49 protein-coding genes (1 of these 49 running past the window's edge) are annotated in these 57,671 nt (G+C 69.4%); 22 read left to right on the forward strand and 27 right to left on the reverse strand.

The window, feature by feature from the left end; all coding sequences use genetic code 11:
* Together A3CU_RS0130165 and A3CU_RS0130170 are read left to right on the forward strand one after the other, a co-directional pair.
* The coding region (locus A3CU_RS0130165; protein WP_027945409.1) for a transposase at nt 1–242 on the forward strand (242 nt) is incomplete at its 5' end.
* Nucleotides 243–351: 109 nt separating this feature from the next.
* Nucleotides 352–1,554, forward strand: a complete 1,203-nt coding sequence (locus tag A3CU_RS0130170; RefSeq protein ID WP_027945410.1) for a phosphodiester glycosidase family protein — start codon at nt 352–354, stop codon at nt 1,552–1,554.
* A gap of 72 nt (nt 1,555–1,626) precedes the next feature.
* Here A3CU_RS0130170 and A3CU_RS0130175 read toward each other — a convergent pair whose 3' ends face one another.
* On the reverse strand, nt 1,627–3,744 hold the full coding sequence (locus A3CU_RS0130175) for a transglycosylase domain-containing protein (protein WP_052372417.1): 2,118 nt from the start codon (nt 3,742–3,744) through the stop codon (nt 1,627–1,629).
* Nucleotides 3,745–3,939: 195 nt separating this feature from the next.
* Nucleotides 3,940–5,610, reverse strand: a complete 1,671-nt coding sequence (locus A3CU_RS47425; protein WP_052372418.1) for a serine/threonine-protein kinase — start codon at nt 5,608–5,610, stop codon at nt 3,940–3,942.
* 98 nt (nt 5,611–5,708) lie between these two features.
* Between A3CU_RS47425 and sthA the strand changes: the two genes are divergently transcribed.
* Nucleotides 5,709–7,121: a Si-specific NAD(P)(+) transhydrogenase gene (gene sthA, locus A3CU_RS0130185; RefSeq protein ID WP_027945412.1), complete on the forward strand. Its 1,413-nt coding sequence runs from the start codon at nt 5,709–5,711 to the stop codon at nt 7,119–7,121.
* Between the two features lie 91 nt (nt 7,122–7,212).
* On the opposite strand, the gene A3CU_RS0130190 is transcribed toward sthA, so the two are convergent.
* The 4 genes from A3CU_RS0130190 to A3CU_RS0130205 all read right to left on the reverse strand — a co-directional run bounded on the left by A3CU_RS0130190 (nt 7,213) and on the right by A3CU_RS0130205 (nt 10,208).
* Nucleotides 7,213–7,914: a WbqC family protein gene (locus A3CU_RS0130190; protein ID WP_084143991.1), complete on the reverse strand. Its 702-nt coding sequence runs from the start codon at nt 7,912–7,914 to the stop codon at nt 7,213–7,215.
* An 11-nt stretch (nt 7,915–7,925) separates the two neighbouring features.
* Nucleotides 7,926–8,600, reverse strand: coding sequence for a YdcF family protein (locus tag A3CU_RS0130195; RefSeq protein ID WP_169739714.1), 675 nt, complete (start codon nt 8,598–8,600; stop codon nt 7,926–7,928).
* Between the two features lie 35 nt (nt 8,601–8,635).
* Nucleotides 8,636–9,652: a helix-turn-helix domain-containing protein gene (locus tag A3CU_RS0130200; protein ID WP_052372419.1), complete on the reverse strand. Its 1,017-nt coding sequence runs from the start codon at nt 9,650–9,652 to the stop codon at nt 8,636–8,638.
* A gap of 370 nt (nt 9,653–10,022) precedes the next feature.
* The gene (locus A3CU_RS0130205; RefSeq protein ID WP_027945416.1) at nt 10,023–10,208 is read right to left on the reverse strand and encodes a hypothetical protein; all 186 of its coding nucleotides are present in this window, start codon (nt 10,206–10,208) and stop codon (nt 10,023–10,025) included.
* Nucleotides 10,209–10,517: 309 nt separating this feature from the next.
* On the opposite strand from A3CU_RS0130205, the gene mmuM reads away from it, so the two are divergent.
* Both mmuM and A3CU_RS0130215 read left to right on the forward strand, forming a co-directional pair.
* Nucleotides 10,518–11,429, forward strand: a complete 912-nt coding sequence (mmuM, locus tag A3CU_RS0130210) for a homocysteine S-methyltransferase (protein ID WP_043843094.1) — start codon at nt 10,518–10,520, stop codon at nt 11,427–11,429.
* A 211-nt stretch (nt 11,430–11,640) separates the two neighbouring features.
* Complete coding sequence (locus A3CU_RS0130215) at nt 11,641–12,450, forward strand: SAM-dependent methyltransferase (protein WP_063628922.1); 810 nt, start codon at nt 11,641–11,643, stop codon at nt 12,448–12,450.
* Between the two features lie 5 nt (nt 12,451–12,455).
* Here the strand turns inward: A3CU_RS0130215 and A3CU_RS0130220 are convergent, their stop codons facing one another.
* The 3 genes from A3CU_RS0130220 to A3CU_RS47430 are packed head-to-tail and all read right to left on the reverse strand — an operon-like array spanning nt 12,456 to nt 16,137.
* The gene (locus A3CU_RS0130220; protein WP_027945419.1) at nt 12,456–13,370 is read right to left on the reverse strand and encodes a UbiA prenyltransferase family protein; all 915 of its coding nucleotides are present in this window, start codon (nt 13,368–13,370) and stop codon (nt 12,456–12,458) included.
* Nucleotides 13,358–14,593 (reverse strand): cytochrome P450, encoded by a 1,236-nt coding sequence (locus A3CU_RS0130225; RefSeq protein ID WP_027945420.1) that lies wholly within the window; start codon nt 14,591–14,593, stop codon nt 13,358–13,360. The genes A3CU_RS0130220 and A3CU_RS0130225 overlap by 13 nt, the downstream gene beginning before the upstream one ends.
* Nucleotides 14,593–16,137, reverse strand: coding sequence for a prenyltransferase/squalene oxidase repeat-containing protein (locus A3CU_RS47430; protein ID WP_052372420.1), 1,545 nt, complete (start codon nt 16,135–16,137; stop codon nt 14,593–14,595). Before A3CU_RS47430 ends, A3CU_RS0130225 begins: the two co-directional genes overlap by 1 nt.
* 201 nt (nt 16,138–16,338) lie before the next feature.
* On the opposite strand from A3CU_RS47430, the gene A3CU_RS0130235 reads away from it, so the two are divergent.
* Nucleotides 16,339–17,244 carry a proteasome assembly chaperone family protein gene (locus A3CU_RS0130235; RefSeq protein WP_027945421.1) on the forward strand — a complete coding sequence of 302 codons (906 nt, stop codon included), beginning with the start codon at nt 16,339–16,341 and terminating at the stop codon, nt 17,242–17,244.
* A 35-nt stretch (nt 17,245–17,279) separates the two neighbouring features.
* Here A3CU_RS0130235 and A3CU_RS47435 read toward each other — a convergent pair whose 3' ends face one another.
* Genes A3CU_RS47435 through A3CU_RS0130250 form a run of 3 tightly spaced genes read right to left on the reverse strand, consistent with a single transcriptional unit; the run spans nt 17,280 to nt 20,697 of the window.
* Nucleotides 17,280–18,491, reverse strand: a complete 1,212-nt coding sequence (locus A3CU_RS47435; RefSeq protein ID WP_245617416.1) for a glycoside hydrolase family 3 N-terminal domain-containing protein — start codon at nt 18,489–18,491, stop codon at nt 17,280–17,282.
* Nucleotides 18,488–19,870 carry a carboxylesterase/lipase family protein gene (locus A3CU_RS47440; RefSeq protein WP_245617417.1) on the reverse strand — a complete coding sequence of 461 codons (1,383 nt, stop codon included), beginning with the start codon at nt 19,868–19,870 and terminating at the stop codon, nt 18,488–18,490. The genes A3CU_RS47435 and A3CU_RS47440 overlap by 4 nt, the downstream gene beginning before the upstream one ends.
* 44 nt (nt 19,871–19,914) lie before the next feature.
* Nucleotides 19,915–20,697 carry an IclR family transcriptional regulator gene (locus A3CU_RS0130250; RefSeq protein WP_027945422.1) on the reverse strand — a complete coding sequence of 261 codons (783 nt, stop codon included), beginning with the start codon at nt 20,695–20,697 and terminating at the stop codon, nt 19,915–19,917.
* Between the two features lie 182 nt (nt 20,698–20,879).
* Between A3CU_RS0130250 and A3CU_RS0130255 the strand changes: the two genes are divergently transcribed.
* Complete coding sequence (locus A3CU_RS0130255) at nt 20,880–21,941, forward strand: amidohydrolase family protein (protein WP_027945423.1); 1,062 nt, start codon at nt 20,880–20,882, stop codon at nt 21,939–21,941.
* A gap of 52 nt (nt 21,942–21,993) precedes the next feature.
* Here A3CU_RS0130255 and A3CU_RS0130260 read toward each other — a convergent pair whose 3' ends face one another.
* The 3 genes from A3CU_RS0130260 to A3CU_RS47450 form a co-directional block, all read right to left on the reverse strand.
* Entirely contained in the window at nt 21,994–22,638 is a 645-nt protein-coding gene (locus A3CU_RS0130260; protein ID WP_027945424.1) for a type IV toxin-antitoxin system AbiEi family antitoxin, read from the reverse strand.
* 70 nt (nt 22,639–22,708) lie between these two features.
* Nucleotides 22,709–23,188, reverse strand: coding sequence for a hypothetical protein (locus A3CU_RS50160; protein ID WP_052372422.1), 480 nt, complete (start codon nt 23,186–23,188; stop codon nt 22,709–22,711).
* Nucleotides 23,189–23,286: 98 nt separating this feature from the next.
* On the reverse strand, nt 23,287–24,489 hold the full coding sequence (locus A3CU_RS47450) for a glycosyltransferase 87 family protein (protein ID WP_245617418.1): 1,203 nt from the start codon (nt 24,487–24,489) through the stop codon (nt 23,287–23,289).
* A gap of 101 nt (nt 24,490–24,590) precedes the next feature.
* Here A3CU_RS47450 and A3CU_RS47455 point away from each other — a divergent pair, with 101 nt between their 5' ends.
* A complete protein-coding gene (locus A3CU_RS47455) occupies nt 24,591–26,747 on the forward strand; it encodes a transglycosylase domain-containing protein (protein ID WP_052372426.1) in 2,157 nt (718 codons plus the stop codon).
* A gap of 43 nt (nt 26,748–26,790) precedes the next feature.
* On the forward strand, nt 26,791–27,384 hold the full coding sequence (locus tag A3CU_RS0130280) for a pyridoxamine 5'-phosphate oxidase family protein (protein ID WP_027945425.1): 594 nt from the start codon (nt 26,791–26,793) through the stop codon (nt 27,382–27,384).
* Between the two features lie 43 nt (nt 27,385–27,427).
* On the opposite strand, the gene A3CU_RS0130285 is transcribed toward A3CU_RS0130280, so the two are convergent.
* The 4 genes from A3CU_RS0130285 to A3CU_RS0130300 form a co-directional block, all read right to left on the reverse strand.
* Complete coding sequence (locus A3CU_RS0130285) at nt 27,428–28,132, reverse strand: SIS domain-containing protein (RefSeq protein ID WP_027945426.1); 705 nt, start codon at nt 28,130–28,132, stop codon at nt 27,428–27,430.
* Between the two features lie 279 nt (nt 28,133–28,411).
* Nucleotides 28,412–29,578 (reverse strand): YncE family protein, encoded by a 1,167-nt coding sequence (locus tag A3CU_RS0130290; protein WP_052372427.1) that lies wholly within the window; start codon nt 29,576–29,578, stop codon nt 28,412–28,414.
* Between the two features lie 78 nt (nt 29,579–29,656).
* On the reverse strand, nt 29,657–29,803 hold the full coding sequence (locus A3CU_RS52860) for a hypothetical protein (protein ID WP_156960634.1): 147 nt from the start codon (nt 29,801–29,803) through the stop codon (nt 29,657–29,659).
* An 81-nt stretch (nt 29,804–29,884) separates the two neighbouring features.
* The gene (locus tag A3CU_RS0130300; RefSeq protein WP_027945428.1) at nt 29,885–30,307 is read right to left on the reverse strand and encodes an SHOCT domain-containing protein; all 423 of its coding nucleotides are present in this window, start codon (nt 30,305–30,307) and stop codon (nt 29,885–29,887) included.
* A 230-nt stretch (nt 30,308–30,537) separates the two neighbouring features.
* Here A3CU_RS0130300 and A3CU_RS0130305 point away from each other — a divergent pair, with 230 nt between their 5' ends.
* Together A3CU_RS0130305 and A3CU_RS0130310 are read left to right on the forward strand one after the other, a co-directional pair.
* The gene (locus A3CU_RS0130305; RefSeq protein WP_027945429.1) at nt 30,538–33,231 is read left to right on the forward strand and encodes a winged helix-turn-helix domain-containing protein; all 2,694 of its coding nucleotides are present in this window, start codon (nt 30,538–30,540) and stop codon (nt 33,229–33,231) included.
* Between the two features lie 83 nt (nt 33,232–33,314).
* Nucleotides 33,315–35,942 carry a helix-turn-helix transcriptional regulator gene (locus tag A3CU_RS0130310; protein ID WP_052372429.1) on the forward strand — a complete coding sequence of 876 codons (2,628 nt, stop codon included), beginning with the start codon at nt 33,315–33,317 and terminating at the stop codon, nt 35,940–35,942.
* Nucleotides 35,943–35,997: 55 nt separating this feature from the next.
* On the opposite strand, the gene A3CU_RS0130315 is transcribed toward A3CU_RS0130310, so the two are convergent.
* On the reverse strand, nt 35,998–36,438 hold the full coding sequence (locus A3CU_RS0130315) for an archease (protein ID WP_043843095.1): 441 nt from the start codon (nt 36,436–36,438) through the stop codon (nt 35,998–36,000).
* Nucleotides 36,439–36,577: 139 nt separating this feature from the next.
* Here A3CU_RS0130315 and A3CU_RS0130320 point away from each other — a divergent pair, with 139 nt between their 5' ends.
* Complete coding sequence (locus A3CU_RS0130320; protein WP_245617419.1) at nt 36,578–36,892, forward strand: hypothetical protein; 315 nt, start codon at nt 36,578–36,580, stop codon at nt 36,890–36,892.
* 189 nt (nt 36,893–37,081) lie between these two features.
* Entirely contained in the window at nt 37,082–39,427 is a 2,346-nt protein-coding gene (locus A3CU_RS0130325; RefSeq protein WP_027945433.1) for a hypothetical protein, read from the forward strand.
* 144 nt (nt 39,428–39,571) lie between these two features.
* Here the strand turns inward: A3CU_RS0130325 and A3CU_RS0130330 are convergent, their stop codons facing one another.
* From A3CU_RS0130330 to A3CU_RS0130340, 3 genes are all read right to left on the reverse strand, one after another.
* The gene (locus A3CU_RS0130330) at nt 39,572–40,021 is read right to left on the reverse strand and encodes a VOC family protein (RefSeq protein WP_027945434.1); all 450 of its coding nucleotides are present in this window, start codon (nt 40,019–40,021) and stop codon (nt 39,572–39,574) included.
* Nucleotides 40,022–40,030: 9 nt separating this feature from the next.
* On the reverse strand, nt 40,031–40,987 hold the full coding sequence (locus A3CU_RS0130335; RefSeq protein ID WP_027945435.1) for a DUF5996 family protein: 957 nt from the start codon (nt 40,985–40,987) through the stop codon (nt 40,031–40,033).
* A 134-nt stretch (nt 40,988–41,121) separates the two neighbouring features.
* Entirely contained in the window at nt 41,122–42,162 is a 1,041-nt protein-coding gene (locus tag A3CU_RS0130340; protein ID WP_027945436.1) for a saccharopine dehydrogenase family protein, read from the reverse strand.
* Nucleotides 42,163–42,304: 142 nt separating this feature from the next.
* Here A3CU_RS0130340 and A3CU_RS0130345 point away from each other — a divergent pair, with 142 nt between their 5' ends.
* Nucleotides 42,305–43,207 carry an AraC family transcriptional regulator gene (locus A3CU_RS0130345; RefSeq protein WP_027945437.1) on the forward strand — a complete coding sequence of 301 codons (903 nt, stop codon included), beginning with the start codon at nt 42,305–42,307 and terminating at the stop codon, nt 43,205–43,207.
* Here A3CU_RS0130345 and A3CU_RS0130350 read toward each other — a convergent pair whose 3' ends face one another.
* From A3CU_RS0130350 to A3CU_RS0130360, 3 genes are all read right to left on the reverse strand, one after another.
* Nucleotides 43,208–43,705 carry a MarR family transcriptional regulator gene (locus A3CU_RS0130350; RefSeq protein ID WP_052372430.1) on the reverse strand — a complete coding sequence of 166 codons (498 nt, stop codon included), beginning with the start codon at nt 43,703–43,705 and terminating at the stop codon, nt 43,208–43,210.
* 81 nt (nt 43,706–43,786) lie between these two features.
* Nucleotides 43,787–44,188, reverse strand: coding sequence for a hypothetical protein (locus A3CU_RS50165; RefSeq protein ID WP_052372432.1), 402 nt, complete (start codon nt 44,186–44,188; stop codon nt 43,787–43,789).
* Between the two features lie 64 nt (nt 44,189–44,252).
* Complete coding sequence (locus A3CU_RS0130360; protein WP_027945439.1) at nt 44,253–45,164, reverse strand: LysR family transcriptional regulator; 912 nt, start codon at nt 45,162–45,164, stop codon at nt 44,253–44,255.
* Nucleotides 45,165–45,261: 97 nt separating this feature from the next.
* Here A3CU_RS0130360 and A3CU_RS47465 point away from each other — a divergent pair, with 97 nt between their 5' ends.
* From A3CU_RS47465 to A3CU_RS47470, 3 genes are all read left to right on the forward strand, one after another.
* Nucleotides 45,262–46,155 (forward strand): DMT family transporter, encoded by an 894-nt coding sequence (locus A3CU_RS47465; RefSeq protein WP_169739715.1) that lies wholly within the window; start codon nt 45,262–45,264, stop codon nt 46,153–46,155.
* Between the two features lie 151 nt (nt 46,156–46,306).
* The gene (locus tag A3CU_RS0130370) at nt 46,307–48,010 is read left to right on the forward strand and encodes a sugar ABC transporter substrate-binding protein (protein WP_027945440.1); all 1,704 of its coding nucleotides are present in this window, start codon (nt 46,307–46,309) and stop codon (nt 48,008–48,010) included.
* A 127-nt stretch (nt 48,011–48,137) separates the two neighbouring features.
* On the forward strand, nt 48,138–49,448 hold the full coding sequence (locus tag A3CU_RS47470) for an NAD(P)/FAD-dependent oxidoreductase (protein ID WP_052372434.1): 1,311 nt from the start codon (nt 48,138–48,140) through the stop codon (nt 49,446–49,448).
* Between the two features lies 1 nt (nt 49,449).
* Here A3CU_RS47470 and A3CU_RS0130380 read toward each other — a convergent pair whose 3' ends face one another.
* The gene (locus A3CU_RS0130380; RefSeq protein ID WP_156960635.1) at nt 49,450–51,162 is read right to left on the reverse strand and encodes a PucR family transcriptional regulator; all 1,713 of its coding nucleotides are present in this window, start codon (nt 51,160–51,162) and stop codon (nt 49,450–49,452) included.
* A 234-nt stretch (nt 51,163–51,396) separates the two neighbouring features.
* Between A3CU_RS0130380 and dnaK the strand changes: the two genes are divergently transcribed.
* The 5 genes from dnaK to clpB form a co-directional block, all read left to right on the forward strand.
* Complete coding sequence (gene dnaK / locus A3CU_RS0130385) at nt 51,397–53,277, forward strand: molecular chaperone DnaK (protein WP_027945442.1); 1,881 nt, start codon at nt 51,397–51,399, stop codon at nt 53,275–53,277.
* A gap of 4 nt (nt 53,278–53,281) precedes the next feature.
* The gene (locus A3CU_RS0130390; protein ID WP_052372437.1) at nt 53,282–53,758 is read left to right on the forward strand and encodes a nucleotide exchange factor GrpE; all 477 of its coding nucleotides are present in this window, start codon (nt 53,282–53,284) and stop codon (nt 53,756–53,758) included.
* Nucleotides 53,759–53,765: 7 nt separating this feature from the next.
* Nucleotides 53,766–54,635 (forward strand): DnaJ C-terminal domain-containing protein, encoded by an 870-nt coding sequence (locus tag A3CU_RS0130395; protein WP_027945444.1) that lies wholly within the window; start codon nt 53,766–53,768, stop codon nt 54,633–54,635.
* A gap of 166 nt (nt 54,636–54,801) precedes the next feature.
* On the forward strand, nt 54,802–55,107 hold the full coding sequence (locus A3CU_RS0130400) for a chaperone modulator CbpM (RefSeq protein ID WP_027945445.1): 306 nt from the start codon (nt 54,802–54,804) through the stop codon (nt 55,105–55,107).
* Nucleotides 55,089–57,671: the 5' portion of an ATP-dependent chaperone ClpB gene (gene clpB / locus A3CU_RS0130405; RefSeq protein ID WP_027945446.1), read on the forward strand. It continues 24 nt past the right edge of the window; the window shows 2,583 of its 2,607 coding nt (coding positions 1–2,583); it begins with the start codon at nt 55,089–55,091; its stop codon lies off the right edge, out of view. The genes A3CU_RS0130400 and clpB overlap by 19 nt, the downstream gene beginning before the upstream one ends.

Below are 57,671 nucleotides of genomic sequence, written 5' to 3' on the forward strand. Positions count from 1 at the left end.
AGCTGGTCGCTGCCCGGGACTGGCTGCACGTCATCCAGCTACCCGCCTACGCCCCCGACCTCAACCCGATCGAAAGCGTCTGGTCCCACGTCAAACGCAGCCTGGGCAACCTCGCCGTCACCACCGTGGACCACCTCGCCGCGATCGTGCGCAACCGACTCAAACGCATCCAATACCGACCGAACCTGCTGACCAGCTTCCTCGCCCAAACCGGCCTCACCCTCGAACCCGAGCCACACTAACCCTGACCATTCAACCTCTGTAGCGAGGAGCGCATCGATTCGAAGCGTTCACCGCGGAGATCATCAAGATCCAATCAGGGTTCACTGAGTCGCGGCACGATCTCGTGCCGTGAACAGACATGTCTGCCGTCGCACGGTTTCGGCCGTTTGCGCCGCGCTCGCCGTCACTCTCGCCCCTGTCCTGGCCTCCTCGCCCGCTTCCGCCGCGGAAGCCGTCGCTCCCGGCGTCACCTACGAATCCTTCACCGTGACCTCGGCGCACGGCCCGGTCGTCGGCTACCTGGTGCGGGCCGACCTGCGCAATCCCCAGGTCAGCCTGGATCTTCTCCACCCCGCCTCCGTCGGCGCGCGGGAGACGGTCTCCGGCATGGCGACCGCCCAGCACGCCGTAGCGGGTGTGAACGGTGACTTCTTCAACATCAGCGAGACGCACGAGGGTGTTCCCGCCACCGGTTCGTCGGTGGGGCCCGAGATCGCGGAGGGACGTGACCTCAAGTTCGCCGTGCCCGACGGCCAGCGCTTCGGCCCCGCGATGGCGCCGGGCGACTCGACGCGCGATGTGTTCGGCATGGGCGTCGACCACCGCGCCCGGCTCGCCACGCTCGAACTGGCGGGCACGGCCCACACCAGCCGGGGCACGTTCGCCGTCGATGGCCTCAACCAGTACGCCCTGCCGGTGGACGGCATCGGCCTCTACACCCATGACTGGGGCACGGTGTCCCGGGCGCGTGCGGCGTGCGGCACCGACACCGACCGCTCCGCGCCGTGTTCGGCCAACACCGCGGAGGTCGTGGTGCGGCAGGGGCACGTGGTGTCCCAATCGGACACTCCCGGTGCGGGAGACATCCCGGCGGACACCGAGGTGCTGCTGGGCCGGGACGGTGGCGCGGACACGCTCCGCGCGCTGCAACCGGGTGACCATGTCCAGATCGGTACCCGGATGTCGGCGCGTGCCCTCCCGTCGTTCGAGTTCGCGGTCGGCGGGTTCCGCATCCTCTCCGGTGGGCAGCCGCTGCCGAAGCTGGACGCCGCCACACTCGCTCCGCGCACCGGTGCCGGCGTAAGCGCCGATGGCCGCACGGTGTACCTGCTGACCATCGATGGGCGCACCGCGGGGAGCACCGGCGCGAGCGTCGCCGAGCTGGCCGACATGCTGCGCTCGTTCGGCGCGGTGGACGCGATGAACCTCGACGGCGGTGGCTCATCGACCGTGGCCGTCGCCGAGGGCAGCCAGGTGGCGGTGAAGAACGCGCCGTCGGACGGCGCCGAGCGACCGGTCGCCAACGGCATCGGTGTTTTCACGCGACGCTAAACCAGCGAGAGCGCGACTGCTTCGTCGTGTTTAAAGCGGCGAAGCAGTCAGCTCGTTCGGCTCAAAACAGGCTCAACGAGCGTTGAGATAAGCAGGGTCGGGCGGCGGCAGCGGGATGTCCGGACGGTTGCCGAGGATCTGGCTGAACGCGTGGTAGTACGGCGGCGCGGCCACCGTGCCACCGAACGCGCCGGCCCCGCAGTCGCCGAGATGTACCGGGGTCCCGGGGCAGATCTCCTGCGGGTGCGGCCCGTCGGCGAACACCATCGACGAGACCGCGTAGTCGTCCACACCGCCGACGAAGGCCACCGACTCGCTGGTGTTGGTCGTGCCCGTCTTGCCGATGTCGGCGTGATTCCAGCCCGCTGCCTTCGCGCTCGCCGCGGACGTGCCGGTCTTGGTGTCCTGGCTCAGGCCCACTACGAGGGTGTGCGCCAAACCCTGCGGGACGACCTGTTCGCAGGGCTGCTGCCGGATCGGCACCGGCTTTCCGTACCGGTCGGTCACCGACATGATCGGGTTCGGCGGGCACCACACGCCGCCGCTCATCAGCGTCGCCGAGACGTTCGCCATTTCCAGCGGACTCACCGGGCTGTCGCCGAGGGTGAACGAGAGCTTGTTCTGGAAGTACTGGGACTGCGGCTCGTTGTACTGCGGGTCCTTCGAGTGCGAGCTGTTCGGGTCGGTGACCGGCTCTCCGCCGATCTCGTTGGTGTTCAGGGTGTTGCGCAGGCCGAGCCGGCGGGCCATGTCCAGCACGGCGGGCATGCCGACCTGGGTCTCCAGGTTCACGAAGGCGACGTTGGGCGACGTGGCCAGACCGTTGGCCAGCGAGATCGGGTTGGGATAGCTGGTCCCGTCGTTCTGTATGCAGTAGGCCGGCGTGTACTGGTTGGCGCCCGGCTGGGTGAAGCACTGGCCGCCCGGGTTGGGCAGCGGCGTGTTCAGCCCAGCCTTGCCCGCCTCCATCGCCGCGGCCGAGGTGAAGATCTTGAACGAGGAGCCCGACCCGAACACGTTGCTGGGGTTCGCGACGATGTTCGTGGTGGTCTGCCCGGCCCGGACGTCGGTGCCGAAGCTACGGTTGGCCACCATCGCGAGCACGTCGTGCGCGTTCTGCCCGGGCCGGATCACCGCGAAGGTGTTCGCCACCCCGTCCTGCGCCGGAGGCACGTTCGCGTCGACCGCGTTCTTCACCGCCTGGCTCACGCCCGGGTCCATGGTGGTCCGGACCGTGTAGCCGCCGGCGGCCAGCTGGTCCAGGCTGATCCCGGCCTGTTCCAGGTAGGTGACCGCGTACTGACAGAAGAAGCCCGCGTCCGGGGCGGCGCCGAGGCAGCTGCTCGACGGGATGTCGGGCCCGTTCGGCAGCACGCCCAGCGGGGTCGCCTTCACGGCCTCGGCGTCCTTCGCGTCGAGCACGCGGTTGGTGACCATGGTGTCGATGACCAGGTTGCGCCGCAGGAGCGTCTGCTGGGGGTGGGTGTACGGGTTGTATGTGTTCGGGTTGTTCACCATCCCGGCGAGCATGGCCGCCTGCTGCACGTTCAGCTTGTCCGGCGTGGTGTTGAAATAGGCGCGCGCCGCCGCGCCGATGCCGTAGATGTTGCCGTTGAACTCGACCACGTTGAGATAGCCGGTGAGGATGTCGTCCTTGGACTCGGCTTCGCCGAGCTGAACCGCGATCTTCGCCTCGCGGAGCTTGCGTGCGAGGGTGTCGGCCCGGTCGGCGTCCTGGGCCGCTTCGTTGTCGCGGTCCACCACGTTGATCAGGTAGTTCTTGACGTACTGCTGGGTGATCGTGGACCCGCCCTGGGTGCTGCCGCCGGAGCTGTCGTGCAGCGCCGCGCGCACCATGCCCTGCACGTCCACACCGCCCTCGGAGTAGAAGCGCCGGTCTTCGATGGAGACGATCGCGGCCTTCATCGCGGGCGAGATCTCATCGAACGTGACCGGAAGCCGGTACTGGTCGTAGATCAACGCGATCGGGCCGCCGTCGCGGTCGGTGATGGTGCTCACCAGCGGCTGCTCACTCGCGGCCAGCGACGCGGAGATTCCGTCCACCGCGTCGCTCACCTGGTTGGACAACATGCCCACGCCCATCGCCACCGGGGCGAGCACGCCCGCCACGAGAATCCCGGCCAGCGCGCAGCAACCCAGGAACTTGGCGATCCCACCCGATTTACCCACGGTTCGAAGATAGCCAAGCGGCTGTCAACAAGGCGTTGCGCCCATCGGTTATTACCGGCGCTCGATATTCTCTTGAACAAAATGGGGTCGAGGCAAAGAAAGAGTAAACGGGTGCCGGCCGGGGACCGGGTCGCGGGTGCGCCTGCTTCCCGCGGCCCGGTGCCCGCCAGCGAGTCCGTTGTGGACTCTTCGACGTCAGCTCGTCGGCGCCTGCCACACGGTCAGCGCGAACTCGTAGTACTGGCTGGCCGCGTCGTAATCCGGCACCTTCTTGATCTGGAACAACACCACCCTGCCCCCGCCGAGAACGCAGAACGCGGCATCCTTCGGGAGCTGGGTCAAAGCCGAGGTGTCGGTGACGTAACGCGTGTCCGACGTGCAGCTTTGGTAATCGGCCGGCTGACCGGCCTGAAGAATGACCGACCGGCCGGAGAAATTGAAATTGGAATAGGTCGCGCTCCCGGCCGAACTGAACGTGAAATCCAGATTCGAGCTGCTTTCCGTGGCGAGGACCTTCGTCGGTTGGTCGTAGTTGATTCCGTAGCCAGACGCGATGTCGATGGTGTCGTAACGGCCGAGCAGGCTGCCCGGCCCGTTTCCGACCCCGGGCGCGCGGCTCGATGCGGCGGTCGAGGTGCCCGTCGCGGTTTCCGAGTCCGTTTCCGATTCCGATGTCCGCGACGACGAGGACGAGGAACTGGTTCCCGGGAACTGGCCGGCCGTCGCGGTCACCGTCGGGACGGGGGGCAGGTTCGATCCGTCCTCGGCCCGGAAGGCGCCGGAGGCCGCGGCGATCCCCAGCGACGCGGCCGCCACCACGACGACCCCGCCCACCGCCAGCGCCGTGATCAGGCCGGCGCGCCGCTTGCGCGGCGCCGGCACCGTCGCCGGATCGGCCGGGACCGGCGTGGAGGCGATCCGGTGGACCTCGGCCGCGACGTTCCTCGGCAGCCAGCCCTCGGCCATCTGCAGCCGGGTCCCGGACGAAGCGTCGCGGCACAGCTGCATCACCTCGGCCGGAGTGGGTCGCTGCGCCGGGTCCTTTCGCAGGCAGCGTTCCACCACGCCGCGCACCGGCTCCGGGCAACCCGCCAGGTTCGGCTCCTGCTCGATGATCCGGTACGGCACCGCCGGGTCCGAGCCGCCGCCGAACGCCAGCTCGCCGCTGGCGGCGAAACCGCCGAGCACACCGAGCGCGAACACGTCCGCCGCCGGGCTCACCGCCTCACCGCGCACGTGCTCGGGGGACATGAAGGCGGGGGTACCCAGCCGGAAACCGGTGCGGGTCAGGGAAGTGCTGTCCACCGCACGGGCGATGCCGAAGTCGATCACGCGCGGGCCGTCCAGCGCCAGGATCACGTTCGACGGCTTGAGGTCGCGGTGCACCACGCCCGCGGCGTGGATCGACTGGAGCGCCTCGGCGACCCCCGCCATCAGGATCAGTACGGTCTCCGGGGGGAGGGGTCCGTAGCTGCCCACCGTGGACTGCAGCGACGGCCCCGCCACGTAGGCGGTGGCCAGCCAGGGCTGCGGCGCCTGCGGCCCGGCGTCGATCACCGGTGCCGTGTAGAGGCTCTGAACCCGTTGCGCCGTCGACACTTCCTGCTCGAACCGCCGCCGGAAGGACGGGTCGTCGGCGTATTCCGCGCGGATCACCTTGATCGCCACGGGCCGCCCGCCAGGAGTGTAGGACAGGTAGACCTTGCCCATTCCGCCTTCGCCCAGCCGCGCGCGCAGCCGGTAGCCGCCTATGTCACGCGGGTCGTCGGGGCGCAGCGGGTGATGCGCGATCGCGGGCATCCAGGCGGCCTGGGTCGGCACGGCCTCGGTGGGACCAGCCCACTCGGCGCCTGGTTGTTCGGACATTTCTCCTCCCGAGGGTCTTTGTGGCACGGCTGGGACGGGCCGCGGGCCGGACCGGTTCCACCTTGCGGAGAAGGCCCGGTAGTGAGCAGGCTGGGCGCGTGACCGAACACGACTATGACCTGATCGTCATCGGATCCGGCCCGGGTGGGCAGAAGGCGGCCATCGCGGCGGCGAAGCTGGGCAAGCGGGTCGCCGTGGTGGACCGGCAGGAAATGCTCGGTGGAGTCTGTGTGAACACCGGCACCATTCCGTCGAAGACCCTCCGCGAAGCCGTGCTGTACCTGACCGGTATGAACCAGCGGGACCTCTACGGCGCCAGTTATCGAGTGAAGCAGGACATTACCATTTCGGACCTGCTCGCCCGAACCCGGCACGTGGTAGGGCGCGAGGTGCAGGTGGTGCGCGCACAACTGCTGCGCAACCACGTCGATTTGATTCTCGGCACCGGGCGGTTCTTGGATTCGCACACCGTTGTGGTCGAGGGGCGCAACCGGGGCGAGCGGACGTCGCTGACCGCCGATTTCATCCTCGTCGCGACAGGGACGCGGCCCGCGCGCCCGCCGGAGGTCGACTTCGACGCCACCCGCGTGCTCGACTCCGACGAGATCCTGCAACTGGAGGGGATCCCGTCGTCGCTGGTCGTGGTCGGCGCCGGGGTGATCGGCATCGAGTACGCGTCGATGTTCGCCGCGCTCGGCACCCGGGTCACCGTGGTCGAGCAGCGGGAACGGATGCTGGACTTCTGTGACCCGGAGATCGTGGAGTCACTGAAGTTCCATTTGCGCGATCTCGCGGTGACCTTCCGGTTCGGCGAGAAGGTCGCCAATGTGGAGGTGTCCGACAACGCCACCGTCACCACCCTGGTGAGCGGCAAGCGCATTCCCGCCGACGCGGTCATGTACTCGGCCGGACGGCAGGGCATGACCGATGAGCTGGACCTCGCGGCGGCCGGTCTGGAGGCGGACCACCGCGGCCGGCTCAAGGTGGACGAGCACTACCGCACCTCCGTCGAGCACATCTACGCCGTCGGTGACGTGATCGGGTTCCCCGCGCTTGCCGCCACCTCCATGGATCAGGGCCGGCTCGCCACCTACCACGCGTTCGGGGAACCGGCCCACGATCTCCTGGCGTTGCAGCCCTACGGCATCTACACGATCCCGGAGATCTCCTACTGCGGTGCCACCGAGGCCGAACTCACCTCCTCTGCGGTGCCCTACGAGGTCGGCACGGCACGCTACCGCGAACTCGCCCGCGGCCAGATCGCCGGTGACTCCTACGGCATGCTCAAGCTGCTGGTGTCCACAACGGACCGGAAGCTGCTCGGCGTGCACGTGTTCGGGACCGGCGCCACCGACCTGGTCCACATCGGACAGGCGGTGATGGGCTGCGGCGGCACGGTGGACTATCTGGTGGACGCGGTGTTCAACTATCCGACGCTGTCCGAGGCCTACAAGGTCGCCGCACTGGACGTGACCAACAAGATCCGCGCGCTCGACCGCTTCACTACCTAGGCTGTTTTCTTGAGCGGCGTCGGCCGCTTGCGGTGAGGCTGCCAACCTGCGCCGCTACCCGTGCCGCCACGCAAGCCGCTTCGAAACAGTCTCATGCGGGGACGGTTGTGGACAGCTCTTCCCGGACGACCGCGGGACCCAGCATCGCGAAGGCCCACAACGCGCTGATCGCCCGGATTCCGGGCGCCCGCGTCCAGCGGGGCGGTTCGGGGTAGGAGACCGTGAGCCCGAGTTCGGTGAACGCGCCCTCGTCGAGGTACCTGGAACCACCGGGGCCGCAGAGATAGGTGTCGGCGCCGACCGCCTTGGTGAGGTCGGCCAGGCGCGCGGAGCGGTCGTTCCGGGCGGTGAGGGTGCTGCTGCGCACCACCCTGCCCGCCCAGCCGAGCCGGGCCAGCAAGGCGCGTGTGGACACTTCGGCGACGTCGGTCAGGCGAGGGGAAAGTTCAAGTGCGACAAGGACTTCGTCGACACACGCGCTCGCGGCCGGCCAGTGCCGGCTGCGCCCGTAGTACTGCCGGACGAGCTGGCCGACCCGCCGGCGGGACAGGTCCGGATCGGCCAGCAGGAGTTCGTTGATCCGGGTGTCCCGGCCGTGCGGCCGGTGCACGGGCACGGTCAGCCAGCGCTGCGCGGCGGGATCGGCCAGCGTGGCAAGGCGGGCGCGGTGCTGGTAGTCCCGCGCGTTGAACTGGACGTCGTCCAGCACGACCCACACGTCGGCCCGGACCAGCTTGGCCAGCGTCGAGGGTCTGGGAAAGAAGTTCGGTTGGTGAATTGCGCAAGAAGTCACGCGCGCTAAGATCACAGCATGCGGCTGCGGAAGCCAGCCGCCACGAGCCTTTGATAGGCGTCGTACACGATCGAGGGAACATCCTGGGCGATCGCGAACCCGTGTTCGGGATATTCGATAACACGTTGCAGGTCGCCGACGATCATGTCGATGAGCTCGGTGCCGTGCCGGCGCGACTTCATGTACTCCGCCAGCGACAACGGGACCGACGAGCAGACCGGATCGACTTCGGGCCATACCTTTCGCGTGGTCGCATAGGCCCGTCGCTCCATATACGGCATCGACACCAGGGCGAGTGAGGTCACCGGAATTCCGGCCGAGGCGAGCACCTTGCGGGAAAGCGTGATGTTCTCGCCGGTGTTCGTCGCGTGCGGCTCGAGCAGGATCGCCTCGTCCGGCACGCCGAGCTCCAAGGCCCGCTCACGGTAGTGCACCCCCTCGCCGCGCGGAAACGTGCGGCAGGTCTCGCGGCTGTTGCCGCCGGTGAACACCACGACCGGGAACAGGCCGCGGTGGTAGAGCTCGGCCGCGTGCGTGGCCACGCTCAGGTCGTGGCAGCCGAGTGCGACCCCGGCGCTGCACCGGCGGAGCGGGTGGCGCAGCCGGTGGTATTCCCAGAGCGTTTCGACGTCCGCCCAGAAACGCTCGCCGCGAGCATCCAGCATAGTCCGGACTCCGGTTTCCATGATATCGATCTTGCGTTTTGAATATCGATCACACATTATTCGTCGTACGTCTGCCGTTCATAGGTGCGGCGAATGCTGTCGATGCTCCGCAACTGGTGCATCAGTCCGTATTGACTGGAAATCCTCGCGCACCCGTCGAGCAGCGTCATTCCGTTTTCCGCGGTAACCCGGTCGGAAAGCAGGATGTGAGCGTGTGCGGTGGCCAGGCGCACCTTCTGCATCGGAGTGTCGCCCGCGCGGTGGGTGAGCGCGACGTCGATCGCGCGGGCGGCGGCCGAGAGATCCCCGGCGCCCCGGTGCGCGAGCGCCAGTTTCTGGTGCGCCACCGACCAGTCCGCCGCTTCCTCCATCGACTCGAACCGCTGGATCGCCGGGACGATGTGCCGCGTGGCGGATTCGTTGAGCCCGCGCTTGCTCAACGCGGTGCCGACCCACAGCCGCGCGCGGGCACGGTCGTGTTCGGACAGTCGCTCGTCGGCGGTCAGCGACTCGTAGCGGCGTGCTGCGGATTCCAGTCTCCCCGCCATTTCGTCGAGCACGACGAGTTGAAGCTCCAGCTGCGCGACCCGCCGTTCGGTGCCGAGTTCGGTGAACACGGACAGCGCCTTGCGGTAGGTCTGCTGTGCCGACAGCGGTCCGGAGATGACCCCCTGGTCCTGCTGGAGTTCGCCGAACAGCCGCAGGGAGCGGCCGTAGAGGTACATGCCCCGCGTGTCGTTGCTGTTGGGCTGGAACCGGCCCAGCCAGCGGTCGAGCAGCAGTTGTGCCTGCGGGAACTCCTGCCGCCCCAGGCACGCCAGCGTGCGGTCGAGGTCGTCGGCCCAGGCTTCGTAGTCGTAGCGGGGACCGGCCGGCGTCTCCGGCGCGGGGCGCCCGGTTTGCCGCAGCAGTAGGTCGAACCGGCGCCGTGCGTCCGGTTCGGCCCGGGACAGCGCGGTGTCGAGGATCGCCTGGGTGTCCGGCCGGGGTACCGTGCTCGTACCGCCGCTCTCCCATTTGGCCACGGTTCTCGGTGCGACTCCGAGATATCCGGCGAACGCGCGCACGGACATCCGGAGAGCATGACGTAACAATCTCGCTTCGCGCCCGCTCCAATGCAGGGCGGTCGCGGCGAGCTGGTTCCCGTCCACCCATTGAGATTATCCGGACCGCGGGCGGAAAGTACACCAAAAGTGCAACGTTGGTTCGTTTCCGGCACGAGGGCGCATCCGTCAGTCTGGAAGTCAGGCATCCGACGCCGGGTAGAATCCTTTGTCCCGGGCCGATCCCCGACGCCGGGTGCCGTTCCACTTTGTTGGCCGTGCGTCGCCGGGTGTGCGGAATACTCCACTCGGCGGTGCCTTGTCGGCCAAATGGCCGCATTGGCACGCGTCGGTGTGGTGGCCGGGATTGCTGATTCCTTTCGCCGGTGCCGCCGCCCTTTCACGAACGCACTGGTTCGGCCGACCGCGGCTCCTTGCCGAAGCGGTTCGTGCCCGCCGTCCGGTAGCCGGGGCCCTCCAGGGCCCGGATCACCAACATGCCGAACTGCACCACGGTTGCGGGGTACCTGTGCGACTTCCGGCAGTAGCTGAGCGCGAAGGACCGGTAGCTCTCGGCACTGGACACCCATGCCAACTCGGCGCTACGGGTAACCAGCCCTTGGTCTCGCTCGCTGTCGTCGTGCTACAGGCAGGTAATGGCGTGCCGCTCCACCCGCGCGGCACGGGGATGGACGACAGGGTCGATCGGGCGGTGGAAGAGGGCCGCAGGATTGGGGCTTCGCAGGATCAGTGTGGTGGTCCTGGCTAGTCTCGTCCTTTGTGGACACAACGAAATTTCGCCGGAGAGATATCGATCAGACGAGCACTGTCTCATCGAAACACAAGCCGTCCGCCGAAGTCCCGTCCGTCGTGCGGTGGTAGCGTTCGGGGAACCATGGTTCCGGGATTTGGTGCTTCCGCTCGCGGCCCCGTGCTCGTGCTCGACGGTGGCCTGGCCACCGAGCTCGAGGCTCGCGGGCACGATCTGTCCGACGCGCTGTGGTCGGCGCGTTTGCTGGCCGACGACCCCGAGGAAATCGTCTCGGCACACGAGACGTTCTTCCGGGCCGGGGCCGAGGTCGCCACAACGGCCAGCTACCAGGCGAGCTTCGAGGGGTTCGCCGCGCGGGGTCTCGGTCAGCGGGCCGCTGCCACGCTCATGCGCCGCAGCGTCGAGCTCGCCAGGATCGCGGCTGAGCGGGTGGGTGGGCGGCGGTGGGTCGCGGCGTCGGCCGGGCCGTACGGCGCGATGCTCGCGGACGGCTCGGAATACCGTGGACGTTACGGCCTGAGTGTCGCCGAGCTGACCGCGTTCCACCGGCCACGCCTGGAAGCGCTTGCCGCGGCCGGGCCCGACCTGCTGGCGCTGGAGACGGTGCCGGACGTCGACGAGGCCGAAGCGCTGGTCGCCGCGATCGCCGGCCTCGGCGTCCCGGCCTGGCTGTCCTACACGATTTCCGGCGACCGCACGCGTGCCGGTCAACCGCTGGAAGACGCCTTCGCGGTCGCGGCGGGCCAGCGGGACCTCGTGGCCGTCGGCGTCAACTGCTGCGCGCCGGAGGACGTCGAACCGGCGATCGCGCTTGCCCGGTCGGTCGCGCGCAAGCCGGTGATCGTCTACCCCAACAGCGGCGAGGACTGGGACCCCGGCCGCCGCGCCTGGCGGGGAACCTCGCGGTTCACCGCCGCTATGGTGCGACGCTGGATCAGCGCCGGGGCCGACATCATCGGCGGCTGCTGCCGAGTCCGCCCGGCCGACATTGCCCTGATCCTCCAAGCCACACATACCAGGCACGGCCGTCCGTAGCGGCGGATGCTCACCGAGATCCACCCGGCTGCGGAAGGTGACTTGATCACCGCTGTAAGTCCTTGCGTGTTGCGGGTTTTCCGACGGAACGGCCTGGAGGCTCCGATTCCCGGTGGTCCACACCGCGATCGGGAGCGGTACAATTGCGTCCTCTGCTCCTGACGGTCCGTCACCGGGTGGGGAGTGCGCAGCACGAGGAGGCATACCAACCGTGGCGACGCCTATTGAAGCGCAGGAGGTGCTCGTGGGGGCGGGTAACCCGAGCATCGCGCGGATCAACGACTATTGGTTGGGCGGAAGCCATCACGATCAGGTACACGCCGACCAAGCGGTCCAGATCGAGCTCTGTGCGCCACACATTCCCTACCTGGTGCGGGCCTCGCGAGCGTTGGCCGGGCGAATGGTGCGTTACCTGCTGGACCAGGGTGTCCGTCAGTTCGTGGATCTCGGCTCCGGCATCCCGACCATGTCCCACATCCATGAGATCGTCGCAGACACCGAGCCGGGCAGTACGGTCGTGTACGTCGATCTCGACCCGGATGTGGCCGAGGTGGCACGGGAGGTCCTGTACGGGCAGGAGAACGTAACCTACCTCGGTCTCGACATCCGGCAGCCCGAACGGATCCTGTTGGCGCCGGAGTTCCGGCAGTTGATCGACCTGGACAGGCCTGTCGGTCTGCTGGCGATCGAAACGCTGCTCTATTTTACCGACGCGGAAGATCCAGCGAAGCTGATCGCCACCTATATCGACCGGCTTTCGCCGGGCAGCTATGTGGGCCTGAGCCACTGCAGCGAGAATGCCGAGCTTCGGACCGGATTGAACACCTACCGCCGGATGTTCGGAGATCCGCCCGACGTCACCCTTCGAGACCGCGATCAGCTCGCGACCTTCTTTTCCGGCCTTAGCCTGGTCGAACCCGGTATTGTGAACGTTCCGTTGTGGAACCCGCTCACGGAGGACGACGTGGGGCAGAACCCCGAGCTGGCGCACATGTACACCGGCCTCGGGCGTAAGCCCTGACGCCGTCAGGCGAAGAAAGCCGTGAACATGAGGAGGACTTCGCCAGAGGTAACCAGCGGCAAGGTGCGTCGGAGCATCCGGCGGGCGTTCGGCGGCCGCCCCTCGCCGGCGCGACCGAGTTGACCGAGCACGCAACTGAAGAAAGCCACGTGCCCGGCGAGGCCGATCGCCGCCCATATCAAGCCGTAGTGCCCCCACAGCCCCGAACCCAGCAGGAAAAGGCCACCCAGCAGGAGAAGGCAGGCTGTGCCGAGTGCACCGGCCTGCCCGTGGCGAACGGCGGGCGTGGCGATGCCGGTGGCAGCGTCAGCGGCGCGGTCGGGGATTGCCCACCATATCGTGCGTCCGATGGAAAGCACCGTGACTCCCGCGAAGGTGAGCCACATCGCGCTATCCAAGCGAGCGCCCGTGGCGGTGTACCCGAGTAGCCAGGGGAGCATTGAGGCCAAGCCGAACATCAGTGATCCGGCGAACCCGCGACGTTTGAGGCGAACGGGTTCGACGTTGTAGGCCAGTTGTGCGGCGATGACGGCGCAGGCGATCACCAGCGGCCACCACCGTTCCCACCAGAACCCGACGGCGAGGGTGGCGAGCACGCCTGCGCACATCTCGGCCGCGGCCAAGTTGAGTGTGTGCCTCCGCCCGAAACGTTCGACCGCGCCAGCGAGATACTTCTTTTCGTCGTGCTGCACATCGGTTGGCATGTCGAGGGCGACATTGAGCGCCAGTGGACCGATGATCAACAGCAGGTTGGCTCCTGTCGACAGCAGCGCGGCCGGATCGAGAACTCGCGTGATGTCACGGGTCGCGAAACCCCATCCCCAGACCGCGTAGCACAGATAATTGACCGGCAACGGGAATTGGAGGCGGTGTATGACCAGGAAGTCCCGCCACGAAGTCTTCGATTTCAGTCGCGACACGACAGAACCTTCATGGCGAGCTTTGCGGACGGGGCCATCGCATGGCCGCGTAACTGCGGTTCACCCGCGCGCGGATTCATGGACCGCAGTTCCCGGCGGCGCAAGAGCGCGGCCACGATCATGCGGACCTCCAACTGGCCGAGCTGGCTGCCCAGGCAATGGCGGGTGCCGCCGCCGAACGGGAAATAGCGTTGGGAAGTCATCCGGCGGACGAGGAAGCGGTGGGGATCGAACCGGGTGGGATCAGGGAAGTGATCGGCGCGGCGGTGCGCCAGGTAGATACTGGGCATCAGTACTGTTCCGGGATCGAAGCGACGCTCCCGGAAAACCCACGGCTCGACCAGTACCCGGTTTCCCGCGGCAGGTACTGGGGGTGTGAGACGTAGCGTTTCCGAAATGACGGCCTGCAGGATCGGCAGATTGTCGGCGCTAAACCCGTCGTCGGCGGTGGCCGCGAGTTCAGCGAGCACGGCGTCGCGAACGGATGCGTGACGGTCGATCCAGAATACCGCCCATGCCGCCGTCGACGCGGTGGTTTCATGGCCGGCGAACAGCAACGAGACGAGTTGGTCCCGGAGTTCGCCGTCATCAAGATCAGCGATGGGACTGTCCGTGGCGAGTAGCCGGCCAGCGAGCGTCGTCCCGTCTTCGCGTGCCGACTCTCGTGCGCGGGCCACCAGCAATTCCTCCAGACCAGGGTCCGGCTGCGGTAGCCCTCCACGAAGGTAGCGATAGACGAGCATGCGGCGCCGCGAGCCGAGCGCGCGATCCATCCATTCCGCGAAGGGTGCCACCAAGTCGTCACCGGCCCCGCCGAACAGGATTCGGGACATGATGCGCAGCGTGAGAGCGCGGGTCCAGTCGGCAATGGCGAACTCGCAGCCCGGGGTAAGACCGGTGATTGCGGCGTCGGTGGCCTCGGCGATTACTTCGCGCCACTCAGCCAGCCGACGGCCGCGTAAGGGAGGACCGAGGACGCGCCGGTACGCGGCGTGCCGCGGACCGTCCTGCCACAACAGCGAACGTGAGCCGAGTAGTGGTTTGAACGAGCGGCTGCCGGGATGACGAAGCCCCTGATCGGCACGGAAGATCTCCTCGATCGCCTCGTGGTTCCAGACCATGAGGCGACCTGGCCGGACTTCCAGGAGCCCTTCGGGGAGGTCGGCGTGCGCGTCGAGAAACCGGAGTGGGCGAAGGGCAAGCTGAAGTTCGGTGCGGTTCATCACGCCGTCTTGATCATCGGGTGGGCCAGCGGCGGCTTGATCAGCCGCCTGACTCGTGGGTTCGCGGCCGCGACGCTCAGCGCGGCGATCCGTTGTGCTGCCAAGATCCGGTGTGGTGTGTAGAGATCCTTGTCGTGCCACAGCGGTGGATCGGGCAGGTTCTCGGTCTTGATCAGGAACGCGCAGCCCCGCGCGGCCGCCTGCTCGACGAGCGGCTCGGGCCGGCCGTCGCTGCCGCGCACCAGGATCTGCACCGCATAGGCGGTCTCCTCGGGCGTTCCCTCCCAGCGGCCCCACGAGCCGTCGGCTCGCTGCGTCGCGAGGACCCATCGGACCGCCCGGCGCACCGCGACCGGGTCGTCTTGGCACCCGGCGAGCGCGGTTACGCACGAAGCCGTTGCGTAGTAAGGAGAAGCGTGCCACTTGTCCGACCAGGACCCGTCGTCGTCCTGCTGGGCGGCCAGCCAGCCGGTGAGTGTGCGCACGGCGCCGGTCAATTGTGGATCGGCGCTGTCGGCACTGAGGAAGGCTTGCAGGATATGGGCATTGGTGGTGACCGACGGGGTGCGCTCGTCGGGATAGGTGACGAAGTGGTCGTCCTTCTGGTATGCCCACAGGCAGTCGAGCGGGCGGGGGCTGCCCAGCATTGCCAGGGCGTGCAGGGTGGTGGCCGTGTCGTCGGCGTCGGGCGGTAGCCCCGCACCACCGGGCGCGCCGGATTCGCCGAACGCGGCGTGCAGGCCCGCCACGATCGCGGGCGGCGGGGCGATGTCGAGGCCGGCGTCGAGGAACGTTGCCAGGACCCAGGATCGCTCGAACACGTCGAGCGGGGCGGCCACCGGCACCGGCCCGCCGTGTCTGGACTGGACCGTTTCCAGGTATCGCACCGCCGGCGCCTTCGCCGCCATCGCCCCGCTGCCCAGCCACGCGGCGGTGGCCGCGGGGGAGCAGCCGGCGCCGAACGGTCCGGGTTGGACGAACGAAACCCCTTGTGCCGCCGGTCCGAACATCTCCAGCGAGTGCACCAGCTTGGGCGGCAGGGAAGCGCCGTTCTCGACGGCTTCCCGCAGTCGCCGCAGCAGTTCGGGCTGCGTGCCCTTCGGGTAGGGCAGGCGGCGTCCTGGTTCCGTGCCCAGCCGGTCGAGGTGGGCGTTGATGTCCAGGACGAGACCGGGCACGAGCAGTTCCACCGCGACGGTGTCCGGCAACGTCTCGTCGCCGGCGGACAGTCGCGTCAACACCGACTGCAGGCCCCTGCCGGCGGCCAGGACGAGCTTGAGGTTGCCGGTGCGGTGGGACTCGGCGAGCAGGGCTTCCGTCGCGCTCAGCGTCGGCAGCAGGCCGTAGGAGTCGGGCCGCCCCCACCCGCCGTCCGCGTTCTGCTCGGTGAGCAGAAAGCGCATTCGCCCCGTGTGCCCGGCGAGATCGGGCGCTAACGAGACCAGTCGTGCGGTTTCGTAGATCGATGGCGAAAACTGGCCATACGGGTCTGCCGACATGTCCGCGAGGATGCGCGCGCCCACGCCGGCTGCTTGGTCCATCATCGGTGTCCCTCCGAAGCGGATCAGCGGCAGCTTATCGGAGTGAGAAGGGTAAAAGTATCATGGAACCTGATAACAATCCGGTTCCTTTACTTCATCCGGCGCAGGCAGATCCGACGCTCGGGCGCTGGCCGCGGGATGGATTCGCGGCCGGGTTACGTTCACTCAACGGGAAGACTGATCCGAAGGTGGCAGGAGGCCAAGGTGTTCGACCCGCAGGATCTCTACGAGGTGGACTCCGCGCTGCCCGAGCCCAGTGGCGCGGTGCTGCTGCACCAACTGGACGGCTTCATGGACGCGGGCATGGCCGGGAAGGTCGTCTCCGAGCACCTGCTCGACGGCCTCGACCACCGTGTCGTCGCCCGGTTCGACGTGGACCGGCTGATCGACTACCGCGCGCGGCGGCCGATGATGACCTTCCAGTCCGACCACTGGTCGGACTACGAGGCCCCGGAACTGGCCGTGCGGTTGTTCCACGACGATGCGGGCGTCCCGTTCCTGCTGCTGAACGGGCCGGAGCCGGACCGGGAGTGGGAACGCTACGCCGCGGCCGTGCGCAGCCTGGTGGAGCGCCTGGGGGTGCGGATGACCGTGTCGTTCCAAGGCATCCCGATGGGCGCGCCGCACACGCGCCCGCTCGGCGTCACCGCGCACGCCACCCGGTCCGAGCTGATCGGTGACTTCGAGGCGATGCTCAACCGGCTCGAGGTGCCCGGCTCGGCGGCCGCGCTGGTGGAGTTCCGCCTGGGCCAGGCCGGCCACGACGCGGTCGGTTTCGCCGCGCACGTGCCGCACTACCTGGCCCAGTCGCGGTACCAGGCGGCCAGCCTGACGCTGCTGGACTCGATCTCCCGGGTCACCGGCATTTCCGTGCCGGACGAAGCGTTGCGCGAAGCCGCGAGCCGCACCGACGACGAGATCGCGCGGCAGGTTGCGGAATCCGACGAGGTGGCCGAGGTGGTGCGCGCGCTGGAGCGCCAGTACGACACGTTCATCGAGGCGAGGGGCCGCAAGAGCCTGCTCGCCGACCAGGCGTCGATGCCCACCGCGGAGGAGTTGGGCGCCGAGTTCGAACGCTTTCTCGCCGAACAGCAGGAGCGCGGCGACTGACGTTCCTGTGCTTGCGGGGCTCCGCCCCGGACCCCTCAACTCCGCGAGCCGCGCAACGCGGCGACGCGGTCCGCGGCGGCGGTGAAGTCGGCGCGGTCGAGCTGCCCGGACTCGTACGCCTTCGCCAAGGCGTCCACCGCGTCGTCGCCTTGGGAGACCTCGTGGCCGGAACACAGGATCAGGTCCATCCCGGCCACCGCGGCCGACACGGCGCGCTGGCCGGTGCCGCCGAACTGGTCCAGCGCACGGGCTTCCAGCGCGTCGGTGACCGTCACCCCGGTGAAACCGAGGCGCTGGCGCAGTTCCTGCCGCACCACGGCCGGCGACAACCCGGCCGGACGGCCGGGGTCGAGCGCCGGGTAGGTCGCCCACGACACCATGATCAGCTTCACCCCGGCGCGGATCGCGGCCGGGTAGGGCGTCTCGTCCACCGACCGCAGCGTGGACAGCGGCACGTCCAGCGTGACCGGTTCGTAGTCGGTGTTGTGGCCGGCGGACGCCGGGCCGAGGCCCGGGAAGTGCTTGGCGGCGGCGGCGACACCCGCGGCCTGCTGCGCCGTGATGAACTCGCTGCTGAGGCTGGACACCACGGCGGGGTCGGCGCTGTAGGAGCGGCCGTACTGGTCGGCGAAGTCGCCCTTGCTGCGGTACACGTCGAGCACCGGCCCGAGGTTGACGTTCATCCCCACACCGGCGAGGTTCTGTCCGGCGCCGGTGCCCGCCGCGGCGGCGGCGGCCTTCGGGTCCGCGGACTGGCCGATCTGCTTCGCCGAAAGCGTGGGTTCGCCGGGCATCCGCCGGACCTGGCCGCCCTCCTGGTCGGTCATCAGCAGCAGCGGCATCCTGACCGGGCTGGCCGCGTTGGCGTTTTCCAGCCGCTGGATCACCGAGGTGATCTGCGCCGGGCTGGAGATGTTGTCCTTGAAGAAGATCACGCCGGCGGCCTCGCCCGCACTGATCCGGTCGAGCAGGCTCTGCGGCGGGGTGAGACCCGAGTAGGAGTAGACGACCCGCTCGCCGGCGAGTTGGCGCGGCGTGAGCGCCGGGGCGGGTGAGGTGCTGGGCATCGTGGTGTGTGAGTTGCTGGGTGCGGGGGTCTTTGAGTTGCCGGACGCCGAAGCGGGCGAAGCGGGCGAGGTGGCGGGCGCCGCGCAGGCGGCGGACAGCAGCACCGCGACGGCCGCGCCGGCGACCTTTCCCAGCTGACGCGAAACCACCGGACCAATGGCGAAGATACGAGCAGTCACGCTGCCTCCGTGACCGCAGCCGGAGCGGAGACTGGTCCGAGCCAGTATTTCCCGATGCCGGCACCGGGGCGGTGGGCCCGCCAGCCGTCGGGCTTGCCGTCACAGGCGAAGGAAAGCCAGGCTCGCCGGAGGTCGTGTCCGAATTCGTCGATACCGTCCCAGTCCGCGTCTCCGAGCATCGGCGCGGCCGCCCACGCCTTCTGGTCACCGAGCAGGAAGGGCAGCTCGATGCAGTGGCAGGCGCCGAAGATCGACCCGGGTGGTGCCCAGTCGAACCGGTAGGTGAAGACCTGCCGGCCCGCGGCGGCACAGGCATCCGCGAGCTTCAGCGACGGACTGTCGAAGATGCGCCGTCCGATTATTGCCTTCACCGCCTCGAAAACGCGCCTGCCGATGAACGGAAGACGCGTCAACCACTCGGTCTCGGGTTTGCCGTTCACGAAACTGTTCATTTCCGACCGGGTGAAACCGATCAGCACGTCGACGTTCGCGACGGTCAAGGCGGCCGGCCACCGGTCCAACCCCGACAGCGGGCCGGCGCCCGCGGTCGGGCAGAACGGTGGGGAGCCCAGCCCGCCTGGGCCAGATGCGCGGACGATCGCCGCGGTCTGCGCGGAGACGATCTCGTCCACCGTCGCGCTTCGCGGATCACGACCCAGCGCAGTGGTGAAGTAGCGGGCGATCCGGGCCGCTCTGGCGGGACTGGCCAGCCCGAGGCCGAGCGGCGGGCTTTGCAGGATCGCCCGGCGGAACAGCCCGCGCGCGGCGGGCATCGCCAGCAGGCAGGCCAGCGAGTGCGCACCCGCGGACTGGCCGAACACGGTCACCTGGTCGGGATCACCGCCGAAGGCCGCGATGTTCTCCTTGACCCAGCGCAGCGCGGCCAACTGGTCGAGCAGGCCGAGATTGCCCGGGGACACGCCGTCCAGCTGCAGGTAGCCCAGCGCGCCGAGCCGGTAGTTGATCGCGACGAACACGATGTCGCCCTCGACGGCCAGGCGGCGGCCGTCGTAGAAACCGAACGAGGACGCACCGGTCACGTACGCACCACCGTGGATCCACACCATCACCGGGCGGCGCCCGCCGGTGTCGGGCGTGACAACGGTGAGGTTCAGGCAGTCGTCGGCTTGCACCAGTCCGTCCCGCGGCGGGCCCATGACGGCACCGAGCCGGGACGGCGGCTGCGGGCTGATCGGCCCGTCACTGGTCGCGTCCCAGACATCCGGCCACGGTTCGACCGGCTCCGGTGGTGTGAACCGGCCGGCGCGCGCGTAGGGCACGCCGCGGAAGACCGTCAGCCCGCCGTCCATGCGCTCGCCCCGGAGCCGTCCCGCCGATACCACGGCCTCGTTCTCGGCGCTGGGTTGCGCGGAGGTCACCTCGGCTGCCGCCTTTCGATCTTGAATGATCCGTCGCGGACACTCTATCCAGCAGGCGCGCCGCGCAAGCGGCGCTGGACCCGCGCAGCGGCCTCGACCACAGCCGGCGCCAGCGCGGCGAGCTCCCGGCCGGTGCCCAGCCGGGCGAGCGGGGCGGCCACGACCACCGCGGCTCGCGGCTCCCCGGTGCCCGACCGTACCGCCGCGCCGACCGCGCCGATGCCGGGGTCGCCCTCGTTCAGGTTGGCGGCCCAGCCGCGCCGGCGCACCCGGGTCAGCTCGGCGGTCAGGTCCGGCCAGGTGCGGATGGAGCGCTCACTCACGCCCACCAGCCGGTGCCCGGGAAGCCGCCGGCGCAGTTCCTCCTCGGACAGGCAGGCGAGCATCGCCTTGCCGCCCGAGGTGCAGTGCGCGGGCAGCACGACCCCGACCCGCGGTGTGACGCGCACCGAATGCCGGTGCCCCTCCAGGGAATCGACGAACCGGACGTTGCGCCCTTCGAGGATCAGCATGCTGGTCGTCTCGCCGACTTCGGCGCGCAGATCCTGCAGCACCGGGGCGGCCGCGTCCTTCAGCGACACCGCCGCGTTGGTGGCGAACGCGATCTCGTACACCGCGGGGCCGATCGTGTAGGGACCGCCGGACCGGTCCTGCCGGACGAACCCGGCGTGCTTGCAGGTGGCCAGGAGCCGGTGCGCGGTGGACACGCCGACAGACAGCTCGGCCGCCACCTCGCTGACCGTGATCTTCCCCCGCTCGGTGACGAGCAGGACCACGCGCAGCGCGTGTTCGGCGGAGCTCAGCACCTGGGTCCCCGGTTTCCTCATAGCGGGACGTTAACCGACTTTGTTGCCGCTGTGTGAGATTCAGTGCTTGTCTTGATCTCTCCGAGATGAAGGAGACNGCGTTGTCNCCTGAGACACGCGCGACCGGCACCGCTCCTCAAGCGACCAGTGGCGCTGAGCGCGGTTCAAGCCTGCCGGCGTGTGAGGCAGAGANANGNNNNCGCATGTCGGAACTCAAGACGGGTGGGGAGCGGGGTTACCTGCGAATCGCGACCGAGGAGGCGTTCTGTCCGCCCGAGCTCGCCGCCGCCTGGCGGGAGATGATCGCCGGCGGCGAGGTGGACGATCCCGGGTTCGTGAGCCTGGTTGGCTTCTACCAGACCCACGCCAGCGAGCGAGCCCGCCTGATCGGCGAGCGGTTGCAGGATCTCGGCGAGCGACGTCTGTCCGATATGGACGCCGCCGGCATCGACCGGCAGATCATCTCGCTGACCTCGCCGGGTACGCAGGTGTTCGACCAGGGCCGGGCCGTGGGGTTCGCGACGCTGGCCAATGACCAGTTGGCCGAGGCGTGCCGGGCACATCCGGACCGGTTCACCGGGCTGACCGCGATCGCGCCGCAGGATCCGGCGCACGCGGCCACGGAGATCGAGCGGGGCGCCCGCGAACTCGGGTTCAAGGGCGTGATCATCAACTCGCACACCCGCGGCGAATACCTCGACGACCGGAAGTTCTGGCCGATCTTCGAGGCCGCGCAGGCCCTGGACACGCCGATCTACCTGCATCCCAACACCCCGCCGTCCTCGATGATCCAGCCGTTGCTCGAGGCGGGGCTGGACGGCGCGATCTACGGGTTCGCGGTGGAGACCGGCATGCACCTGCTGCGCATCATCACCTCCGGTGCCCTCGATGAGTTCCCGCGGTTGAAGATCGTGGTGGGGCACCTGGGCGAGGCGCTGCCGTTCTGGCTTTACCGGCTGGACTACATGCATGCGGCGACCGTGCGCAGCAAGCGGTACGACGTGATGAAACCCTTGCAGCGCAAGGTGAGCGACTATCTGCGCGAGAACGTGTGGGTGACCACGAGCGGCATGGCGTGGGCCCCGGCGATCATGTTCTGCCGGTCGGTGCTGGGCGCTGATCACGTCCTCTATGCGATGGACTACCCGTACGAGTACGAACCCGACGAGGTGCACGCGCAGGACGAACTGTCCCTTTCCCTGGACGAGATCAAGGCCTTTTACCAGACCAATGCCGAGCGACTCTTCGGACTCGACCGTGACTGAACGCCAAAGGGGCCTCGCGGCCTACCCGCACCCGTTCTGAATGAGGTGCGGTTCAGACCTCTTCCAGGATCCGGTCGAGGGCGCCCTGCCGGTGCTGGGCCGTGGCCAGGCTGGCCAGCACGTGCGGGTCGGCCTTCGCGACGAGCCCGCGCACCGCGGCACGCGCCTCGTCGGGATGCCCGCCCAGTTGCGGGTACGTCGCGAGGTCGAGCATCGTCTGCTCCACCGTGGTGATCCAGCCCGGCCCGAGCGCGGTCGTGTGCCGCTCGATCCGCAGCCGGGCCGGGTCCCGCCGGACGAAGAACACCTTGGCCCGCCGGTCGGTGAAGGCGAGCGCCGGCCGGCTCCGGGTGGTCGCGATCACGCCGGCGCTCAGCGACGCGTCGAGCGCGCCGTGGGCTTTGGCGGCGGACAGGCCCATCAGCGAGACCGAGCGCGGACCGTCGTCCGCCGCGGCGATTCCCCACGCCGCGGCTTCCAGCGGCGGCTGCCAGGCCTGGCCGATCTGTTCACCGGGCACCAGCGCGTAGTAGCCGGCGGCGATCCGGTGCAGCAGGCCACGCCGGACGAGTTGGGCGAATGAGGGATGGCTGGGCTCCGGGGCGTTGCGAGGGTCGCCGGATGTCTCTTCGAGGGCAACGACCTTCACCGCGCGGCGGAGAAGGGTCGGCAACGGGTCGTACACCGCGTGTGTCATGTCAATCACACTCGGCTAAGGGTTGCCGGCTCGCAAGGCCCCTTGGTGAATTGTTAACGCACTGGTGCGTTCAGGCGCCGGCGCCGGAGCGTGGGCCGGGCTGGCGGGGTGGCGGCGGCGGTTGGCGGGGGACACCACGCGGGTCCATCCGCGGCGGCTGCTGGCGCGGTGGCATGGGGCGGTTACGCATGGGCGGCGGAGGTGCCGCAGTGCGCGGGCGTTCCGCCTGCGGCGGGCGCTGCCGGTTCTGCTCCCGGGGCTGGGCGGCGGCCGTGGGCCGGGCAGGGGTCGTGGACCGGGCCGGGGCCGTGGACCGGGCGGGCCGGGCCGGGGGCGGGCGCTCGGCCTCCGGGTCGGGCCGGTTGACCCACGAGTCGAACAGCATGAGCAACAAGGCGAACGCGAGCAGCCCGATGCCGAACGGCGCGGCTCCGCTGACCATCATCAGCGCCGCGATGGTCACCATAGAGACCACCGGGATCCAGCAGAACGGGTCGATCCGGCCGAACCGCTTGGGCCGGACAGGATAACTGCCGTCGCCCCGATTCATGACATCCCTTTCCGCCGCGCTAACAGCATGGACGAGACAACGCTACGCGATGTTCATGAGTGTGGTGAGCAGCATCCCACACTCGGCCCCGGCGCCACTCAGGCCACTGCTTCGAAGTCGCGCTGCGTGACCGTGGGCGGGGTGCCGCGGCGGAACCAGCGCACCGACATCACGGTGAGCAGGGCCAGCGCGAGCAGTTGGTAGCTGCTGCCGATGATGTCGTCGAGCACGTCCCATTGCTCGACCGCCGGCAGGCTGTAGTGCGGCGCGAGCCACAGGATCACCACGGCCAGCCACCCGGAGAGCAGCAACGGCGCGTGGTGCCGCTGGTAGCCGCGCAGCAGCACGATCGCAGCGGTGGGTAGCGCGAGGACCCAGTGATGCGACCACGAGATCGGCGACAGCAGCAGGACGCCGGCCGCGGTCGTGCCCAGCGCCATGACGAGGTCGCCGCCGGCCAGCGCGGCGCGGGTGCCGAACCAGGTGCCCGCCAGCACCGCCACGGCGAGCAGCGCGGCGACGAGGGAAAGCGAAACGCCGGTCATCCCCAGCTTCTCCAGGCTCGCGACCACCGATTCGTTGGCCAGCGGGCCCCCGATGCGCATCGAGGTCGCGTTGAACACCCGGTCGGTCCAGTAGAACAGCGAATCTGACGGCGCGATGACGAACGCGAGCACGGTAGCGGCCGCGAAGGAGGCGATCGAGGTCAGCAGCGCACGCCGGTCCTTGCGCAGCAGGAAGATCAGCGCGAACCCGGCGGGGGTCAGCTTGATCGCGGCGGCCAGACCCAGCAGCAGCCCGCGCGGCCACGGGGTCCGGGGCAGCAGGACGTCCAGGGCGACCATCGTCATCAGCAGGACGTTGATCTGGCCCCAGTAGATGGTGTTCGCCACCGGATGGCCGAGCAGCAGCGCGATCGCCGCGGCGACCACCAGCCATGACCGGTCGAGCAGCGTGCGCAGTTCCGGGGCGGCCGCGCGGTAGGCGGTGACCAGCGGGACCAGCGCGAACGCGCTGGCCGCGGTGAGCAGCGGGTAGCCGAGCCAGGTCGGCACCAGCGCCAGCGGCACGAACAACACCGCCGAGGAGGGCGGGTAGGTGTAGGGCAGCGGACCTCCGATGGCTGACACCGGAAGGTCGTGGTAAATCGACTTACCCTCGAGTAAGGTGAGCGCGCCCAGCCGGTACACATCGACGTCGGCATACAGCTTGGGCAGCCCGTTGGCCAGGCAACCGAGCGCGAGCAGTAACACGCCGGTGAACAGAACGTCGCCGCGTGTTCGGATGACGCGTCTGAACACCGAGGTCACTGGTCCGCCCGCGATAATTCCGAATGCTTTCATGGCAGTTTTACACACGGGCCAAACGCCGATCCCACTCGGCCTGGTTAAGGTGACTCCTCATGCGGAGAAAGGTGTTCTGGCGTCGCACGCGCCGCACGCTTTATGTGCTGATGGGCATGGGGCTGCTCGTGCCGGTGGCGGCGTTCGTCATCACCTACATGTCGGTCAGCGTCCCCGACCCGAGCGCACTGGCCGCCAGTCACGACCAGAAGGTCACGCTGTACTACGCCGACGGTTCGGTGATGTATGAGAAGTCGCCCTCGGGCAGCCACGCGATGGTCTCCTGGGAGCAGATTCCCGACGTGATGAAGGACGCGCAGATGGCGGCCGAGGACGCCACGTTCATGACGAACAACGGGTTCGACGTGGCCGCGATCCTGCGTACCGTGTGGAACCGGCTCAGCGGCGGCACCGGCGGCGGCTCGACGATCGGCCAGGAGTACATCAAGAACGCCACCGGCAACGACCAGAACACGCTGCAGCGCAAGTTCGTGGAGATGGTGCAGTCGTTCAAGATGACCCGCACCTATTCCAAGCAGGACATCCTCACCGCCTACCTGAACACCGTCTATTTCGGACGCGGCGCCTATGGCATCCAGGCCGCCGCGCACGCGTTTTTCAACGAGGACGTGAGCAAGCTCACCGCCGAGCAGTCCGCGCTGCTCGCGGGCCTGGTGCAGGCTCCGGGCGCGGCGAACAACGAGGCGTACCAGCACCGTCGCTACAACTACGTGATGGGGCGGATGCTCGCCAACCACTGGATCACCCAGGAGGAGTACGACACCGCACAGTTCCCCACGCCGGTGCCCAACTCCGACAGCGGTTCGAGTTCGCTCTCGCCGGTGCGCCAGTACATCGTCGCGGCCGTGTTCGACGAGCTGGCCCGCCAAGGCCACGCGGAGCAGGACCTGTTCTCCTCGGGCGCGAAGATCTACACCACGATCGACCCGAAGTCGCAGGGCGACGCCGAGGCGGCGGTGACCAAGATCATGGCCGCGGACGCCGAGTACCCGGACGAGGCGGCCGCGCTGGTCTCGGCCGACCCGACCACCGGCGGCATCATGGCCTACTACGGCGGCGACGGTTCCACTTCCTACGACCTGGCGATGACCCCGCAGCAGCCCGGATCGTCGTTCAAGCCGTACGTGCTCACCGCGGCGTTGCAGAACAGCCCGGACACCATCGGCCTGGACACGATGTACGACGGCAGCGACAACCAGACCATCGCCGGCCATACGGTGCACAACTCCGATGGTGAGAGCGCGGCCCAGATCTCCGTCAAGGACGCCATGACGGAGTCGATCAACACGGTCTTCTACCAGATGGGCTACCAGGTCGGGGTCAACAACGTCCGGCAGGCCGCGTGGGACGCCGGAATTCCCAAGCAGATCACCCCCGCGCTGGGCGACACTTTCGACACGCTGCAGAACGTCGACAACGGCAAGGGCACGGGCGTCACCGAACTCGGCATCTCGATCGGGCAGTACCCGGTCCGCCCGATCGACCAGGCGCAGGGCTACGCCACGTTCGCCAACGACGGGATGTACATCCCCGTGCACTTCGTCAGCCGGGTGACCGACTCCGGTGGCGGCCAGATCTACCAGTTCGCCACCGAGCCGAAGCCGGCGTTCAGCTCCGACGCCACGACGAACGCCGCGATCGCCCGCACGGTGACCGAGTCGATGACCGACGTGGCCGCGCACTCGGGCGACCCGCTGGCCGGGAACCGGCCCACCGCGTCGAAGACAGGCACCGCGCAGTACCTCGACACCGGGCACAACGCGCAGGCGTGGATGGTCGGCTACACGCCGCAGAACGTCACCGCGGTGTGGTTCGGCAACAAGACGAAGCCGGGGCCGATCTACGGCAACTACCACAACGGGAAGGGCAAGGAGCACGGCTACGACGTCTACGGGCGCGAGGAACCGGCCTACATCTGGAAGGAGTACATGGACGCCCACCTGTCGGGCAAGCCGGTCAAGCAGTTCTCGCAGGGCCAGCTGATCACCGGGTCGGCACCGACGTCGTCGGTCGAGCCGACCAGCACGCAGGAGACCACGCCGCCCGAAACCCCGACGGACACGTCGAAGCCATCGAAGACCAAGGGCCACGGCGGCCCGTCGACCTTCCCGTCCTGTATCTACACCGGAACCTGTGACTTTCCGTTGCCGACCTCCACCGGGCGGCGACATTCCGGCGGCGGCGGCGGAGGCTAAGCGGCCGGGAACGCGCGCGTGCGGGCGGCGGGATAATGCGGTCATGGGAAAGACCTACGAGCGGATAGCCGGCCGGCTGCGCGAATTCATCGAGCAACAGCCCGTGTTCTTCACCGCCACCGCGCCACTTGCCGAAGAGGGCATGGTCAATCTCTCCCCGAAGGGCCTCACGGGTTCCTTCGCCGTCCTCGATGAAGAGACCGTCGCGTACCTCGACTTCGCCGGCAGCAACGCCGAGACCATCGCCCACCTGCGCGAGAACGGCCGGATCACGCTGATGTGGTGCGCGTTCCAAGGCCCGCCGAACATCGTGCGCATTCACGGCCGGGGCGAACCGGTCTTTCGTGACGACCCGCGCTGGCCCGAGCTGATCGGCCACTTTCCCGGCATCGACCCGGGCCCGCACGGGCTGCGCGCGATCATCGTGGTGCGGGCCGAGCTCATCCGCGACACATGTGGTTACGCCGTGCCGTTCATGAGTTACGACGGTGACCGCGACCTCCATGCGAGGCGTTTCGCCCGCGAGGACGACGAGTCGCTGAGCGCCTACTTCGAGAAGAAGGAAAACGTCGCCGTCAGCCTCGACGGGTTGCCCGGCCTCCCGCTGCCACTGCCGCCGACCCCTGGCAGCGCCTAGCTAGCGGATGGTCGGGTGGAGCCCCACAAGGCACGAGTCCCCATCACAGTTCTGGGATGCGCTCGGCGTACCGGGCGAGTAGCGCGGTGTTGTGCTCGTCCCCGCCCGGCACGTTGGAGCTGACCCAGAATGGGAGCGTGACCTTCCGGGCGGTGGCGAGGCGGTCCAGTTCGGCCAGCAGCGAGGCCCACAGGTACGCGCCCAGGATCGTGGACACCGCGGCGGTGCGGGGCGCCTGCGGCGGGTGGATCACGTCGCCCGGCGGGACGCCGGTGTCCAGGACGACGGTGGCGTGGTCGGCGAGGCGGGTGCCGGAGCGGTCGGTCGCGGCCGCCGAGGCGGGCAGCGAGGTCACCGCGACCACCGGCACGCCGCGGACCAGAGCCTCCTGCGCGACCTCCACCGGGTACGGATTCCGCCCGCTGGTGGAGAACACCACCATCACATCCGGCGGCGCGGGATTCGCCCGCGCCACCAGGTCGCGCCCGTGGCCCGGCTCCCGCTCGGCGACGGAGCTGCGCCGCGCCCCGGCGAGCGGCAGGAGCGCGGCATCCCACAGCGGGCGCACCGGAGCCAGCCCGCCCGCGCGGTAGAACGTCTCGCACACCATGGCCAGGGAATGCCCGGCTCCGGCGGCGTACACGATCCCCCCGGCCTCGACGGCGTCGAGCAGCAGCTCCGCCGCCCGGCCGAGTTCGGCCACCTGCGTGTCCAGCTTGTCCAGCAGTTCCCGGACGTGCTCCCGCATCCAGCGCCTCCCCGATCGGCCAAGAATGTTTGAATTTGGTTTGCATGGCGGTTTGGGTGGCGGAACCTCAGAGGCCTTCTCGCTCCGGGATCGCCTCCTCATGAATGGCAAATTCACCACGTCGGCGCTGTCCTCGCGAGAAGGCCTCTGAGAATTCGGAGTGCAAGGTGACGGCCCACCGCAAGCGGCTCCGCCGCTTACAAAGCACAACCTAGAGCGTCGTGGACTGATTTGTCCAGACCAATTCGGGTGATGACAGGGAACTCGCGCAGGAGGTGTTCAGCGGGTGATGCCGGTGTGGCCCAGCGAGTAGCGACCCGGTTGCGGCCACACGCACAAACCGTGCGGGCCGTTGCCCACCGGGATCTTCTTCAGCAGTGAACCATCCTTAGTGGACAGCACGTAGACGACTTGGTCGTAGCGGCCGGAAAGCCACAGCTGTGTGCCGTCGGCGGTCAGGTTGCCCATGTCCGGGCTGCCCCCGCCCGGTATCCGCCATTTCGTGAGAACCTGGCCGGTGTAGGCGTCGAGCACGCTGACGCTGCCCTCGAGCCGGTTGGTCACGTAGAGCTGTTGTGCGTCACGCGACAAGTACAGCCCATGCGCGCCCAGCCCGGTCGGGATGAACCGCAACACCGCGTTGGCCGTGCCGTCGAGCACCCAGAGGCCGCCCGCGTCGGAGTCGGCGATGTAGTACACCGAGCCGTCGGGGGCGAGCCTGATGTCCTGCGGCCCCATATGCGTGTGGCGGATCGGCATGTTGATGATCCGGAGCACGTGGTGCGACGGGATGTCGATCACGGCGACCCGGCCGCCGAACTCGCAGGTGAACACCGCGGTGCGGCCGTCGGGGGAGAAGTCCGCGTGATCGACCCCACCGCAGTCCGGCACCGGCGTCACGTCCCGCTGCGCCCAGGTGTGCGGGTCGTACCAGACGAGTTCCCGCCGCGCCTCGGCCACGGAGATCGCGTACTGCCCGTCCATGGTGAAGTACATGTTGTACGGGTCGGTAACCGGGATCAGCTTGCCCGGCAGGCCGGTTCGCGGGTCGAAGGGCAGCACCTGGTTGGTCAGGTCGTCGGTGGCGTACAAGGTGTTCATGTCGAATGCCGGGACGACGTGCTGGATCTCCTTGCCCACCGGGTACCGGCCGACGACGGCGAAGGTGACCGGATCGATCACCCACACGTCACCTGAGTGCGTGTGCGGCACGTAAACCAGTGGTTTCGCGGCTTTCGCCGGGTCGGCGAGCATGTCGGCGCCCGCCTCGGCATACAGGTTTCCGCGCGGTCCCGGCGGCGCGGTCGGCGACGGTGACGCCTGTGACGATGGTGGAGCGGTTGCCGGCGTCCCGGGAGCCGCCGGTCCGGACGTGCACGCGGCCGGCATCGCGAGCACCAGCACGGCCGCGACGGTGTTACGGAACCAGCCTGCCCTGCCCACCATTGCTCTTCGGTGCTTCCTCCCCGCCCTCACGGTTGCAGACGTTAGGACACGGGCGTCTCCACGGTCAGGTCATCGGACCTAGGGTCCCGAGGCGAGCAGGCACAGCCCGGCGATGACCCCGGTGAGGAAGTACCAGGCGTCGCCGAGCGAGGCGGCCGCTGCGATGCCGAGCACGAAGACGCCGATGGCGAACGGCATCCTCAGCCGGTCCTGGGGCTCGTCCACGGACCAATCGTCCCGCCCGGAGGAGTTCAGGGGAAGCCTGAAGTCGTCTTCGTTGCCACACCTCAAGCAAAAGCCGGACCGTCAGACCCGGAGCAGGTGGTCCTTCGCGCGCTGGTATTCGTCTTCGGAGATGTCACCGTGGGCACGCAGCCCGGCCAGCCGCTCCAGTTCGTCGACCCCGCTTCGGGGGGCGGGCGCCGTCGCCGCCGCTGTCGGCTCCTCGTGTGCCGCTTCTCGGATGTACTGGCGAAATGCCTGCTCCTGGCGCTGTGCGCGCCGGGCTTCGCGCTCTCCCATGCCGCGTCCGCGGGCGATGAGGTAGGCGAAGACGCCGAGGAACGGCAGGACACAGACGAGGATCACCCAACCCGCCTTGGCCCAGCCACTGAGGTCGTCGTCGCGGAAGACGTCGGCGATGACCCGGAACAGCAACATGAACCACAGGATCCAGAGGAAGAACCACAGCATGGTCAGGAACGCATTGAGCAAGGGATAATTATTCACGACAACCTCCCGTTACCGCCCCGCGCTGGTCGCTCCCGGTCGGGGTGCCGGCGTCTGCTACCGGAGACGAATCGCGCCGCGGAAATTCACGCTGGGCCCGATCGGCGCCCGTCGCACCACCTGAAACAGGTGAGATCCCCACCCTTGCTGGCGGCTCGTCCGGCGCCGGTGCGAAAGTGAATGACTCAGCGCCGTCAGCGCTTGTCTACGGGAGACGCTCAGGACTACTCATGCCGGCACAGGAAGACGCCCGCCGGCGGGTGCCCAGGATCAAGGTGGTGGTGCCCGCCGTGCCGCCCGGTTTCGTGTCCCGGCCACGACTGTTGTCGGCGCTCGACCAGGCACCGGACGCCATGGTCACCCTGGTGTGCGCGCCGGCCGGATCGGGGAAGACGCTTCTGCTCGCGGACTGGGTGCGGCGGCGTGGCCTGCCGGCCACGGCCTGGGTGTCGCTCGATTCCGACGACAACGACGACCGGCGGTTCTGGTCGGGCGTGCTCGGCGCGCTGGCCGCCTGCCCCGTGGTACCGCACGACAGCCCGATCCGTCGGTTACCGGTGCCCCACCATCCCAGCCGGGATCTGGGTTTCCTCGCCGCGGTCGTGAACGCGCTCGACGGGGCGCCGGGCCCGGTCTGGCTGGTGCTGGACGACGTGCAGGAGTTGGCCGACCCGGAACCGTTGCACGGCCTGGAAACCCTGCTACGCCACCAGCCGGCCGGGCTGCGCCTGGTGCTGGCGAGCCGGTACAACCCGCCGCTTCCACTGGCCCGTCTGCGCCTGGCCGACCAGCTCGTCGAGATCCGGGCCGACGCGCTGCGGTTCTCGCCGGAGGAAGCACGGGCGCTGCTCGAAGCCGCCGGGGTCGACCTGCGTCCCGGGCAGTTGCGGCAACTCGTGGCACAGACCGAAGGATGGGCGGCGGGACTGCGCCTGGCCGCCGTCTCGCTGAGCGAAGCCGAGGACCACGAGGCGTTCCTGGCCGAGTTCGCCGAGAACGATCGCGCGGTCGCCGAATACCTGATCGACGAGGTGCTGTCCCGGTTGCCCGACGAACTGCGCGAATTCCTGTGCACGATCAGCGTGTGCGACCAGGTGTCGGCCGGGCTCGCGCGTGCCGTGTCCGGCCGCGCCGACACCGGCCGCATGCTGGACACGCTGGAATCGAAGACGTCGCTGCTGGTGCGGGCCGGGGGTCCGGGGCACTGGTACCGGATGCATGCGCTGGTGAGGTCCTACCTGCTTGCCGATCTCACTCGGGCCACCCCCGCGCGGGCGGCCGCGCTGCACGCCAACGCCGCCGGCTGGTTAGCCGAACACGGTCATCCCGTGCAGGCGCTGGCCCACGCCGGGCGGACGGGGGATTCCGCCCAGGTCGCGGCGCTGCTGCGGCGCCAGGCGGTGCCGCTGATCACCTCCGGCGAGCACGAGGTCCTGCGCCGCGCGCTGACCGACCTCGGCGAAGGGCTCCTCGCCGAGGACCCGCTGTTCGCCCTCGTCTCCGCGGCGCTGCAGCTGGAGTGTGGCCAAGCGGAGGCCGCGGCGCTGCACCTGGCGCACGCCGAAGCCGCCTGGCCCGAGCGGCCGGCCCCGGAGCTGGAATCGCTGCGGCGGCTCGTGCACTCGCGTCAGGCGCTTGTCGGCGGGGACGTCGAGGAGATGCTGCGCACCACCGACCCGCTCGCGGCCGGGACCGCGACCGCACTTGACGCGTCGGCGATGCTGCACCGCGGTGCCGCGCTGCTCGCGGCGGGGCGGCTGGAGGCGGCGGAGAAGCAGGTGAGCGGTGCGCTGGCGGTGGCGCGCGAGCACGGGCAGCACTACGTCGCCACTCAGTGCCTGGCCACACTGGGAATGCACGCGGCGGCCGTGGGCGACTTCCCGTTGATGTCCGAGCTGGCCGGGCGGGCCGACGAAGAAGCCACGGCACACGGCTGGCAGCGGACACTCGCCGGAGCGGAGGCCTGCGTGCTGCTGGCCTACGGTGCGCTGCTCGCCGCGGACCCGGGTGATTGCCTGCGGCAGGTCAGGCGGGCGGCAGCGTTGTCCGAGGATGCGATCCCCAGGCCCCAGACCCCCTTGGCGATCGACACCGATGCCCTGCCCGCGAACCGCGGCCTGCACCTGCTTGTCGGCGTCCTGGCCGGGATCGCCCGGTTCGAGACGGGAGCGTGGCCGGCCGGCCTCCGGCAGATCCATGACGCGCGGGTGGCCGTCGGCGGGGGGCGGCTGTCCCCGATGCCGGCCGCGCTGTGCGCGGTGCTGGAACATCGCGCGGCACTGCGGTTCGGCTGGACCGAGGACGCCCAGGAGACGCTGGCGTGGAGCCGGAACTCGATCCCGGGTAGCGGTGAGGCGGCGCTGATGCGGGCGAGCGCGCACCTCGCGCTGGGCCGGCACGTCTCCGCCGGCAGGATGATCCGGCCGCTGCTCGACGGTTCCGTGCCCGCGGTGCTGCCGTGGTCGCCCGTGGCGGGCTGGCTGGTGGAGGCCGAGGTCGCGCTGCTGGCGGGGGAGCGCGCGCGGGCCGTCCGGGCGTTGCGGAAAGCCCTGGCCAAGGCCGGGCCCATGGGCGTGCGGTATCCGCTGGTGTTCGCCTCCGCGGCGGTCGTCGGCCTGCTCACCAGCCAGCGCGGGAGGCTCGGCGACTCCGACGCCTTCGCCGCCGAGGTGCTCGCCGCCCGCCGGGCGCTGAACATCCCGGAGATCCCGGCGCCGCTGACGAAACGGGAACGCAACGTGCTGCGCCTGCTGCCGACCCTGCGGTCCCTGGACGAGATCGCCGAGGACCTGACCGTGTCACCGAACACCGTGAAGACGCACGTCCGCTCCATCTACGCGAAGCTCGGCGTCCGACGGCGTCGCGAGGCCGTCACCGTCGCATTGGAACAGGGGTTGCTGGAGAACCTCCACACCGAGGTTTGAGAATTCAAACGGGTCGTTCGGCCTGATTCCGGGGGACCGTGTGCCCTTAGGCGGGTGGGCCGGCCGAACCTACTCTCTCCGGCATGCGAGGCCCAGCGCCCAGCGCTGCACCGGATTCGCGGTGGCGGATCCCGCACGGCAAGATCGTCGCGCCGCGCGTCCCCACCACCTTCGTCCGGCGAAAACCGCTCCGCGACCTCCTCGACCAGGCCGTGGCGACCCCGGTCACCACCATTTGCGCGCCCGCCGGCTACGGCAAGACCCTGCTGCTGGCGGACTGGATCGAAACGACCGGCGAGTCGGACAAGGCATGGGTTTCCCTCGACGCCGCCGACGGCGAACCGAGCCGGTTCTTCGCCGGGGTGCTCGGTGCGATTCGCGAGTGTGCGGCGGTGCCCGACGGGCACCGCCTGCGGGACCTGGTGGTGCCCGGAGACGGCGACCTCACCGGTTTCGTCGCCGAGCTGGGCGACGCGTTCGACACCCTGCCCGGCCGGCTGTGCCTGGTCCTCGACGACGTGCAGGAGATTTCCGGCACGCGGACCTTGCACGGGGTCGAGATGCTGATCAGGCATCAGCCCGCGGCGTTGCGGCTGGTGCTGTCCAGCCGCTTCGACCCGCCGCTGCCGCTGGCCCGGTTGCGGGTGCAGGGCCGGCTGCGGGAGATCCGCGCGCACCATCTGCGGTTTTGTGTGGAGGACGCGGACAAGTTGTTGGAGGCGACGGGGGTCTCTCTCACCAACGACCAGCTCTCCAGGCTCATCGCGCAGACCGACGGCTGGGTGGCCGGGCTTCGGCTGGCGGCGCGGTCGTTGCGAGAGGTAGCGGACATCGATGCCTTTCTCGCCGACTTCGCCGCCGACGACCGCGCCGTCGCCGACTTCCTGATGGGGGAGGTGCTTGCCCGGCTGCCGGAAGCGACGCGGGAGTTCCTGCGCGTGATCAGCGTGTGTGAAGAGGTTTCGCCGCTGCTGGCCGAAGTGTTGTCCGGGCGGGACGACGCCGGGGCGGTGCTCGACGCACTGGAGCGGGACAGCTCGCTGGTGATGGGGACCGGCCGCGACCGCCACTGGTACCGCATGCACCCGTTGCTGCGTGCGTACCTGCGCAGTGACCTCGACCGGCAGCAACCCGGCCTCGCCGCGAACCTGCACCGGGTCGCGGCGTCCTGGTTCGCCGCCGAGCAGCCGCGTAAGGCGCTCCACCATGCCATGCGGGCCGACGATCGGGACACCGTGCGGGAGCTGGTCCGCCAGCACGGCCTGGCCCTGTTGCTCAGCGGCGATCACCTGCTCGTCCGCCAGGCGCTCTCGGCCATCGGGGTGAACCGGTCGGTCGACGAGGGGTGGCTGGCCCTGATCTCGGCGCTCACGCACCTGGAGGCCGGCGAGTTCACCGCGGCGGGTGCGAACCTGGTGAAAGCCGGGCGCGCGTGCGAGGTCACGCCATTGCTGCGGCTGGTCACGTCGACCTACGCGCTGGCCCGTGGCCATTCGGCGCAGGTCGAACTGGGGAACCCCGCCAGCGTCGCGCCCACCCGGCCGGACCTGCCCGCGCGGGTGGGACCCGGTCTGGAAGCCTGGGCGCGGCTGGCCACCGGCTGGGCCCTGATCGAGGCCGGCGAGCCGGACCGCGCCCGGACCCAACTGGACGCGGCGCAGCGGCTGGCCGGCCGGCCGGACCTCGACTATCTGGCCATGCACTGCCGGACCGCGCAGGGCGCGGTGCACTGGACGGCGGGTCGATACACGGCGATGGCGGCGGCCTGTGCCGAGTCGGTGGCGATCGCCGACCGGCATGGCTGGCGCCGGTCGCCGTGGCTGGCCATCGGGCACGTGATGCTGGGCTACGCGCGGCTGCTGCGCCTGGACCCGGCGGGTGCGCGGGAACAGGCGGCGCAGGCGTGGGCCGTCCTCGACCGGGCGTCGGACCCGAGGCTGCGTTACCTGAGCCGGGCGGTCGAGGGTGCAGCGCTGTTCGACACCGGTCGCCGGGAGGCCGGGCTGCGCCTGTTGCGCTCGGCCCGCCATGAACTCGCCGACGTGGCCCTGATGCCGGAACTGGCGGTCACCGCGGCGCTCATCGAGTACCGCTCCGCCCTGTTGCTCGGCCAGGAGACGACCGCCCGCGAGGTCTTCCAGTGGGCGAAGCAGCGGGCGGACTTCCCCGCGGAACTGTCGTTGATGATCGCCTGGGCCCGGTTCGCCCGGGGCGAGACGGGATCCGCCGAGCGGGCGCTGGAACCGGTGCTGGACGCGTCCGTGCGCACGACCCGGCTCGAGGGCTGGCTGCTCAAGAGCGCGATGGCCATCTCGTCGGGGCGGCGGACGATCGCCCGCAGCGCGCTGGACAACGCGGTCTGGCTGGCCGAGCCGGAGACGGTGATGCGCCCGTTCGCACAGGCCGATCCCGCCGCGCGCCAGTTGCTCGTGGAGCAGATCGGGGGTTTCGGTGGGTGTGACGCCTTTGCCACGACCGTCCGGCGTGCACTGTCCGATATGGATGGTGAGCGGTCGGCGAGCACGTTGACCGCACGGGAGAACGCGGTGCTGGGCCGGCTCAGCCTGCAGCGGTCGCTGGACGAGGTGGCGGTCGACCTGTCGGTTTCGGTGAACACGATCAAGACTCATGTCCGGGCCATCTACGCCAAGCTCGGCGTGAACAACCGGCGCGCCGCGGTAGCCGCCGCCCGTGAACGCGGGCTGGCCTAGTGGTCCGTGGGAATTCTGTTCAGGTGTCGGTGATGATGCACTTTCGCGGCAGACGCTAAACGTCGATTCGTGCCGAACACCACCAGCCACGCCGGGTTCGCTCACAGCGCACGGGATGCGTCGACACCGCCTTGGGCAGCGCGCCGGCCGGCACGATCGCGCCCGCGTCGACCATGTCGTATCGCACTCGCAGGCCGGTCACGGTCGGCCGCACGCGGGTCAGCATGGGAATCTCGTTCACCAGCGTCAACCGGAGGATCACGCTGTGCAGCACCGCCCGGAGCAGTTCGGCGTCTGTCGCACCCGTTACGTCGAAGGAGACGGTCGCCGTGGCGGGAAGGACCGTGCGGCCCAGGAAACTGCCGACCAGTGCCCGCACCGCCTCCGCGACACACTCTTCCCGGGTCGGAGCCCATGCCTCGATTCGAAGGTCCGCGCGGTGCAATCGCCGGCCGGTCCGGCCGGGCCTGGACTCATCGGGTTTGCCCGTGGTCACAAGGAAAAGCGTCGAATTCGCCCGCCTCGCCGGCACCACCCTGGCGGGGTGGTTCGAGCCTGGTCACCAAGAGTCCACAGTGGATACTCACGGTGATTTCGCGTTGCCTCATCTCACCCCGCACAGGCGAGGAATCCAGGTGAGGGGTGCGCGAGGCTGGGACGGGCTACGGCAGGGTGATGGTGCCGGGCAGCAGCAAGGAGGTAGGCCGGTGCCCCAGGAGAGCTTTTACGAATTCCGGGTGCAGGGGCGCCTCTCCGAACAGGCCCGGCATGCCGTCGGCGATTTCAGCGAAATGCAGATCATGCCCGCCCCGCCCGAGACGATCATCTACGGTTCCGTCTCCGACGAGGCACGCCTGCACGGGATCCTCCTGCTGCTGGAAGACCTCGGCCTGCACATCGTGTCCCTGCACCAGATTCCCGATCTTCCCGCTCAGCGGGAAGAGCCTTGAGACCTACGGCGGTGCGGGCTTCGGCACCGGCGATCTCCGGGTGCCGGTTTTGATCTCTTTTTCGTCTCCGGCCCGGGCGCAGGTCGCTTAGCGGACCTCAATTTGTCACCGGAACGTCTTCCGCTGGCCGATATCGGTGGCTAGCGTGGTCCGGTCCACAAGACGTGCCTTCGACAAGGAGACGAGGCGATGAGACCGAGTCTGGCGACTGGGCTGCGCAGGGTCACCGGCGCCGCCGGGGCGGCACTGGTGACGGCGGGCATGCTCACCGCGGGGGGCGTGGCCACGGCCGCCCCGGCGGCCGCGGCACCGAGCACCTGCCACCTGGGCAACGGTGTGGAGCACGTGATCAACATCGTGTTCGACAACGTGCACTTCTTCCGGGACAACCCGAACGTCCCGTCCGACCTCGAGCAGATGCCACACCTGCTGAACTTCCTCAAAGGCAACGGAACCCTTCTGTCCAATGTGCACACTCCATTGATCGCGCACACGGCCGACGACAGCCTGACCATTTACACCGGTCTCTACGGCGACCGGCACGGCCAGCCCGTGTCGAACTCCTACAAGACCTACAACCCGGACGGCTCGACCGATCCGGCCGGGTCCTTCGCCTATTGGACCAGCCCTGTCTTCGACACGGCGAGCACGCCGAACCCCGGCCACGACACCGCGCCGACGATGGTCTACTCGGACACCGTTCCGGCGAAGCCGGGTGCCACGCGCCAGACGCCCGCACCCTGGGTGCCGTTCACGCGGGCGGGCTGCTCGGTGGGCGACTTCTCCACGGCGAACATGGTGCTGGAGAACACCAAACTCGACCTGCCGTCGGTGTTCGGGGCGAACTCGCCGGAGGTCGCGCAGTACAACGCGGACCCGTCCTCGTTCAAGGACGCCGAAACCGCGGACTACACCGGTGTCGCCGTGCACTGCGCACAGGGAGCCGCCACCTGTGCGGACGCCAAGGCCGTGAAATTCGGCCAAAGCGAGCCGTCACCCAGTGCCGTCGACGATGTGCTGCCGACCGAACCCGGCGGCTACGCCGGACACCAGGCGCTGTTCGGCGCGAAATACGTCGCACCTGGTTTGGGGGCCGGCACGCCTTCGTTGTCGCGCAACGGTTATCCGGTCACCGATGCGGCGGGTCGCCTGACCGACCTCGACGGCAAGCCGATCATCAACGGCTTCTCGGGCACGGCGGGTTTCCCAGGCTTCAGCCCGACCGCCTCGCAGTCGCTGGCCTACCTGGCCGACATGCAGGAGAGCGGAATTCCGGTGACCTACGGCTACATCTCGGACCTGCACGAGCGCAAGGCGGGCACGAGCGGGTGCACCACCGCCGGGGCCACCGGCACCGGGTTCGCGCTCGGACCGGGCGACAGCTGCTATGTCAGCAACGCGGCGGCCTACGACCAGGCGTTCGCGAAGTTCTTCGATCGGCTCGCCAAGGCCGGCATCACGCCGAAGAACACCCTGTTCGTGATCGGCGCGGAAGAAAACGACCAGTTCGCCGGCGCCAACGTGGGCCGGGCCATCGCCCCAACCCCCGAGGGATGCGACGGCGTGACCACCCCGTGCCACTATGCCGCGGGCGGTGAACTAGCCACGAACATCAACGGCCTCCTCTCGAATACGGCGAGCAGCGCCACGAAGTTCGACATCGAGCCGCAGGGCGCCGCGGTCTACGTGCACGGGCAGCCGGACGCGAACGACCCGGCGGTGCGCCGGCTTCAGCGGGACACCGCGGCCATGACGGCGAACGATCCCTACACCGGCGTGAACGGCGAGAACGTCGTCAACTACCAGGCCGGCGCACTGGAGCAGCGAGTGCTGCACATGCAGAGCGCGGACCCGTTGCGGACCCCGACCTACACGATCTTCCCCAGACCCGACTACTTCTTCAGCACGTCGGGCCCGGACGTCGGCGTCCAGCCTCAGTTCGCCTGGAACCACGGCTACTACAGCCCGAACATCGACATCACCTGGGCCGGTATTGCCGGGCCCGGCGTCGCCGCCCGCGGCATCGACGGGCCGGGGCCGGCCGAGGGCAACGAGTCGCACGACCCGAACTCGACGCACACCGTGCCGGAGGCGAGCGCGGTGGGTACCTGGGTGGAAGAGGCCGACCTGCGGCCGACCCTGATGTATCTGACCGGTCTCGGCGACGACTACCAGACCGACGGACGGGTGATCAGCCAGATCCTGGCGAAGCGCCCGGCCGCGCTGGCCGCGACCGAGCGGCTGGGCGCCGTTTACCAGCAGCTCAACTCGAGCGTCGGCGCGTTCGCCACGGACACGCTGATCGCCGACAGCGCGGCCTTGGCGAGTGGCTCGTCCGGCCACGACCAGAAGTTCCAGCGTGAGCAGGCACAGCTGCTGCACCTGGCGGAGGCGCGGGATACCTTGGCTGCCGAGATGAAGGTGCTGCTGGCCAAGGCCGCCGCGGGCAACACGCCTTCGAAGGGCGAGGTGACCTCGCAGCTGGCGCGGGCCGATGCCCTGCTCGGGCAGGCGAAACGGCTCGCTTCCGCCTGACGGCCCCCCCGCGGCGGCCGGTGTCCCGGCCGCCGCGGGATCCGGACAGCCATCGAGGAGTGCATGAGTGCGGAGTTCGTGCCGAATTTCGACAGTAACGGGTCACTCATGCCGGTCCGGTCTTGCGTCTCGCCGTGGTGGCCGTCAGGTAGCGGGCCGGTCGGCGAAGACGCCGTGCAGCATTCCAGTGGCCTGCCCGATCTCGATGAGATACCCGTCCGGGTCACGGAGATAGCATCGCAACTCTGCCTTGCGGTCGATGGGCTCGGTGAGAAAGTGCCCGCCTTTCGCGCGGGCGTCGGCATAGAATGCGGCGATATCGGCCACCCGGACGTTGAGGAATGCCGATACCGGGTCGCCAGGCTCGGGCGGGGTCAGGACGACGTCCGGCTTGTCCGGTGTGGGCCCACCGCCGGGATTCATGATGATCCAGCTGTTGGCGATCCGGACGATGGCGGGGTTTTCCTCCAGCACGACCTGCCCGCCGAAGATGTCGGCGTAGAACTTTCGCGAAACCGCGACGTCGCGGACGGTCAGGAAGTGCGTCACCACCAGCCCGTGCCGCGGTGCCGGCATGTCGTCGTGGTCGGTCACGGCGCCTCCCTATGGTCGTGTGCCCGCGAGCCGCTGTTCGTCCAGGCGATGCGGATCGACCTCCAGGGCGGCGCGGTCCCAGCCGCCCAGCTCCGCGGCGGCCGCGTAGGTCGTTTCCAGGAATTCGGTCAGCACGTCGTCCGGGTTCGGCGCCCCCGCCACCACCTCGTACGGGAGCACGAACTCCTGTAGGTCGCGGTCGTAGAACGCCTCGGACGGGCTGACCGGACGGTCGGCGAAGCCGGCGGGTTCGGGGTAGGCATACGCATAGAACATACCTTCCTCGCCGCCGGGCCAGAACCCGCAACTGGACACCTCGTGCGAGTAGGCCTCGATCGCCGCCCAGTGCGGGAAGTTGGGGACGCCACCGGGGTGCGGCGGAGCCTTGCGACCGGAGAACCTGGTGCAGGCGAGATCCATCGCGCCCCAGAACAGGTGCACCGGGCTGACCTTTCCGGCGAACTCCGACCGGAACTGGGCCATCACGCGGTTCGCCTGCAGAAGCTGTTGCCAGAACAGATGCGCCGCGTCCGGGTCGTAGCTCGCGTGCTGGTAATCCTCGGGGAACGGGATGGCCGTCGGGACCTCGTTGGGACTGGGCCACATCCTGGTCTGGATGCCCAACTCGTGCAGCGTGTCCATGACCTCGGTGTAGAACCGCGCCACCGGTTGCGCGACCAAAGCCAGCTGCCGGACAGCTCCGTCACTGGTGCGGATGCGCAGCAGATGATCGGTGAAGTCGAACTCGATGTCCAATGCCTTGTCCAGGTAGGGAATTGTCGAAGTGGTCAACCCGCGCGGGGTGACATAGACCGTAACCTCCCACCAGTGATTGACCAAGGGCGCATGGGCGAGCCGGACCTTGCCGACGATTTGAGTCCACATGTGCAGCGTGTCCCGGGTCTCGGCCCAGTCCGAGACCCGCAGCCGCGGCCACCCCATCCGCTGTGCCTGCTGATCGGTCATCATGGCTCCCACAACGACAGCCGGTGCTTGCCACCAACCAGTGTCCTATCGCTTCCTGCGACAGCAAACCCCACGCCGACGGTGAATGCCGATCGTGACCGAACCAGTGTGCCGCGTAAGCGTTACCTGTCCGTCTACTGTGGATCGCCGATGGCCCAGGACAGCTCCTGCCCGGCCAGGAACTCCAGGAAATCCGCCGGGTCGACGGCCTGAGCGGGCGCCAGCACACCCGGTTCGGCGCTGCTCGCCAGCCGCTGGGCGGCCTCGACTGCGATCACCGCCGTGGTGCCATAGGTGTCGGTGCCCCGTACAACTCCCCGGACCGCCTCGCGGTCGTGGCGTACCGCGTCGACGACGTAGGTGAATCGTTGCGCGACACGGTCCTTCTCCGCGGGGCCCTCCGCGAGGGTTTCGATGACCTCCGGTGCAATCGTGCCCAGGCGCGCGCCGAGTCTCGCCTCGCCGAGGCTTTCGACGTGGCGCGCACAGACGTGCCGGGGAATCGTGATGACCTCCACGAGGGGCATCTTCGTCATTTCGGTCGGCTCGGCCTGCCCGGGGAAGGTGATCGAGTGGCTCCGGGCCGGAATTCCCGGAGCCCAGTCGCCGCCGGAGTAGGTGAGACCGCCCGAGACGAACGCGTCTGCCGTGGCCAGTGCGGAGCGCAGGGACCCCCGGGACGGGCCTCCGCCACCCACGATGAGGTGGCCGGTGGTGATCTCGGCGATCGGACCGGCCTGTTCGGCGAGCAGGTGCGCGAGCAGGTCGACGGGCAGGCAGCCGTCGTTGGCGGCGGGAAGCACGCTCACTCCGGCCCGCTCGGCATCCGTGGCGAAGCGGTCGAAGATTTCCTTGACGTACAACTGTTCTCCGGCGGTGTCGACGTAGTGGCACCCGGCCTCGATCGCGGCGGCGACCACCGCCTGGCCCGAGCCGGTGAACGGGCCGGCGCAGTTGATGACCGCGTCGCAGCCGGTGAACGCTTCGACGAGGGCGGCGTGGTCGTCGAGCGGGGCGATTCGTTGCTCGGCGCCGGTGAGGCCCACCGCGTCGGCGGCCCGGCGCAGGCGCCCCGCGTCCCGGCCGACGAGAACAGCCGGCGTTCCCCGCCGGGACAGTTCGGCGAGAACGAGCTTGGCCTGGTAGCCACTGGCGCCGTAGACAGAGATAAGCAAGTCGGTCTCCCGTTCACGAAGAAAGCCGGATATTCCGGCACATTCGAACGGTATGCCCGGCCTGCTGGACTTCCTATGCGTATACGTCTCGGTCTTTTGCTTGATCGTCTTTGCGCCGGTGCAGCGGCGATACGCTGGCTTGGTGGATGTGCTCTCCGACGCGATCACCGCGATGCGCACCGGCCGGCCGCACGCGGCGCGGGTGCGGCGGCGGATGCCGTTCGGGCGGCGGTTTTCCGCCGTCGACGGCGCTGGGTTTCATGTCGTGCTGCGGGGAACCTGCTGGCTGTTCCCGCCCGACGGTGAGCCGGTCGCCCTCGCCCCCGGCGAGGTGGTGTTCCTTCCCCGGGGTTGTGCGCACGGCCTGGCCGACGGCCCGCGGACTCCACTCGCCGACGCACCCACGGCGCCGACCGAGCCCGAGCCTGCCGACGGGGAACAGCCGGGCGACACGCTCATGATCTGCGGCGGCTACCTGCTGGACCGCACCCGCGCGCATCCGCTGCTGGACGAGCTGCCCGAGGTGGTCCACCTGCCCGCCCGCGCTGGGCGGCACCCGGAACTCCGGGCCGCGCTGGACCTGCTCGACGCCGAGCTGGCGCGGGTCCGGCCCGGCGCCGACGGGATGGTGCCCGCCCTGCTGGATGTGCTGCTGCTGCACATGTTGCGGGCGTGGTTCGAGGAACGGGCCGCCGACGGTGCGGCCGGCTGGGCCGCCGCGTTGCACGACCCGGCCGTCGCCGCGGCGCTCGCCGCGATCCACGGAGAGCCGGACCGGCCGTGGACCGTGGCCGAACTGGGGGCGCGGGCCGGGCTTTCCCGGGCGGCCTTCGCCCGCCGGTTCACCGCGCTGGTCGGCCGGCCGCCGCTGGACTACCTGACCTGGTGGCGGTTGACGCTGGCCGCGCGGCTGCTACGCGAATCGGAGACGCCACTGGGCGGGGTGGCCCGCCAGGTCGGTTACACCTCGGAGTTCGCCTTCGCGCATGCCTTCAAGCGGCGGTACGGCCAGCCGCCGGGCCGGTTCCGGCGATCGGTGCGGTGATCAGCGGTCGGACAGCTCGCCGGTGGCGTCTCGCCCGGCCTCGGTGACGCGGCGCAAGAAGTTCTGTACCAGCTCGAGTTCGGCCTCGGTGTAGTCGGCGCAGATCTCGTCGAGTTTGGTGTTCATGCCCGCGTAGAGGCGGAACACCTCCCCGCTGCGCCCGCGCAGCGCGCGTACGCCGACCGCCCGCCGGTCGGTCGCGTCCGGGTCGCGCTCCCGCACGATCCAGCCGCCGCGTTGGAGCCGGTCGAGGATACCGGTGACGGTGGCGGGATGCAGCCCGGCCCGCCGGGCGAGGACGCTCGGGCTGAGTGGGCCGTACCGGCCGATCAGCTCGAGGCAGTCGAGATCGACGTCCTTCAGGTCGAGGCGCCCGCTCACCTGGTGGTTGAGCAGCGAGAGCTGGTTGCGCACCTGGCGCAGCGACTCCTTCACCGCGGTGGTGATCCGCCTTCGCCGCCGCGCTTCGTCCGAGCCGCCCGGCGATACGAGATTCATATGCGATGCACCTCATATGGTTCGAACTTCGACCATAACTGTAACGCGGAACGGGAGGTACACCGCGACGCCGGTGCGCGCTCAGACCTGAGGTGGCCGCCAGTGCGGGTGGTTCTCCAGCGCGACGAGCAGGCACCGGGTGCACGGCGGGCCGGCAGTGAGCGTGACGAAATCGACCTTGCCCGGCTCGATGGGCATCCCGCAGAAGGCCTTCAGCGGGGCCGGATCGGCGCTTGCGGGCGGCAGCGGAACGACGTGAACGATCTGGTCGGTGCGGCCCGCGATCCGGCCGCTGGGCAGGACGACGCCCACGCGGATCCGCGCCGCGGCGAGGCCGGGCCCGACGGGGTCCGGGTCGTTGTTTTCCGCGGTCTGCGGCGGTTTTGGCGTGATACAAGCGACCTCTTGCCGGCGAGTCGGCGGGCTCGCCCGGTCGCGTTCCCTGGCAGCTTTCGCGTCTTCGCCGTCGCGGAAGTCCGTCACGGTAGCGTTATCGGCACGAACGGTGATCAACAAAAGCGATCGCGGAGTTTTTCGAGCCCGGGCACTACGACCTGGCGCGGCCGGCGAGTGTGGCGGCGACCTCGCGGAAGGCTTCGACGAGTGCGCTGACCGCGGGGGAATTGCTGTTCTCCCGGGTGGCGAGGCCGATCGTGCGGGTGATGGCGGGTTTGATGGGAAGCAGGCGGACGCCGGGGAATCCGTCGATGGGTGGCCGCGGTACGAGGGTGACGGCCAGACCGGCCGCGACCAAGGTCATCTGGGTGAGGAAGTCGTCCACGACGTGCCGGATCTGTGCCTCGACACCGTGGCGGCGCATGGCCTGGAGTTGAACTTCGTGGCCGTCGGTGCCGGGGCGGCAGGCCGTCCACACGTCGTCCTGGACCAGATCCAGCGTGACGACGTCCCGGTCGGCGAGGGGATGCTCGGCGCTGACGGCCAGTACGACGTCGTGCACGACGAGCGGTTCGAGCCGGATACGGGCGGGCACGCGGATCGGCAGGGTGGACCAGTTCTCGACCAGCACCGCGTCGAGTTCTCGGTTGCACAGCGAGGGAAGCAGGTCGATGGGCTCTCCGCTGCGTGTGCTCGGCACGACTTCCGGGTGCCGTTCAGCCACGATACGCAGCGCGGGTGCGACAAGCGGGCCGAAGCCGCTGTTGACGGCGCCGATCCTGATCGGCCCGGTGACTCGTCCGTGAAGTGTGCCCAGTGCGTGCTCGGCTTCGTCGATCGCCGCGGTGACCTTGCGGGCGGCTTGTGCGGCGATCCAGCCCGCGGTGGTCAGCCGCACCCCGCGGCCGTCCGGCTCGACGAGCGGTGCCCCGGCTTCGCGCTCCAGTTTCCGGATCTGCTGCGTCACCGCCGGGCCGGTCACGTGCAGGGCCGCGGCGGCCGCACCGACCGAACCGTGCTGGGCGACGGCGTCCAGCACGCGAAGACGCTCCCAGTTCAACACCTAAGCAATACTAATCAAAAAATCGGAAAAATAGTAATTTGTGCTGCTGGTACCGGCTTAGCAGAGTGGAGTGGTGACGGTTTCGACGCTTGCTCCTGTGCGATTGGGTTTCGGGCCTGCGGCTGTGGTGCTGGGGGCACTGTCGCTGTCGGCGTCTTCGGTGCTGATCGTGCTCGCGGGGACGTCGTCGGTGACCACGGCCTTCTGGCGCTGCTTCTTCGCCGTGGTGCTGCTCGCCCCGTTACTGGTACGGGAGATCCGGCGGCATGGGCGGCCCGATGGCCGCACCGTCGTGTCCGGGCTGCTCGCCGGGTTGTGCCTGGGCGCGGATTTCCTGATGTGGAACATCAGCATCGGGGACGTGGGTGCCGGGATCTCGACGGTGCTGGTCAACATGCAGGTGGTGCTGTTCCCGCTCCTGGTGCGGTTCGTGACCGGTGTCCGGCTCCCGCGGCGCTTCGTGGTGGCGCTGCCGGTTCTGCTGGCCTCGGTCACCCTCGCCGGCGGGCTGGTGGGTCCGACTCCCGTGGGGGAGAACCCGTTGCGCGGCACGGTTCTCGCGCTCGCGGCGGCACTCGGGTACTCCGGTTATCTGTACTTCAACCGGGGCAGCGGGGTCCGGTCGCCACGGCATTTCGTGACGCCGGTCTTCCTGGCCAGTGCTTCGGCGGGAGCGCTCGCCGCGGTCGTGGGCGTCATGACCTCGGGGATCGGGGTCGACCTCCCCATCCGGGCATGGATCGCGCTCGCGTTCGTGGCGTTGACCGGGCAGGCACTGGGCTGGCTCCTGATCGGCTGGGGTCTGCCGCGGCTGGCGCCGGCGCTGTCGTCGGCACTGCTTCTGCTGCAACCGATCGGCGCGGAACTCCTCGCGATCGCCGTACTCGGCCAGATCCCGACCGCACTGCAAGTCACCGGTTGTGTCCTGGTACTCGTGACCGTCTGGCTGCTCGCACGCGGTGGCGCCGAACGAACGGCTTCTCGGGCGTGAGTCCTGCCGGGTCCGTACGCCGCGATCAGACCGACCGGTTAGTCGCAATGGCGCAGACCATACGGCCGAACGGGTGAGGTTTGGCTGACGGAAATCCGCGTCTTGCCGTGAAAGATCGTCCGAAAATAATCTTCTGGCTATATTTTCACCCGTGGGCTTCGTCGCTGCGTTTTCCCTGTTCAACGATGTTGGTACGGCCGCGTCCACCATCGTCGGCATCTGTGGCGCCATAACGGCGGTGGGCGCGCTGGCCAGGGCCGCCGGGGCGAGCCGTCGGCGGGCGCGCGCCCGCGCGCTCAAGATCTCGTGGCAGGTCGGGTCACGGGCGGAGCAGACCGGTGCGCTGGCGTTGAACGAGTCGAAGACGACCTTCGAAAACGTGGTGCTGACCGTCGCATGCGGCATTCACGGCCGCGAGGTGCGGCAGGACCTCGGCCTGCTGCGCGCCGGTCAGGACTATCTCTGGGCGAGCACGGTGGTTCACGAGTCGTTAAGATCAAGAAAGGTTGATCATGGGCTAGACCAGGGAAACGGTGCTTCGCACGACAGGAGGCCGCATGGCGTACAGGTCACCTTCCGCAACGGCAGAAGGTACTGGTTCCGCGACGACAAGCGGGTCGAGCGCGTGAAGTCCCTGGTGATCTGGGCGGAGCAGACCCGCGCGAAGACGCTCGCCCGCTACTTCGGGCAGTGGAGCCCGTTCCATCGCTCCTACCCGGTCTCGGTCAAGGTGCAGCCGTTCGAACGGACCGAGGCGCTCGAGCACGCGTTCATGCGGCTGGCGGAAACCGGCGATCCGCCGCGGGGCCACGAGGTGCCCGACGTCGTCGTGGGGCCACACGACTGGATCGGCCGGGTCGCCCGCGACGAATCGGTGGTCGAGCCGCCCCTCAACCCGAAGTGGGTGCGCCCGATATCGCCGTCCGCCCTGGAGGCGCTGAGCAGGAACGACCGGTTGTACGCCATACCGTACGTCTTCGACAGCGTGGCGTTGATCCGTAACAACGCGCTCACCGGGCCCGGCCCCATGCCCACGAGCCTGGCCGAGGCCGTCGCCGCCGGGGAGAAAGCCCTCGAAGCCAAGGGAATCGAGGACGGCAGTGCGCTCGCGCTTCAGGTCGGCGCGCCGGACGCACACGGCAACGCCGGCGACCCGTTCCACATGTGGCCGCTGTTCGCCAGCTTGGGTGGCTCGTTCTTCGGGTTTCGCGGGCAGGAATCGGGTGCCGGCTCCTTCGACGACATCTCCCGCTGGCGGGAGTCCTTTGTGGACGCGTTCGTGCGGCTTGCCGAACTGGGCTGCGCGCCGGACGGGAAGGGCGTCTTGCGTCCCACGCTCGGGCGGGCGGAGGCGCTGGAGTTGTTCCTGTCGGGGCGCGCGCCGTTCTTCGTCTGCTCGTCCCGTGGCCTCGCCGCGATCCGGGACCGGAAACTGGACGTCACCGTGGGTGTCGTCCCACCCGCCGGGGACCAGCCGGCGCAGCCGATGGTCTCGGTGTACGGCATGTACATCTATCGCGACGCGCCGAACCTGCCCGCCGCCCGCGACCTGTTGACCAGCTACGTTTCCCAGCCGCGCGCGGGCCTGGACCTCAACCGGTTCCAGCAGCTCGTGCCGGTGCAGGACGAGGCCATGTCCAAGATCGGCGAGCGCGACCCGGTCCTGCGGCCCTACGTCGAACAATGCCGCAGGGGCCTGCACATGCCGTCGTGGCCGGAGATGCGTGAGGCGTGGCAACTCGTCGGCCGCGCGCAGTACGAGGTGCTCGCGGGCGACGGTGGCGATCCGCGTGAGCTGGCGGCGGTCACCGCCGAGCGGGGATGGGAGCTGCTGCGGCAGGCGCGCGGAGCGTGACCTGACCTTGCCGTCGCGGGCTGTGGGTGGCCCGGCGGGGCCAAAGTCGCCCGCATTTCTGTGCCGCGGGGCCGGAGTTGACCGCGCCGGGTGGCCCGGGTCGCGGCGCCTGCCGCAGGCTGGGCGCATGGCTGCGCGAGTCCTGGTGATCGGTACCGGCTTCGCCGGTTTCTTCTGCCTGCGAACCCTGGCGCGACGGCTGCCCGCCGAGGCGGCCGAGCTGGTGGCGGTGAACCCGTCCGACTACATGCTGTACGTGCCGTTGCTGCCGGAGGTCGCGGGCGGAGTCCTCGACCCGAGGAACATCGCCGTGTCGCTCCGGACCGAACTGCCCCGGACCCGGCTGGTGCTGGGGGCCGCGACCGGCGTGGACGTCGGGAGCCGCACCTGCGGGATCGTCGATGCCGAGGGGCGTGAGCGGACCCTGGACTGGGACCGGCTCGTGGTCACCTGCGGTGCCGTCACCCGGTTGCTGTCGGTGCCGGGAGTCGAGGAACACGCCAGGGGATTCAAGAACATCGCCGAGGCACTCTACCTGCGGGACCACATTCTCGCGCAGGTCGAACTCGCGCCGCACGAGCAGGACCCGGTCGAGCGGATGGCGCGGACGACCGTGGTCGTCGTCGGTGCGGGCTACACCGGCAGCGAGCTCGCCGCGCAGATCGCGCTCCTGGCCAAGGAAGCGGTGCGCCACAACCCGGAGATGCGGGAAGACGAGATTCGCGTCCTCGTGCTCGACCTCGCCGACCGGATGCTGCCCGGCCTCGACCCGAGGCTGTCTGCGCCCGCCGAGCAGGCGTTGCGCAGCCACGGCATCGATGTGCGGCTCCGCACGACCGTCACGGAGGTGACACCGACATCCGTCCAGCTCTCCGACGGCCAGGAGATCGCCACGCGGACCGTGGTGTGGTGCGTCGGCGTGCGGCCCGACCCGCTGATCGACTCGATGGGACTGCCGACGCGGCAAGGGCGGCTCACCGTCGACGAGCACCTGCGGGTTCCCGGGTACGACGGCGTGTTCGCCGCCGGGGACGCCGCCGCAGTGCCCGATCCCGGGCGTCCGGGTGACATTACGCCGATGACCGCGCAACACGCGCAGCGGCAGGGCAAGGTCGCGGCCGAAGGTGTTGCCGCGTCGCTGGGGTTCGGTGAGTCCCGGCCGTACCGGCACCGGGATCTCGGTTTCGTCGTGGATCTCGGTGGCAGCAAGGCGGTCGCCGATCCGTTGCGCGTGCCGCTGTCCGGGTTCCCGGCGAAGGTGGTCACCCGCGGCTACCACCTGCTGGCGCTGCCGGCCGGCCGGTTGCGGGTCGCCACGGGCTGGCTCAACGAGGCCGTCTCGGACCGTCCGATCGTCCATTTCGGACTCGTGCCCGGCCGGGGCATGGCGGCGGGTGCGGTGGACGACGTGCGCCGGGCACAGTCGCGACCGGCCTGACTCACGCGCCGACGCGTGGCCCGTCACCGTGAAGGAGCTGCCAGGCCCGGGTGGCGATCTGGAGATTCAGGCGGGTGTCGACGTCGGACAGGTCGAACCCGCCGATCTCGCGGATGCGGGCCAGCCGGTAGCGCAGGGTGCTGCGGTGGATGACCAGCGAGTCGGCCGCGCGGTCGTAGTTGCCGCCGCACTCCAGGTATTCGAACAGGGTGCGGACGAGCTGGGCATGCCGCCGGTCGTCATAGTCCAGGAGCGGGCCGAGCCACTCGCGCATGAAGTCCTCGACACCGGCCCGGTTGTCGTGGACGCCGAGGATCCGGTAGACGCCCAGGTCTTCGAAGGTCGTCGCGCCGTACGGGGACGCCGACTCCTCGCGGACGGCCAACGCCTGCCTGGCTTCCGCGTAGGAACGGGGTACTTCGGCCGGGCGGGAGCATCGCCCGCCGACACCGATCGCTCCGGCCTCCGTCCCGAGCTGCGCCGCCAGCGCACCGTAGAGGGCGGGCACGTCGAGCGGCTCGGCGATGAGCAGGACCGCCACCCCGGCGTGCCGGGACACCAGGATCCTCCGCTCCCACGACCGGAAGGCGCGCCGCGCGGCCGACGCGACGGCCTCCTCTTCGCCCCGGCACCGCCACCGGACCGCGACGAGCCGGTGTGGGGCGTGCAGGTCGTGTCCGATCGCGGCGGCCCGGGCGAACGCGCTTTCGTCGTCGGTACCGGAGATGAGGTCCGCCACCAGATCCCGGTGCACGCGTAGCTCGACTTCGGCGAGGCTTCGCTGGTGGGCGAGTTCGAGCGCGAGGACCGTCGTCGCGTATTCGACCACGAAGGTTTCGTAGTCACCGGCGGAATGTTCGTCGTCGAGCAGTACGAGAACGCCGAGCACGTCGCCGCGTGGGCGCACGAGCGAGATGATCCTGCGATGCTCGCGCAACGGCCCGGCGTGTGCGATGAGCTTGGTGACGAAGGCCTGCCGCTGCGACGCGGCGGGCGGCTTGGGATAGTCGCCCGGCACGGGCAGGCCCGCCCACTGCCGCAGGTTTCCGAACGCGTCCTCGATCGCCACGGGCAGCCCGGTCAGGGTGTGGACGGCCCGCGCGATGCCGGCCTCCCCCTCGCCGGATGCGGACGCCCGGGTCAGCACCTCGTGCACGATCGTCCGTTGCTCCAGGCGGGAGATCGTGGTGGTCAGCTCGTCGTTGATACGCCGCAGTTCGGCGACGTGTTCGCGGTCGCCGCGGTGCAGCGAGGCGCTGGCCATCGCCGCCGCGACCTGCTGACACAGCGCCTCCATGAGGAACCGCTCGTCTGCCGAGGGGTCCGCGTCACACCGCAACACCAGATAACCCAGCTGCGAACCCATGCTGCGGAGCGGAAACCCCCACCGCCAGCCGCCGTCACCGGCGTCGAGCGCACCACCGGCCGGCCCGAGCCGGGCGACGCACGTGGCGAGCGACGGATTCGCCCCGTCGAAGGCCGGCGCGGGAAGCAGCCGGCCACCCGTGGCGAGGTAGCACGCCTCGACCTCACCGGGCACGACTTCCGGTGCCCACCGTGCCACCAGCCCCAGGATCTCGTCCTGGTCGTGGCTGCCGAACAGCCGCGAAGACAGGTGCATCAGGCGGTGGAAACCGGCGAGCGGGCCGGGGTGCACAGTGGACAGCGCTCCGCCGGGTCGGTGCGGTACTCGTTCTCCTCCGTCGACGGACACCCGATCACCTCCCGCGGGCAGCGTGAGCCGGTAAGGAAAAGCCTACGAGCGCTTGCGCTCGCCTGCCGGGTTTCCGGCCGCCGGTTCGCCCTGGCGGGCCGAGACGGTCGCGGCGGCCGGATTGGACTGTCGCGTGGGTACGGTGCCAACCCGGCCTCGCAGGCCGGAATTCCGGGCCGAATTTCCCTCCGTGGGGCGCAAGCCCGGCTGCGCCGGCCTTGAGAGGCTGGGTGAATGGCCAGGGCAGTAGGTATCGACCTGGGCACCACCAACTCCGTGATCGCCGCCTGGGAAGGCGGCGAAGCCCGGGTCGTGCCCAACAGCGAGGGAGCGCGCACCACGCCGTCCGTGGTCGCCTTCACCGAGCAGGGCGAACGGCTGGTCGGCCAGCTCGCCCGCCGCCAGGCGATTCTCAACCCCAAGGGCACGATCTACTCGTCAAAGCGGTTCATCGGCCGGCGGTTCGACGAAATCGGCGACGAAGCGAAGGCGGTCGCCTTCGACGTGGTGGCCGACGAGCAGGGGAACGCGCGGTTCGACGTGCGTGGCAAGCGTTATGCCCCCGAGGAGATCAGTGCGCAGGTGCTGCGCAAGCTCGCCGACGACGCCGGCAAGCAACTCGGCGAGCGCGTTACCCAAGCAGTGATCACGGTTCCCGCCTACTTCAACGACGCGCAACGCACGGCGACGAAGGACGCGGGCCGGATCGCGGGTCTGGAAGTGCTGCGCATCATCAACGAACCGACCGCGGCCGCACTGGCGTACGGGCTGGACAAACACGGACACGAGACCGTGCTGGTGTTCGACCTCGGCGGCGGCACCTTCGACGTCAGCGTGCTCGACGTCGGTGACGGCGTGGTCGAGGTGCGGGCCACCTCCGGCGACGGCCACCTCGGCGGGGACGACTTCGACCGCCGGCTCGTCGACTTCCTGGCCGACGAGTTCCAGCGCGAGCAGGGGATCGACCTGCGCAAGGATCCCCAGGCGCTGCAACGGCTCTTCGAAGCCGCGGAAAAGGCGAAGGTGGAGCTGAGCTCGGTCAGCCAGACCCAGGTGAACCTGCCGTTCATCACCGCGGACGCGGCGGGCCCGAAGCACCTGACCACGACCGTGATGCGGTCGAAGTTCGAGCAGCTCACCGACGACCTGGTGCAGCGCTGCCTGGCCCCGGTCAAGCAGGCCATGAGCGACGCCAAGGTCGCCGACGCCGACCTCGACGAGGTCATCCTGGTCGGCGGGGCCACCCGGATGCCGGCCGTGCAGACCCTGGTGCGGCGGCTGACCGGGGGCAAGGACCCGAACATGAGCGTCAACCCGGACGAGGTCGTGGCGATCGGCGCGGCGGTGCAGGCCGGGGTGCTCAAGGGCGAGGTCTCCGACGTCCTGTTGCTCGACGTGACACCGCTTTCGCTGGGCGTGGAGACTCGCGGCGGGGTGATGACCAAGATCATCGAGCGGAACACCACGATTCCGGCACGCCGCAGCGAGGTCTTCTCGACCGCGGAGGACAGCCAGACCGCGGTGGACGTCGTGGTGCTGCAGGGCGAACGCGAACGCGCCGCGGACAACCGGGTACTCGGCCGGTTCCGGCTGGAGAACATCCGGACCGCGCCCCGCGGCGAGCCGCAGATCGAGGTCACCTTCGACATCGACGCCAACGGGATTCTCAACGTCACCGCCCGCGACCGGGACACCGGCGCCGAACAGGGCATCACCATCAGCGAAAGCTCCAATTTGGACACCGGCGAGGTGGACCGGATGGTGGCCGAGGCCGAGCGCAACCGCGCCCAGGACCGTGAGCTGCGGGTGGCCGTGGACGCGCGCAACGAACTGGACTCGACCGCCTACCAGGTGGAGCGCCGGCTGACCGAACTCGGTGACGCCGCACCCCCGCACGAACGGTCGCGCGCCGAACTGCTCGTGACGGACGCGCGGGAGGCCGTCAAGTCGGAGGCGCCGCTGGACCGCGTGCGGTCGCTGACCTCGGAACTGCAGCAGGTCTACCACGGCCTCGCCGCACACCAGGGCGTGGCGGGCGGGCAGGCGCCACCGTCGCAGGAGGGCGGCGGCGACGGCGGCGACGACGTTGTCGACGCGGAGTTCGACCGGAGTTGACCCCATGGCCGAAGAACCCGCGATCGCCCGGGAGGACGCTGACACCGGCGGAGGCGCAGATGCCGCCGAGTTGGAGGACCGCTGGCGCCGTGCGGTGGCCGACCTGGACAACCTGCGCAAGCGGTTCGCCCGGGAGTTGAGCCGCGAACGGCTTGCCGAGCGCAACAGCATATTGCGGGCCTGGCTTCCGGTGGTGGACAACCTCGAACGCGCGCTGGCCCACGCCGGTGAAGACGCCAGCCCCGTCGTGGGCGGTGTTCGGGCCGTGCGGGACCAGGCCGTGGATCTCCTGGCGCAGCTGGGCTACCCGCGCCAGGACCAGACGGGTGTGCCGTTCGACCCGCACCGCCACGAGGTGGTCGAGGTGGTCGCCGATGCCCGATACGCCGACGGCACCGTGGTGCGGGTGGTTCGCCCGGGCTACGGCGAGGGCGAAACCCAACTGCGCCCGGCGGCCGTCGCGGTGAACCGGCGGGGGTGATCGCGGCGTGGCGGCCGACTTCTACGCGGCGCTCGGCGTCTCGCGCGATGCGTCCACTGAAGACATTCAGCGTGCGTACCGCACGCTCGCTCGGCGCTACCACCCGGACGTGAACTCCGATCCGGCGGCGGAGGACCGGTTCAAGGAGGTCAGCGAGGCGTACGAGGTGCTGTCCGATCCCGAGACCCGGGCCCGCTACGACCGCTTCGGGCCCGATTTCCGCCAGATTCCGGAGGATGTGGCCGCCGCCAGGGCGGGCGCCGGTGCCCGGACCGTCCACTTCGGAGATGACGTCGGGATCGACTTCGAGGACCTGTTCGGCGGCCTCTTCGGCGCCGGGGGCCGGATGCCCGGCGCCGACCAGGAGGCCGAACTGGTGCTCAGCGTCGAAGAGGCGTATCGCGGCGGTAACCGGCACGTGAGCATCTCGGGCCGGGGCGGCCGCGAGTACGACGTGACGATCCCGCCCGGTGTGACCGACGGCCAGCGCATCCGGCTGCCCGGCCAGGGCGGCCGGAGCCGGGGCGGGCCCGCGGGCGACCTCTACCTCCGGGTGCGGATCGCGCCCCATCCCCGGTACCGGCTCGACGGCCGGGACATCCACATCCTGCTGCCGCTGACGCCGTGGGAAGCGGCGCTCGGCGCGAGCGTCCCGGTGACGACACCGGGCGGCGAGGTGAAGGTCCGGGTCCCGCCGGGAACTTCCAGCGGCCGCCGGTTGCGGCTGCGCGGCGAGGGGATGCCGAACCCCCGGGGTACCCCCGGTGACCTCTACGCCGAGGCTCGTATCCGCGTGCCGCCGCAGCCCGGCCGCCGCGAGCGGGAACTGTTCGAAGAGCTGGCCGCGGTGTCGAACTTCGATCCACGGAGGACGTGATGAGTAGTGTGTCCGGTCGCGGCAATCAGCGTGACTACTGCGCGCGCGCCCCGAAGGCCCGCTATCGGGGCGGCGGGGCGCCTATGCCGAAGAACGTGACTCGATCTCGGATGGAGCGCCCCGTCGACACGATGGCGGTCGCGCGCAAACTCGCGGAGAAACAGTCATGAGCTTCCCGTTGGCCGCGCCGGTGCGGCTGCGCCTGGACACCGTCGCCCGGCGCTGCGGCATGCACCCGGATCTGCTGCGCCGGCTGGTCGCGTTGAGCGTCCTCGACGCCGAACGGGACGCTTCCGGAGAGCTCTGGTTCGCGCCGCGCGTGGTCGTCACGATCGGGCGGGTCCAGCGGCTCAGGGCCGGACTCGGGCTCAACTACGCGGGCATCGCGGTGGTGCTGGAGCTACTCGACCGCATCCAGGAGCTGGAAACCGAGCTGAGGAGGAGGCGCCCGCCATGGACGCCAACCGGCTGACCGAGAAGTCACAGGAGGCGCTGCGGGAGGCGCAGTCCGTCGCCACCCGCCTTGGACACTCCGAAGTGGACGGAGACCATCTGCTGTTCGCGTTGCTGAGCCAGGACGGGCTGGTGCCGCGGCTGGTCGAGCGGGCCGGGGTGGACCTGGGTGCCCTGCGCTCGGCGGTCGAGCGAAAGCTGGCCCGGCGGCCGAAGGTGTCCGGCCCCGGCGCCCAGCCGGGGCAGGTGCTCGTCAGCCAGCGGGTCGCGCAGATCCTCGACGCGGCCGAGCGGGAAGCCAAGCGGCTCAAGGACGAATACGTTTCCGTCGAGCACCTGATGCTGGCGCTGATCGACCAGGACAGCTTCCTGCCGCGGCACGGCGTGACCCGGGACGGGTTCCTGACCGCGCTGACCAGCGTGCGCGGCCACCAGCGGGTTACCTCCGCGACGCCGGAGGGTGCTTACGAAGCACTCGAAAAGTACGGGCGCGATCTTGTCGTCGAAGCTCGTGCGGGCCGGCTCGACCCGGTGATCGGGCGCGACGCGGAGATCCGCCGGGTGATCCAGATTCTCAGCCGTAAGACCAAGAACAACCCGGTGCTGATCGGTGACCCCGGGGTCGGCAAGACCGCGATCGTGGAGGGGCTCGCGCAGCGGATCGTCCACGGCGACGTGCCGGAGGGCCTGCGGGACAGGACGATCTTCGCCCTGGACATGGGCTCGCTGGTCGCGGGCGCGAAGTACCGGGGCGAGTTCGAGGAGCGGCTGAAGGCCGTGCTCGGCGAGGTCAAGGCGGCCGAGGGGCGCATCCTGCTGTTCGTCGACGAACTGCACACGGTGGTCGGCGCGGGCGCGGCCGAGGGCGCGATGGACGCGGGCAACATGCTCAAGCCGATGCTCGCCCGCGGCGAACTGCACATGATCGGTGCCACGACGCTCGACGAGTACCGCAAACACGTGGAATCCGACGCTGCGCTCGAACGCCGGTTCCAGATGGTGCTGGTGGACGAGCCGGACGTGGAGGACACCATCTCCATCCTCCGTGGCCTGCGCGAGCGCCTGGAGGTCTTCCACGGCGTGAAGATCACCGATGGTGCCCTGGTCGCCGCCGCCACGCTGTCCCATCGCTACATCACCGACCGGTTCCTGCCGGACAAGGCCATCGACCTGGTCGACGAGGCGTGCGCGCGGCTGCGCACCGAGATCGACTCGATGCCCGCCGAACTCGACGAGATCACCCGCCGGGTGACCCGCCTGGAGATCGAGGAAGCCGCGCTGGCCAAGGAAACCGACGAGTCGAGCAAGCTCCGGCTGGACCAGCTGCGCGGCGAACTGACCGGTCTGCGGGCCGAGGCGGACGCGATGCGGGCGCAGTGGGAGGCCGAGCGCCGGGCGATCCGGCGGGTCCAGGAGCTGCGCCAGGATCTGGAACGCGTGCGGCACGAGGCCGAGGAGGCCGAACGAACTTATGACCTGAACCGGGCCGCCGAACTGCGCTACGGCGAGCTCGCCGAACTCGAACGCCGGCTGGCCGCCGAGGAACAGCGGCTGACCGCCAAACAAGGGGAGCGGCGGCTGCTGCACGAGGTGGTCACCGACGAGGAGATCGCCGAGATAGTGGCGGCCTGGACCGGCATTCCCGTGTCGCGGTTGCGCGAAGGCGAACGCGAGAAGCTGTTGCGGCTGGACGAAATCCTGCGGGAGCGGGTCATCGGCCAGGACGAGGCCGTCACGGTCGTCGCCGATGCGATCATCCGGGCCCGCTCGGGCATCCGGGACCCGCGCCGGCCGATCGGATCGTTCGTGTTCCTCGGCCCGACCGGGGTCGGCAAGACCGAACTGGCCAAAACCCTGGCGGCCGCTCTCTTCGACACCGAGGAGAGCATGGTCCGGCTGGACATGAGCGAATACCAGGAACGGCACACGGTTTCCCGGCTCGTCGGCGCGCCGCCCGGCTACGTCGGCTATGAAGAGGGCGGGCAGTTGACCGAAGCGGTACGCCGGAAGCCGTATTCGGTCGTGCTCTTCGACGAGATCGAAAAGGCCCACGCCGACGTGTTCAACACGCTGCTGCAGGTGCTCGACGACGGGAGGATAACCGACTCCCAGGGGCACGTGGTCAACTTCCGCAACACGGTGATCATCATGACCTCGAACATCGGCTCGGAGTACCTGCTGGAAGGCGCGACCGTCGACGGTGAGATCAAGCCGGAGGCCCGGGACCGGGTGATGATGGAGCTGCGCCGGCACTTCCGGCCCGAGTTCCTCAACCGCATCGACGACGTGGTGCTGTTCCAGCCGCTCACCCAGGCGCAACTGGAACGGATCGTCGACCTCCAGTTCGACGAGCTGCGTTCGCGGCTGGCCGAGCGGCGGATCTCCGTCGAGCTGACCGAACCGGCGCGCCGGCTGATCGCGGAACGCGGTTACGACCCCGTCTACGGCGCGCGCCCGTTGCGCCGCTACATCTCTCACGACATCGAGACCCGCATCGGCCGCGCCCTCATCCGCGGCGAGGTAACAGATGGACAGGTCGTCCACATCGATGCCGCGGACGACGAAATCACCATCGACTACCGC

It is taken from the genome of Amycolatopsis taiwanensis DSM 45107 (assembly GCF_000519205.1).
Lineage (GTDB): Bacteria > Actinomycetota > Actinomycetes > Mycobacteriales > Pseudonocardiaceae > Amycolatopsis_E > Amycolatopsis_E taiwanensis.

Excerpts from the sequence above, each read along its gene's own strand:
- A3CU_RS47425 (WP_052372418.1), bottom strand. The coding sequence starts at position 5,610 with ATGTCCGAACAACCAGGCGCCGAGTGGGCTGGTCCCACCGAGGCCGTG.
- A3CU_RS0130195 (WP_169739714.1), bottom strand. The coding sequence starts at position 8,600 with ATGGAAACCGGAGTCCGGACTATGCTGGATGCTCGCGGCGAGCGTTTC.
- A3CU_RS0130200 (WP_052372419.1), bottom strand. The coding sequence starts at position 9,652 with ATGTCCGTGCGCGCGTTCGCCGGATATCTCGGAGTCGCACCGAGAACC.
- mmuM (WP_043843094.1), top strand. The coding sequence starts at position 10,518 with ATGGTTCCGGGATTTGGTGCTTCCGCTCGCGGCCCCGTGCTCGTGCTC.
- A3CU_RS0130225 (WP_027945420.1), bottom strand. The coding sequence starts at position 14,593 with ATGAACCGCACCGAACTTCAGCTTGCCCTTCGCCCACTCCGGTTTCTC.
- A3CU_RS47430 (WP_052372420.1), bottom strand. The coding sequence starts at position 16,137 with ATGATGGACCAAGCAGCCGGCGTGGGCGCGCGCATCCTCGCGGACATG.
- A3CU_RS0130250 (WP_027945422.1), bottom strand. The coding sequence starts at position 20,697 with ATGAGGAAACCGGGGACCCAGGTGCTGAGCTCCGCCGAACACGCGCTG.
- A3CU_RS0130255 (WP_027945423.1), top strand. The coding sequence starts at position 20,880 with ATGTCGGAACTCAAGACGGGTGGGGAGCGGGGTTACCTGCGAATCGCG.
- A3CU_RS0130260 (WP_027945424.1), bottom strand. The coding sequence starts at position 22,638 with ATGACACACGCGGTGTACGACCCGTTGCCGACCCTTCTCCGCCGCGCG.
- A3CU_RS50160 (WP_052372422.1), bottom strand. The coding sequence starts at position 23,188 with ATGAATCGGGGCGACGGCAGTTATCCTGTCCGGCCCAAGCGGTTCGGC.
- A3CU_RS47455 (WP_052372426.1), top strand. The coding sequence starts at position 24,591 with ATGCGGAGAAAGGTGTTCTGGCGTCGCACGCGCCGCACGCTTTATGTG.
- A3CU_RS0130280 (WP_027945425.1), top strand. The coding sequence starts at position 26,791 with ATGGGAAAGACCTACGAGCGGATAGCCGGCCGGCTGCGCGAATTCATC.
- A3CU_RS0130285 (WP_027945426.1), bottom strand. The coding sequence starts at position 28,132 with ATGCGGGAGCACGTCCGGGAACTGCTGGACAAGCTGGACACGCAGGTG.
- A3CU_RS0130290 (WP_052372427.1), bottom strand. The coding sequence starts at position 29,578 with ATGGTGGGCAGGGCAGGCTGGTTCCGTAACACCGTCGCGGCCGTGCTG.
- A3CU_RS0130305 (WP_027945429.1), top strand. The coding sequence starts at position 30,538 with ATGCCGGCACAGGAAGACGCCCGCCGGCGGGTGCCCAGGATCAAGGTG.
- A3CU_RS0130310 (WP_052372429.1), top strand. The coding sequence starts at position 33,315 with ATGCGAGGCCCAGCGCCCAGCGCTGCACCGGATTCGCGGTGGCGGATC.
- A3CU_RS0130325 (WP_027945433.1), top strand. The coding sequence starts at position 37,082 with ATGAGACCGAGTCTGGCGACTGGGCTGCGCAGGGTCACCGGCGCCGCC.
- A3CU_RS0130335 (WP_027945435.1), bottom strand. The coding sequence starts at position 40,987 with ATGACCGATCAGCAGGCACAGCGGATGGGGTGGCCGCGGCTGCGGGTC.
- A3CU_RS0130350 (WP_052372430.1), bottom strand. The coding sequence starts at position 43,705 with ATGAATCTCGTATCGCCGGGCGGCTCGGACGAAGCGCGGCGGCGAAGG.
- A3CU_RS47470 (WP_052372434.1), top strand. The coding sequence starts at position 48,138 with ATGGCTGCGCGAGTCCTGGTGATCGGTACCGGCTTCGCCGGTTTCTTC.
- dnaK (WP_027945442.1), top strand. The coding sequence starts at position 51,397 with ATGGCCAGGGCAGTAGGTATCGACCTGGGCACCACCAACTCCGTGATC.
- A3CU_RS0130390 (WP_052372437.1), top strand. The coding sequence starts at position 53,282 with ATGGCCGAAGAACCCGCGATCGCCCGGGAGGACGCTGACACCGGCGGA.
- A3CU_RS0130400 (WP_027945445.1), top strand. The coding sequence starts at position 54,802 with ATGAGCTTCCCGTTGGCCGCGCCGGTGCGGCTGCGCCTGGACACCGTC.